Origin of the sequence: Halonatronum saccharophilum DSM 13868 (assembly GCF_000517025.1) — a bacterium.
GTDB lineage: Bacteria > Bacillota > Halanaerobiia > Halobacteroidales > Halobacteroidaceae > Halonatronum > Halonatronum saccharophilum.
On record NZ_KI912094.1, the window covers coordinates 671,812 to 720,290 of the forward strand.

48 protein-coding genes and 1 pseudogene (1 of these 49 running past the window's edge) are annotated in these 48,479 nt (G+C 32.0%); 10 read left to right on the forward strand and 39 right to left on the reverse strand.

Going from position 1 to position 48,479, the window contains the following annotated elements:
* The 20 genes from pflB to HALSAC_RS0106945 form a co-directional block, all read right to left on the reverse strand.
* Positions 1 to 1,235: the 5' portion of a formate C-acetyltransferase gene (pflB, locus tag HALSAC_RS0106850; protein ID WP_027339646.1), read on the reverse strand. 982 nt of this gene lie to the left of the window's left edge; only the first 1,235 of its 2,217 coding nucleotides appear in the window; it begins with the start codon at positions 1,233 to 1,235; its stop codon lies off the left edge, out of view.
* Positions 1,236 to 1,592: 357 nt separating this feature from the next.
* Positions 1,593 to 2,879, reverse strand: coding sequence for an adenylosuccinate synthase (locus tag HALSAC_RS0106855; RefSeq protein WP_027339647.1), 1,287 nt, complete (start codon positions 2,877 to 2,879; stop codon positions 1,593 to 1,595).
* A 137-nt stretch (positions 2,880 to 3,016) separates the two neighbouring features.
* Positions 3,017 to 4,312, reverse strand: a complete 1,296-nt coding sequence (gene purB, locus HALSAC_RS0106860; RefSeq protein ID WP_027339648.1) for an adenylosuccinate lyase — start codon at positions 4,310 to 4,312, stop codon at positions 3,017 to 3,019.
* A gap of 225 nt (positions 4,313 to 4,537) precedes the next feature.
* The gene (locus HALSAC_RS16830) at positions 4,538 to 4,660 is read right to left on the reverse strand and encodes an AgrD family cyclic lactone autoinducer peptide (protein ID WP_084804364.1); all 123 of its coding nucleotides are present in this window, start codon (positions 4,658 to 4,660) and stop codon (positions 4,538 to 4,540) included.
* 6 nt (positions 4,661 to 4,666) lie between these two features.
* On the reverse strand, positions 4,667 to 5,284 hold the full coding sequence (locus tag HALSAC_RS0106870) for an accessory gene regulator ArgB-like protein (RefSeq protein WP_027339649.1): 618 nt from the start codon (positions 5,282 to 5,284) through the stop codon (positions 4,667 to 4,669).
* Positions 5,285 to 5,378: 94 nt separating this feature from the next.
* The gene (locus tag HALSAC_RS0106875; protein ID WP_156924148.1) at positions 5,379 to 5,846 is read right to left on the reverse strand and encodes a hypothetical protein; all 468 of its coding nucleotides are present in this window, start codon (positions 5,844 to 5,846) and stop codon (positions 5,379 to 5,381) included.
* Entirely contained in the window at positions 5,843 to 6,700 is an 858-nt protein-coding gene (locus tag HALSAC_RS0106880) for a sensor histidine kinase (protein WP_245579437.1), read from the reverse strand. Before HALSAC_RS0106880 ends, HALSAC_RS0106875 begins: the two co-directional genes overlap by 4 nt.
* Positions 6,701 to 6,887: 187 nt before the next feature.
* Entirely contained in the window at positions 6,888 to 8,222 is a 1,335-nt protein-coding gene (gene dnaB, locus HALSAC_RS0106885; protein ID WP_027339652.1) for a replicative DNA helicase, read from the reverse strand.
* 13 nt (positions 8,223 to 8,235) lie between these two features.
* Positions 8,236 to 10,104: a Lon family ATP-dependent protease gene (gene lonC / locus HALSAC_RS0106890; RefSeq protein WP_027339653.1), complete on the reverse strand. Its 1,869-nt coding sequence runs from the start codon at positions 10,102 to 10,104 to the stop codon at positions 8,236 to 8,238.
* Positions 10,105 to 10,116: 12 nt separating this feature from the next.
* Complete coding sequence (rplI, locus tag HALSAC_RS0106895) at positions 10,117 to 10,563, reverse strand: 50S ribosomal protein L9 (protein WP_027339654.1); 447 nt, start codon at positions 10,561 to 10,563, stop codon at positions 10,117 to 10,119.
* Positions 10,564 to 10,634: 71 nt separating this feature from the next.
* The gene (locus HALSAC_RS0106900; protein ID WP_027339655.1) at positions 10,635 to 11,543 is read right to left on the reverse strand and encodes a DUF2232 domain-containing protein; all 909 of its coding nucleotides are present in this window, start codon (positions 11,541 to 11,543) and stop codon (positions 10,635 to 10,637) included.
* Positions 11,544 to 11,546: 3 nt separating this feature from the next.
* Positions 11,547 to 11,864 (reverse strand): MazG-like family protein, encoded by a 318-nt coding sequence (locus HALSAC_RS0106905; protein ID WP_027339656.1) that lies wholly within the window; start codon positions 11,862 to 11,864, stop codon positions 11,547 to 11,549.
* A gap of 102 nt (positions 11,865 to 11,966) precedes the next feature.
* On the reverse strand, positions 11,967 to 12,185 hold the full coding sequence (rpsR, locus tag HALSAC_RS0106910) for a 30S ribosomal protein S18 (RefSeq protein WP_027339657.1): 219 nt from the start codon (positions 12,183 to 12,185) through the stop codon (positions 11,967 to 11,969).
* Between the two features lie 23 nt (positions 12,186 to 12,208).
* A complete protein-coding gene (locus HALSAC_RS0106915) occupies positions 12,209 to 12,622 on the reverse strand; it encodes a single-stranded DNA-binding protein (protein WP_027339658.1) in 414 nt (137 codons plus the stop codon).
* Between the two features lie 23 nt (positions 12,623 to 12,645).
* Positions 12,646 to 12,930: a 30S ribosomal protein S6 gene (gene rpsF / locus HALSAC_RS0106920; protein WP_027339659.1), complete on the reverse strand. Its 285-nt coding sequence runs from the start codon at positions 12,928 to 12,930 to the stop codon at positions 12,646 to 12,648.
* Positions 12,931 to 13,052: 122 nt separating this feature from the next.
* Positions 13,053 to 14,153: a redox-regulated ATPase YchF gene (gene ychF, locus HALSAC_RS0106925; protein ID WP_027339660.1), complete on the reverse strand. Its 1,101-nt coding sequence runs from the start codon at positions 14,151 to 14,153 to the stop codon at positions 13,053 to 13,055.
* Positions 14,154 to 14,284: 131 nt separating this feature from the next.
* Positions 14,285 to 14,476, reverse strand: a complete 192-nt coding sequence (locus HALSAC_RS0106930) for a DUF951 domain-containing protein (RefSeq protein WP_027339661.1) — start codon at positions 14,474 to 14,476, stop codon at positions 14,285 to 14,287.
* Positions 14,477 to 14,604: 128 nt separating this feature from the next.
* Positions 14,605 to 15,474, reverse strand: a complete 870-nt coding sequence (locus HALSAC_RS0106935) for a mechanosensitive ion channel family protein (protein WP_027339662.1) — start codon at positions 15,472 to 15,474, stop codon at positions 14,605 to 14,607.
* Between the two features lie 5 nt (positions 15,475 to 15,479).
* Positions 15,480 to 16,619, reverse strand: a complete 1,140-nt coding sequence (alr, locus tag HALSAC_RS0106940; RefSeq protein ID WP_035571464.1) for an alanine racemase — start codon at positions 16,617 to 16,619, stop codon at positions 15,480 to 15,482.
* Between the two features lie 88 nt (positions 16,620 to 16,707).
* Positions 16,708 to 17,736, reverse strand: coding sequence for a YkvI family membrane protein (locus HALSAC_RS0106945; protein WP_027339664.1), 1,029 nt, complete (start codon positions 17,734 to 17,736; stop codon positions 16,708 to 16,710).
* A 187-nt stretch (positions 17,737 to 17,923) separates the two neighbouring features.
* Here HALSAC_RS0106945 and yyaC point away from each other — a divergent pair, with 187 nt between their 5' ends.
* Complete coding sequence (gene yyaC, locus HALSAC_RS0106950; RefSeq protein WP_027339665.1) at positions 17,924 to 18,544, forward strand: spore protease YyaC; 621 nt, start codon at positions 17,924 to 17,926, stop codon at positions 18,542 to 18,544.
* Positions 18,545 to 18,584: 40 nt separating this feature from the next.
* Here yyaC and HALSAC_RS0106955 read toward each other — a convergent pair whose 3' ends face one another.
* From HALSAC_RS0106955 to rnpA, 19 genes are all read right to left on the reverse strand, one after another.
* Positions 18,585 to 19,034 carry a GNAT family N-acetyltransferase gene (locus HALSAC_RS0106955; RefSeq protein ID WP_035571371.1) on the reverse strand — a complete coding sequence of 150 codons (450 nt, stop codon included), beginning with the start codon at positions 19,032 to 19,034 and terminating at the stop codon, positions 18,585 to 18,587.
* Positions 19,015 to 19,446 carry a bactofilin family protein gene (locus HALSAC_RS0106960; RefSeq protein ID WP_027339667.1) on the reverse strand — a complete coding sequence of 144 codons (432 nt, stop codon included), beginning with the start codon at positions 19,444 to 19,446 and terminating at the stop codon, positions 19,015 to 19,017. The genes HALSAC_RS0106955 and HALSAC_RS0106960 overlap by 20 nt, the downstream gene beginning before the upstream one ends.
* Before the next feature lie 50 nt (positions 19,447 to 19,496).
* On the reverse strand, positions 19,497 to 20,456 hold the full coding sequence (locus HALSAC_RS17645) for a M23 family metallopeptidase (RefSeq protein ID WP_051412108.1): 960 nt from the start codon (positions 20,454 to 20,456) through the stop codon (positions 19,497 to 19,499).
* Between the two features lie 217 nt (positions 20,457 to 20,673).
* Positions 20,674 to 21,345 (reverse strand): DUF554 domain-containing protein, encoded by a 672-nt coding sequence (locus HALSAC_RS0106970; RefSeq protein ID WP_027339668.1) that lies wholly within the window; start codon positions 21,343 to 21,345, stop codon positions 20,674 to 20,676.
* Positions 21,346 to 21,453: 108 nt separating this feature from the next.
* Entirely contained in the window at positions 21,454 to 22,596 is a 1,143-nt protein-coding gene (locus tag HALSAC_RS0106975; RefSeq protein ID WP_027339669.1) for an aminotransferase class V-fold PLP-dependent enzyme, read from the reverse strand.
* 21 nt (positions 22,597 to 22,617) lie between these two features.
* Complete coding sequence (gene hydF / locus HALSAC_RS0106980) at positions 22,618 to 23,838, reverse strand: [FeFe] hydrogenase H-cluster maturation GTPase HydF (protein ID WP_027339670.1); 1,221 nt, start codon at positions 23,836 to 23,838, stop codon at positions 22,618 to 22,620.
* The gene (gene hydE / locus HALSAC_RS0106985) at positions 23,813 to 25,183 is read right to left on the reverse strand and encodes a [FeFe] hydrogenase H-cluster radical SAM maturase HydE (RefSeq protein ID WP_027339671.1); all 1,371 of its coding nucleotides are present in this window, start codon (positions 25,181 to 25,183) and stop codon (positions 23,813 to 23,815) included. The genes hydF and hydE overlap by 26 nt, the downstream gene beginning before the upstream one ends.
* A 351-nt stretch (positions 25,184 to 25,534) precedes the next feature.
* Positions 25,535 to 26,920 (reverse strand): [FeFe] hydrogenase H-cluster radical SAM maturase HydG, encoded by a 1,386-nt coding sequence (hydG, locus tag HALSAC_RS0106990; RefSeq protein WP_027339672.1) that lies wholly within the window; start codon positions 26,918 to 26,920, stop codon positions 25,535 to 25,537.
* A gap of 322 nt (positions 26,921 to 27,242) precedes the next feature.
* Positions 27,243 to 28,109, reverse strand: a complete 867-nt coding sequence (locus HALSAC_RS0106995; RefSeq protein WP_027339673.1) for a ParB/RepB/Spo0J family partition protein — start codon at positions 28,107 to 28,109, stop codon at positions 27,243 to 27,245.
* Positions 28,102 to 28,860, reverse strand: coding sequence for a ParA family protein (locus HALSAC_RS0107000; RefSeq protein WP_035571374.1), 759 nt, complete (start codon positions 28,858 to 28,860; stop codon positions 28,102 to 28,104). Before HALSAC_RS0107000 ends, HALSAC_RS0106995 begins: the two co-directional genes overlap by 8 nt.
* A 136-nt stretch (positions 28,861 to 28,996) precedes the next feature.
* Positions 28,997 to 29,422, reverse strand: a complete 426-nt coding sequence (locus HALSAC_RS0107005; RefSeq protein ID WP_027339675.1) for a hypothetical protein — start codon at positions 29,420 to 29,422, stop codon at positions 28,997 to 28,999.
* A 13-nt stretch (positions 29,423 to 29,435) separates the two neighbouring features.
* Positions 29,436 to 30,155 (reverse strand): 16S rRNA (guanine(527)-N(7))-methyltransferase RsmG, encoded by a 720-nt coding sequence (gene rsmG, locus HALSAC_RS0107010; protein WP_027339676.1) that lies wholly within the window; start codon positions 30,153 to 30,155, stop codon positions 29,436 to 29,438.
* Positions 30,155 to 32,035, reverse strand: a complete 1,881-nt coding sequence (gene mnmG, locus HALSAC_RS0107015; RefSeq protein ID WP_027339677.1) for a tRNA uridine-5-carboxymethylaminomethyl(34) synthesis enzyme MnmG — start codon at positions 32,033 to 32,035, stop codon at positions 30,155 to 30,157. The genes rsmG and mnmG (HALSAC_RS0107015) overlap by 1 nt, the downstream gene beginning before the upstream one ends.
* Entirely contained in the window at positions 32,032 to 33,903 is a 1,872-nt protein-coding gene (gene mnmG, locus HALSAC_RS0107020; protein ID WP_027339678.1) for a tRNA uridine-5-carboxymethylaminomethyl(34) synthesis enzyme MnmG, read from the reverse strand. Before mnmG (HALSAC_RS0107020) ends, mnmG (HALSAC_RS0107015) begins: the two co-directional genes overlap by 4 nt.
* A gap of 145 nt (positions 33,904 to 34,048) precedes the next feature.
* A complete protein-coding gene (gene mnmE / locus HALSAC_RS0107025; RefSeq protein ID WP_027339679.1) occupies positions 34,049 to 35,434 on the reverse strand; it encodes a tRNA uridine-5-carboxymethylaminomethyl(34) synthesis GTPase MnmE in 1,386 nt (461 codons plus the stop codon).
* 92 nt (positions 35,435 to 35,526) lie between these two features.
* Positions 35,527 to 36,153, reverse strand: coding sequence for an RNA-binding cell elongation regulator Jag/EloR (gene jag, locus HALSAC_RS0107030; protein WP_027339680.1), 627 nt, complete (start codon positions 36,151 to 36,153; stop codon positions 35,527 to 35,529).
* Between the two features lies 1 nt (position 36,154).
* Positions 36,155 to 37,120, reverse strand: coding sequence for a YidC/Oxa1 family membrane protein insertase (locus HALSAC_RS0107035; protein WP_245579438.1), 966 nt, complete (start codon positions 37,118 to 37,120; stop codon positions 36,155 to 36,157).
* Between the two features lie 20 nt (positions 37,121 to 37,140).
* The gene (gene yidD / locus HALSAC_RS0107040) at positions 37,141 to 37,362 is read right to left on the reverse strand and encodes a membrane protein insertion efficiency factor YidD (RefSeq protein ID WP_035571377.1); all 222 of its coding nucleotides are present in this window, start codon (positions 37,360 to 37,362) and stop codon (positions 37,141 to 37,143) included.
* Positions 37,363 to 37,367: 5 nt separating this feature from the next.
* A complete protein-coding gene (gene rnpA / locus HALSAC_RS0107045; protein ID WP_027339683.1) occupies positions 37,368 to 37,709 on the reverse strand; it encodes a ribonuclease P protein component in 342 nt (113 codons plus the stop codon).
* Positions 37,710 to 38,071: 362 nt separating this feature from the next.
* On the opposite strand from rnpA, the gene dnaA reads away from it, so the two are divergent.
* The 9 genes and pseudogenes from dnaA to HALSAC_RS17810 form a co-directional block, all read left to right on the forward strand.
* A complete protein-coding gene (gene dnaA, locus HALSAC_RS0107050; RefSeq protein ID WP_027339684.1) occupies positions 38,072 to 39,442 on the forward strand; it encodes a chromosomal replication initiator protein DnaA in 1,371 nt (456 codons plus the stop codon).
* A 336-nt stretch (positions 39,443 to 39,778) separates the two neighbouring features.
* A complete protein-coding gene (gene dnaN, locus HALSAC_RS0107055; RefSeq protein ID WP_027339685.1) occupies positions 39,779 to 40,879 on the forward strand; it encodes a DNA polymerase III subunit beta in 1,101 nt (366 codons plus the stop codon).
* A 26-nt stretch (positions 40,880 to 40,905) separates the two neighbouring features.
* On the forward strand, positions 40,906 to 41,118 hold the full coding sequence (locus tag HALSAC_RS0107060; RefSeq protein ID WP_027339686.1) for an RNA-binding S4 domain-containing protein: 213 nt from the start codon (positions 40,906 to 40,908) through the stop codon (positions 41,116 to 41,118).
* Positions 41,119 to 41,135: 17 nt separating this feature from the next.
* On the forward strand, positions 41,136 to 42,251 hold the full coding sequence (gene recF, locus HALSAC_RS0107065; protein WP_027339687.1) for a DNA replication/repair protein RecF: 1,116 nt from the start codon (positions 41,136 to 41,138) through the stop codon (positions 42,249 to 42,251).
* Positions 42,248 to 43,111 carry a DciA family protein gene (locus HALSAC_RS0107070; protein WP_027339688.1) on the forward strand — a complete coding sequence of 288 codons (864 nt, stop codon included), beginning with the start codon at positions 42,248 to 42,250 and terminating at the stop codon, positions 43,109 to 43,111. Before recF ends, HALSAC_RS0107070 begins: the two co-directional genes overlap by 4 nt.
* 13 nt (positions 43,112 to 43,124) lie before the next feature.
* The gene (remB, locus tag HALSAC_RS0107075; protein WP_027339689.1) at positions 43,125 to 43,382 is read left to right on the forward strand and encodes an extracellular matrix regulator RemB; all 258 of its coding nucleotides are present in this window, start codon (positions 43,125 to 43,127) and stop codon (positions 43,380 to 43,382) included.
* A gap of 32 nt (positions 43,383 to 43,414) precedes the next feature.
* Entirely contained in the window at positions 43,415 to 45,322 is a 1,908-nt protein-coding gene (gyrB, locus tag HALSAC_RS0107080; protein ID WP_425402503.1) for a DNA topoisomerase (ATP-hydrolyzing) subunit B, read from the forward strand.
* Positions 45,323 to 45,332: 10 nt separating this feature from the next.
* Complete coding sequence (gene gyrA, locus HALSAC_RS0107085; protein WP_027339691.1) at positions 45,333 to 47,756, forward strand: DNA gyrase subunit A; 2,424 nt, start codon at positions 45,333 to 45,335, stop codon at positions 47,754 to 47,756.
* Between the two features lie 215 nt (positions 47,757 to 47,971).
* A pseudogene (locus HALSAC_RS17810) lies at positions 47,972 to 48,479 on the forward strand (transposase); the annotation flags it as partial.

Below are 48,479 nucleotides of genomic sequence, written 5' to 3' on the forward strand. Positions count from 1 at the left end.
TCCTTACCTGCATCCATAGCAGATACACAACATGCAATACCATAATCATCACCAAAGGACTGTCTCATCAAACAATCATTTTCATATTGAACTGAACTTGTATCCTTAGATACCTTAGCACAGAAACTCTTAAATCCTTCTGGCATCCTTTCAGACCAAAGAATTGTCAAGTTTGGCTCAGGTGCTGGACCTAAGTTATATAAAGTATTTAAAATTCTAAAGCTTGTCTTAGATACTAATGGTCTACCATCAATACCCATTCCACCTATAACCAAAGTAACCCATAATGGGTCTCCACTAAATAATTCATTATAACCTGGAGTTCTTAATTGTCTTGCCAGTCTCAATTTAATTACAAAATCATCAATTAACTCTTGAGCCTCTTCTTCAGTTAAATTACCTGCTTTCATATCTTCTTCAATATAGATATCAAAGAATTCAGATACTCTACCCAAAGACATTGCAGCTCCATTATTCTCTTGAATCGCAGCTAAATATCCCATATAAGTCCACTGAATAGCTTCATAAGCATTTTTAGCAGGTCTACCTAAGTCTAAACCATAAGTTTCTCCTAAACCTTTTAACTTTTTTAAAGCCTTAATCTGCTCACTAACCTCTTCTCTTAAGCGAATAACCTCTTCAGTCATTGGCCCAGTCAAGTTAGCCTTATCATCCTCTTTATCTTTGATTAATTTATCTACACCATATAAAGCAACCCTACGATAATCACCAATAATTCTTCCACGCCCATAAGCATCAGGCAAACCTGTAATTACCCCAGAACGTCTAATTTCTCTTAATTCCGGAGTATATGCATCAAAAACCCCATCATTATGTGTTTTTCTATACTTAGTAAATACCTCTTTTATATTATCATCTACTTCATACCCATAAGCTTGGGCAGCTTGGTTGGCCATTCTAATACCACCATAAACATTTAATGTTCTCTTTAAAGGTGCATCAGTCTGTAATCCAACAATTTTTTCTAAATCTTTATCTATATAACCAGCATCATAAGCATTGATATCAGCTACTGTATCTGCATCAACATCTAATACTCCATCATTTTCCAGTTCTTTCCATAAAAGCTTAGAACACTGATCCCACAAGTTTTTAGTTCTATCAGTTTCTCCAGTTAAGAAAGAATCATCACCTTCATAAGGTGTATAATTTCTCTGTACAAAATCTCTAACCTCTATCTCATCTTGCCATTTACCAGCTTTAAAATTTTCCATCACTAATCTCCTCCTTATAAGCTTGTATTAATAATCATTACTATTTAATTAGATTGTACCATCTTCCTCCAATAGTTTCAAATAAATAAAACCTATATCTTTAATTATGCTTCAATAATAACATAACTATTATTTTATAGTCAATTAAATTTACCATTTAGTGAAAAGATATAATTTTCATACAATTCTCATAATAACAACTCACTTGACTAAGGTTTGATTTTTTAAGTAAAATAATTCCAATTAATATTAAAAATATATGTTCTTTTGGATGATATATACTAATAAACTAACTATATGGGGAGGTGGTAAAAGAAAAAACACCTGCTAAGTTAACTTAGCAGGTGTTTTTTTCTTTTACTTAAAACTAGGTTTTAAAGTTATAGTCTGATCTCTTTTTGGGCCAACAGAAACAATAGAAATCTCTGTTCCTACAAATTCAGATATTCTATCTAAGTATTTTTTAGCATTAGCAGGTAATTGCTTATACTCTTTTATCTTAGATGTATCCTCTTTCCACCCTGCTAATTTTTCATAAACAGGTGTACAGTCCTTCAAAATCTCCTCTTTAGTTGGAAACTCATCTAATAACTCACCTTTGTACTTATATCCGATACATATCTTAATTTCATCTAAGTCATCTAAAACATCTAACTTAGTAATTGCTAAACTGGTCAATCCATTTACCCTTACTGCATACTTTAAGATAACTCCATCAAACCAACCACAACGTCTAGCTCGACCAGTTGTAGTTCCAAACTCATGACCTACCTTACGTAAATACTCTCCCATCTCACCCTCAAGTTCAGTTGGAAATGGCCCTTCACCTACTCTGGTAGTATAAGCCTTAACAATACCTAAAACTCCATCAATCTTGGTTGGCCCTACACCAGTTCCACTACAAACCCCACCAGAAGTTGGATTAGAAGATGTAACAAATGGATAAGTACCATGGTCTATATCCAATAATGTTCCTTGTGCTCCTTCAAATAAAATATTCTTAGCATCAGCTAGCTCTTGGTTAATCAATAGTGAAGTATCAGTGATAAATTCTTTAATCCTTTGAGCATAAGCTAAGTACTCTTCTACTATATCTTCTACATTAAAGGTATCTAAGCCATAGACGTTCTTTAATATCAGATTCTTTAACTCTAAAGCTTCTTCAACCTTAGCTTTAAAGAGATCAGCGTCAAGTAAATCCTCCACTCTGATACCAAACCTACCTATCTTATCCATATAAACAGGGCCAATACCCTTTCCAGTTGTACCTATCTTATCATTGGCTTTTCGCTTCTCTTCAGCCTTGTCCAAAGCACGGTGGTATGGCATAATCAAATGAGCTTTAGAACTAATATAGAAATTATCTACCTCTACCCCTTTTTGGGCCAAATAATCTAATTCCTCTATCAACACCTTAGGATCTATCACAACACCATTTCCAATAATACATTTAGTATTAGGATATAAGATACCAGAAGGAATTAAATGCAATTTATATTCTTTCTCTCCTACCACGACCGTATGACCAGCATTATTTCCACCTTGGTAACGAACTACAGCATTAGCCTCTTCACCAATCATATCAGTAATCTTACCCTTACCTTCATCTCCCCACTGAGTTCCAACAACAACAACTGTTGACATCAAATTGCCCCCTTTTGTTTAGCTGTCAGCTATCAGCTTTCAGCCTTCAGCTAAAAAAATTAAATTCTTAAAACCTTTCATCCTCTATTCTTTACTCTTTAGCATTCTTTATTCTTAACTGCAAACTGACACTGCCCTTACTCCAGTCCTAACCTTTTATAAATAACATCTATATTTCTTAAATGATAGGAATAATCAAATATCTGTTCAACCTCTTCTTGGCTTAAATTATCTAATAACTCATCATCCTCTAATAAAAACTCCTTGAAGGTCTTTTCACCCTCCCAAGCCTTTAAAGCATTTCTTTGAACAATTGCATAAGCATCATCTCTAAGTAATCCCTTATCTACTAAGTTTAGCATTACTTTTTGAGAGAAGATTAATCCCTTTGTTTTCTCTAAATTGGCTTTCATATTTTCAGGGTATACACCTAGATTTTCTACAACAACTATAAACTTAGTCAACATATAATCAACTAAAATACTACTATCAGGAAGTACTACCCTCTCTGGCGAAGAGTGAGTAAGATCTCTTTCATGCCAGAGGTTAACATTATCAAAACCAACATTAACATTTGCTTTAACAACTCTAGATAATCCAGACACCCTTTCACAGATAATTGGATTCTTCTTATGAGGCATCGCTGAAGAACCTTTTTGTCCCTTTCTAAAAGACTCTTCTATCTCTAAGATATCTGTTCTTTGTAAATTTCTAATCTCTGTTGCAAATTTATCTAATGAACTTGCCACCAAACCTAAAAATGATAAATATTCACTATGACGATCTCGTTGTAATATCTGCGAAGATATAGGAGCTGCTTTTATACCTAAAATCTCACAAGCTCTCTCTTCAATTTTTGGATTAATATTAGCAAAAGTACCAACTGCTCCAGATATTTTCCCAAAACTGATTCTTTCTAGTAGTTGTTCTCCTCTTTGAATATGCCTTTTAACCTCTGCATACCAATTGGCAAGCTTCAATCCTAAAGTAAGAGGTTCAGCATGTACCCCATGAGTACGTCCAATCATTACTTGCATCTTATATTTATTTGCTTTGACTGCTAAGGCATCTTTAAAAGTCTTTAAATCATCTATTATCAACTCCAAAGACTCCTTCATCTGTAAGGCCCTAGCTGTATCCTTAATATCTGAAGAGGTTAATCCCATATGTATATACTTAGATTCTTCACCTAAATTCTCTGCTACTGCAGTTAAAAAGGAGAGAATATCATGCCTAGTCTCCTTCTCAATCTCTTTAAGCCTATCTAAGCTAAAAGCAGCATTCTTTCTTATCTTTTCAAAGTCAGCTTTAGGGATCTCTCCTTCTTCTGCTAAAGCTTGACATACTGCTACCTCAATCTCTAACCACTTATTAAATTTATTCTCTTCACCCCAAATTTGACCCATCTTTTGCAAAGTATAACGTCCTATCATTTATTAAAACCTCCTATAATATCATATAATATTAGGAATTTAATTGAACAACACTAATATCATAGCAAAATTATTATTAAAAGTCAACTTAATATCGAATTTTAAAAATACTAACTGTTATAACCTTCGTATATTTTCATACTTTAGTGTAATAAAGTGTATGAACTTATTCTTACATAACTAAAGACAAGGCTTCTTTTAGAAGCCTTGTCTTTAGTTTAACCATTAATCCTTTTTTTTAAGAGCCTTTGGTGCCTTAGGCTGATAGCTAACCAGTAAACTAGCTGAATCAGAACTCTTTTTAGCTACCTTCTCTAAGAAGTTAGCAGCCACTTTTTTAATCTTCATAGATAATTACCCCCTTATATATTTTCTTCTATATAGTTTATAGGCAAGGGGAGTTAGGGTGAATAATTGCCATAATATACCTAGAAGTCCTGCTAAAACGACCCCCTGCAAACTATCTAACAAAGTAAGAGAAAAATAAAAGCTAAGCAAACAAAATAGAACTAAAAAAGAAGATATTCTTAGTTTAGATCTTTTTAATTCATCCTCAATTAGATTCTCCTCTACTTGCGCAGGGACATAAAGATAAATGATTACAGAAGCTAATATAAAGACAAACCAAAATAATATGGATAACTCCCTTACTCCTAAAAATGCCATTAGATAGTCTGTCTTTAATCCAATAAGAATAAAGGTGATAACACTTGATAAGATACACCCCTTAAAGGTTAAAGCATGAACTCCACCAGAGAATACCCTTAAAATTGAGAAACTTACTGCTCCTACTAATGAAAATAATAGTACCCCAAATAAAGAAGAAAAAATAATAATTAAGCTATACGCAATTAAGGTAGAAAATATAGCTAATAATCCAAAGACCATAATCTCCTTCTTCTCCTTAGAAAAATCATCAAAAAGATTATTAATTATCCTTACACTTATCTTTTCTAAGCTTAATTTTAACATAGATATCACCATTTTTATTTTTTTTACAATTATATTCATATTATAACAATTAATTCACTGAATGTCAATGAATTTAATGTAAAAAAATATAATTCTAAGGCGATTTAACTGTCGAACTGTCAATTAACCTGTAGTTATAGCGATAGATTATTCCTCCAATAACTACCAAAAAAGCTTGGCTCAAATATGCAAGCAGATAAAAAAGAAAAGTATTCGATCTAATCTCATCAAATGTTAATTCTAATAATCCCGAGGCTAAATTAAAAGTAATAGTCTCAGAGATTCCCAAGATCATAAAACCAATTATTGTAGCTAAAAAGGATAATAGCCAATTAATCCTTAGGATAAACTTAAAGACAAGAACCAAAATAGCAAGAACAAGTAAGAAATGTAGACCATATAAATTAAAGACCTCCCTAGTTAACCATAAACCAAAGGTATATAATAAAGCTATCTTTAAATAATCACCAAACCTCCCCTTAACCCCTACTAATTGTAACCCTATAAAGGAAGTTATTAAAATCTCAGGTATTGTTATTAAAATATAAGAAATTATACTCATATTAATTTCTCCTTTTCTAATCTTTTTTTCCTTAAAAGACATCTAAATTCAGTCCCATAACCTTTCTTACTGACTATCTCTAGATGTCCACCTGTCTCTTCTACTAAATTCTTGATAATATATAGCCCATATCCCCGTTCCTCTCCCTTGGTAGAAAAACCTGGCTCGAAAATTGCATCTATAAACTTATTATCAATTGTTGGCCCGCTATTATAAACAGATAATAGATATAACTGATCCTTATCTATACCCCTTACCTCTATTTTCTTCTCTCCACTAAAGTTACCTGTTGCTTCTATAGCATTATCAACTAAATTAGATAATAACCTAAAGATCTTGTTTAAAGACAAATTAATCTTATGTATATTAGGATCTAATATATAATCAAAGTCTATAGCAGATTTTAAAGCACTATCTCTCTTAGGAAGGAGTATAGAATCAAGAAGAGAATTATTAGAATATTCATTATTTTTATCTACAGATACTAAATCTTTACTTAGTGACTTAATATAATCTTTAACATCTTTAGTCTTATTTAATTGTATCATCCCATAAATAGTCTGAAGATGATTTATAAAATCATGCTTCTGACTTCTTAAACTCTTAATCATCTTTAGATTCTCCTCATCTTTTACCCTTTGCACCTTATAATCAATTTTTAACTTAATTATTCTTGAATAATCTTTAACCATTATAATCGCTAATATAGATAGCCCAATAGAAATAAAGAGAATAATATTAATAATTACAGATGATAAATTATTCATTACACCCAATTTTTGCCAAGATGATAATATAATTAATAAAAAAGATTGTATCAATGCTATTAATATAATATATTCTTCTTTAAACAACTCCAATTCCTCCTTTGTACTTTTATATTATTTACTAAATAATTCAACATATATTTATTATTTTCCTTCATTATTCACTAGATTGATCTTCCCCCCATAAATTACCCTTATTATCTATTTCAACATTTTATGACAAAAACCTGCGCATAAATCAATAATAAAACAGCAATTTTGCAAAATTGCTGTTTTATTCTTCGTTTCGTTTAGCTAGATCAACAAAACGAGTATATTCTTTTTGAAAAGCAAGCTCCACAGTGCCAACAGGACCATTACGCTGCTTACCTATTATAATTTCTGTAATTCCAGCTCTTTCAGAATCTGGATTATAATAATCATCACGATAAATAAAAGCTACAACATCAGCATCCTGTTCAATAGATCCACTTGAACGAAGGTCACTAAGTTGAGGTCTTTTATCATTTCTCTGCTCTACAGCCCTACTTAACTGAGATAAAGAAACAACAGGAACATCAAGTTCTCTAGCTAACCCCTTTAAAGAACGAGAGATATCAGAGACCTCTTGTTGACGACTTTCACTACCACCACTACCTTGCATCAACTGCAAATAATCTATCAATATTAAATCAAGCCCATGCTCAGCCTGAATCCTTCGAGCTTTGGCCCTCATCTCCATTACAGAAATTCCAGCTGTATCATCGATAAAGATTTTAGATTCACCTAAACGACCAGCAGCTTGAGATATTCTCCTCCAGTCATTCTCATTTAAAAAGCCCGTCCTTAAGCGATGACTATCAACTTGAGCCTCTGAGCATAACATTCTTTGAACTAGTTGAGCCTTAGACATCTCCAGAGAGAATATTGCTACTGAAGCATTCTCCTTTACTGCTGCATGCTGAGCAATATTTAAAGCTAAAGCTGTCTTTCCCATACTTGGACGAGCAGCTAATATAACTAAATCAGACCGCTGAAATCCAGAAGTCATCTTATCTAAATCTCTAAATCCAGTTGGAATCCCTGTTACATCACCTTTGTGATTATATAACTTTTCTAAATTATCAAAAGTTTCCATCAGTATATCTTTAATCCCATCAAAACTTTGTACTCTTCTTCTTTGAGTTACATTAAAAACTAACTGTTCTGCATTATCTAATATATGAGCTACCTCATTTTCTCCCTCATAAGCCAATTGTGACATCTGATGAGAAATCTTAATTAACCTTCTTAGGATAGACTTCTCCTCAACAATCTTAGCATAATACTCTACATTGGCAGCTGTAGGTACACTATTAACCAAAGAAGTAATATAAGAAGCACCACCAACACTTTCTAACTCTTCTTTTTCTCTTAATTCTTCAGTTATAGTTACCAAGTCTACAGGTTCTCCCTTATCAAATAAACGATTAATAGCATTAAATATAATAGAATGGGCTTGACGATAGAAGTCATCTGACTTTAGTATTTCTATAACTTTAGCAATTGCATCTCGATCTAAGAGCATAGAACCTAATGTAGATTTTTCCGCATCCAAACTATTGGGAGGAACCCTGTCTAACTCTTCCATCTTCTAACCTCCTTCATCCAGCTAAAACCATCTCCAATACTTCTTCAATACTTTTAACTGGTATAACATCAATCTTTATATCATCAAAGTCTAATTTATTATCGGCAGGGATAAATACCTCTTTAACCCCCGCTTGCTGTGCACCATATATCTTCTCAATTACACCACCAACAGGCTTGATTTTACCATGTAGTGAAATTTCACCTGTTATAGCTATATCCTGACGAACTTCAATCTCCTCTAAAGCACTAATAATAGCCACTAAAATAGCCACACCTGCTGAAGGACCATCAACTTTAGCTCCTCCAACAATATTAACATGAATATCATAATCTTTTATATTCTTTCCAGTTACTTTTCTAATAACTGAAGCAGCAGTTACCACAGAATCTTGAGCCATACTACCGGCAGTCTTATTAAAGTTTAAGCTCCCTTTACCTTTCTCACTAGCTGAGAAAGAGATTGCCTCAACCTCTAAAATCGATCCTAAAAATCCGCTAACTCCCAAACCAAGTACCCTTCCAACTTGACTTTCATTATTAGCTTCTTTTTTATTAATAGGCACCAATCTACTCAATTTAACTGCTTCTAAAACATGTTTTATTCTAATTATATTACCTTTATTATAAAGGGCCAAATTGTAAGCATCAATTAATATATTGATAGCTTCTCTTCCTTGTATAGTATAAGAAGAGATTAATTCTCCTACCCCTTCTTCTACCTTGATTGACAATTTAGATGAAGCTTGTTCCACTATACCTGCAATCTCCTCTTTAGTCAGTGGTTCAAAAAAGATGCTTGTACACCTAGATCTTAGAGCAGGATTTAATTCCTGTGGACTTCTAGTTGTAGCTCCAACCAAAATAAAGTCAGCTGGTGCTCCATCCTTAAATAGCTTTTTAATATATTGAGGAACATTCTCATTATCAGGGTCGTAATAAGAAGAATCAAAATGGACTCTCTTATCTTCTAATACCTTTAATAATTTATTCTGTAAAATTGGATCTAATTCACCAATCTCATCTATAAATAATATCCCTCCATGAGCCTTAGTTACTAATCCTAACTTAGGTTCTGGTATCCCATCTTGGGCCAACTTACCTTTTGCCCCTTGATAAATCGGATCATGAACTGAACCTAATAAAGGATTGGTCACCTCTCTTGGATCCCAGCGCAAAGTAGTTGCATCCACCTCAATAAATTGGCCCTTTTCTCCAAAGGGTGTATTATCCATCCCTTTTACCATCTCTAAAGCCAACCTAGCAGCAGTGGTCTTACCTACTCCTGGTGGTCCATGAATAATAATATGCTGAGGATATGGTGAAGCCAATTTTGTTAATAAAGCCTTAGTACCTCTTTCTTGTCCAATAATCTCCTCTAAACTTTTAGGTCTTAGTAGATTATTAGCTGAAATATTAAGACCATTCTCTTCTAAGCACTCTAGTTCAATATATTTTTTTAACATCTGGGGTGTATCAACAGTATTATCCTTATCTTCTTGACGAACTATCTCTTCTTTTATCTCTTTAATATACTCTTGGTGCTTTAACTCTAACTTCTCATTTATCTTATTCTCTATCTCTTCTTTAATAGACTTCTTAGCCAATTTATCAGTTAAAGTTTCTTCAAGATCATCTAGAAGAGATATCTTAGCTTCAACTTCTTTAGGAACATCATCAACTATAGGAAGATCAAAAATCAATTTTTGTAGTGCAATCAATTTATCATCTATTAATTCCGACTCTAGAATATCTAAAATATCAAGTTTGCCTGCTTTCAACAATAGCTTATCTATTCCATATAATTCAGATAAAAGATCAAAAAGAGCAGTAATCTTATTCTCTAACTGCTCCTTTTGGTTCTTTACTTTTTTATCTGTCATTTGATCCCCTTTCTAAGCTTGGACAACCTTTACCCTAATCTCTACAGTTACATCCTTATGTAACTTGATACTTACTTTTTTAGTTCCAAGACTTCTAATGTGAGAACTTAAATCTATCTTTCGCTTGTCAATTTTCTCTCCAGTAACCTCTTTAATCTTATTAGCTATATCTTTAGAGGTAACTGAACCAAATAAACGACCATTATCTCCAGCTTTAACCTTTATCTCAAAGATTTCACCTTCAAGCTCTTTAGCTTTGGCTTTAGCTTCTTCTAATTCTCTTCTTCTTTTACGCTTTTTTGCTTTTTTCTTCTCTTTTAATGTATTCACATTACCTTCATTAGCCTTTTTTGCTAAACCTCTTGGGATTAAAAAATTTCTAGCATGACCATCTGAAGCTTCAACTACTTCTCCTTTTTTTCCTAACCCTTTAACATTCTTCTGCAATATTACTTTCATAATATCCCCCCATTGTCTCTTATTATATAATAGCTATTTTATCATTACAATAATGTATTGATACCATAGCTTTAACTTTTTTCTAATGAACGAAAATCAATCCAAATATCTAAAAGCCCTATTACTAATATCAAATGATTAACAAACGGGATAAGTAAAATTAAGATCAGAAAAAACAATATAATAGCTTTCTTGAGCTTAAATCTAAGCAAATAATAATAAGTAACTCCTATCCCTTGAGCTAAGACCAAGAAATTACTTATAATAAATATATTTTTACCAATATCGGTACCTATAAGTAAAACCGATAATATATATATATATCCTAACCATTTAGGAAATCTTAACCTTCTAAAAGAAAAATCAAGAGAATAATCATAGTTAAGTCTTTTTAAAACAACTATACTAAAGTAATAATTAACAGCTGAAACCACCATTCCCAGACAAAAGATTATAGATATAAAAGCCACTCTAATAATATATTGCATTAATTCTACTGTTTGACCAGCTGCCTCTATTTGGTCTTCAGAAATCCCTATACTCCTATAAATCTCTAAAGAATCTCTAAAAACCTCATCTAATAAAGCAAGTATATCAACATTTAATATATAGATATTAATAAAAACCAATAATAAGATAGCCAGTGTAACAGCAGTTGCCCCTATTAGAAATACAATCTTAGACGAAAAACCTTCTTCTAAAGCAGAGCCCATACTTACTCCAATTAACCCTATAGTTATGATAGAAAAAAGAGCAAAGCTTGGATCAATTAGTGATCCCAAAATCATTCCTACTACCAAACTAGATAGAATGCTTATTTTACTTCCCCATCTGACACTTAAAATAATTATAGGGACTGGTGAGACTAATAAAGCAAAACCACCGAATAATGGAATGAAAAATGAGAATACAACCAATAAAACTGTAATTCCAGATAATAAAGCCCCTTCAACAATTCCCTTAACCTCTAAAGAATCCACCGATTATCTCCTCTCCTTTAGATGCTCTGAAAATTCACTTAAATCTCCATACCATACTTCAATTTGATGTTTATTATTAATATTGTTTTCTATCTGTTTCTCTAATCTTCTATCAACTTGATCAAAAGAGTACCCTAGCCTCTTTGCTAATAAATATGTAGACATAATAATATTAGTTAAGATCTCTAAGATCTTAATTTCATTCTGTTTTATCATAACTTTAAATAATAAGGATATATTACTTAATAGCTCGGTCTTTAACCATTCGATTATCTTTAAGTTCTTGGTGATAGAACCTTCTACAGAGTTAAACTTTTTCATAGAGAACCTCCTAGCTAAAATATATCTATAATCTAATTCTTCATCAGGATACTTTTTCCTGCAAATTTAAAGATAAAAGGAGGCATTATCTGCCTCCTTCCCTTAGTCAATTTTAAAAGGTAATAAAGCAATATTTCTAGCTCTCTTTATTGCTTTAGTTAGTTCTCTTTGGTGTTTTGCACAATTACCAGAAATTCTTCTTGGTAATATCTTTCCACGATCAGTTATATACTTTCTTAGGCTATTAACCTTCTTGTAATCAATGTTATCTATTTTATTAGAACAGAAATCACAAGATTTCCTTCTTCCGCGTGCCGCCATTTAATTTCCCCCCTTTATACATTTTAGAAAGGGACTTCTATATCCTCTTCAATATATTGTCCTTGTTGATTATTCTTTTGATTATTACTTCTATTACTATTGCGATTATTATTGTCACTAGGCCAATCTAAGAATTTAACATTATTAGCTACAACTTCTGAGATTGTCCTACGTTGTCCCTCTTTTGTTTCATAAGAACGAATCTGTAATCTTCCATCAACAGCAACCAATCTTCCTTTACCTAGGTGGTTTGCACAAGTCTCTGCTTGTTTTCCCCAAACAACAATTCTTATAAAATCAACATCTCTTTCTCCCTGTTGATTAGTATAGTCTCGTTCTACAGCTACAGCAAAATTACCAACAGCTTTTCCACTTGCAGTATAACGTAACTCTGGATCTTGAGCTAAGCGACCAATCAATACAATCTTATTAAGCACAAGAAGACACCACCTTGATTTTATTATTCATCCTTTAGAATTAAATATCTGATTACATTGTCATCAATCTTATAAACCCTCTCTAGTTCCGCTACAGTATCAGCATCACCTTTGAAGTTTACTAATGTATAATAACCTACAGTTTGTTTGTCGATTTCATAGGCCAACTCTTTCTTGCCCCAATTATCTACATTAACTACTTCTCCGTTATTATCAGCAATAAGGCTTGTCATCTTTTCAACTACACCTTCTATTGCCTCTTCAGTTAAATTAGCATCAATAATGAACATAGTTTCATAATTTCTCATATCTTTCACCTCCCCATTTGGTCAATGGCCCTCACTAAGAGAGCATGGAATAACATAATAAATTATAACACCCTCTTACTTAGATTTCAACCTTTTTATTGAGTTCTTTAGCCAATAGCTAACTATACATTAAATTTAAAGTAACATACATCACCATCTTTAACGATATAATCTTTACCTTCTAATCTATAGGTACCAGCTTCTCTCGCTTTAGCAAAAGACCCCACTTCAATTAAATCTTCATAGCTTACAATTTCTGCTTTAATAAATCCTCTTTCCATATCTGTATGAATTACACCAGCAGATTGTGGTGCAGTTGATCCACTTTTAACAGTCCAAGCCCGAACTTCTTTTTCACCAGCTGTAAAAAAGGTGATTAGCCCTAAGAGTTCATAGCCAGCCCTAATTAGCTTATCCAAACCAGACTCTTTTATACCTAATTCTTCTAAGAACATTTCTTTCTCTTCACCATCAAGTTCAGAAATCTCTGCTTCTATTCTAGCACTTACTGTAACTACCTTGGCTTTTTCTTGTGAAGCTTTTTCTTTTACTTTAGCTACTAATTGATTATCTTCATCATCTATAAGATCTTCTTCCCCTACGTTAGCAGCATATAACACAGGTTTTAATGTTAGTAAATTCAAATCCCTAATCAGCTTTTCTTCTTCTTTAGATAGACCAACACTTCTAGCTGGATCACCCTCTTCTAAAACACTCTCTACTTTCTCTAAAACAGCTAATTGTTCTTTATAAATTTTATCACCAGTCTTAAGTAGTTTTTCAGTCTTTTCTCTCTTCTTAGTAACACTCTCTAAATCAGATAAGATCAGCTCCATATCAATAATATCTATATCACGTAAAGGATCAACACTTCCCTCTACATGAGTAATATTCTCATCATCAAAACAACGAACAACGTGAACAATAGCATCTACTTCTCTAATATTAGCTAAGAACTTATTTCCTAACCCTTCACCTTTACTAGCTCCTTTTACTAAGCCAGCAATATCAACAAACTCAATAGCAGTTGGAATAGTCTTTTGAGGACCAATAACCTCTGTTAATTTATCCAACCTTTTATCTGGAACATCTACTATTCCCACATTTGGATCTATAGTACAAAATGGATAATTAGCAGAATCCGCTCCTGCTTCAGTAATTGCATTAAATAAAGTTGATTTACCTACATTAGGTAAACCTACAATTCCACATTTCATTCCCATATTAAAATACTCCCCTTTATATAATTGATAATTGATAGTGGACAATTGATAGTTAAAGTCAAAATCTTATTAGAGTTTTTAGATTTAAGGTTCTTAACTATCAATTATCAATTTTAAACTATCAATTGAACTTACGCTTTATTACTTCTATCTACTATCTTTTTAACACTTTTTTCAAACTTAGGTCTTGGAAGCATAATTACCCTACCACAACCTAAGCATTTAGCTCTAAAATCTATTCCCGTACGTAAAATTTCCCATTGATCCTCTCCGCAAGGGTGCTTCTTTTTAAATTTAACGATATCGCCAACAGAAAAATCCATAACCTTCTCCCCCAATCTCTTTTATAATAATTAATTGCTTTCAAAAAACCTTAAGGATGATTGGATATCCGTTAAATAATCCATGTAATAGTATATAATTAATTACCATAAAAAACAAGGGCCAACACCTAATCTTCCTTATTTACGATAACCATATGGTTATAAGGAATTGATATCCCTACTTGGTCAAATCTCTCTTTTATTTTTTGGCGCAATACCCTTCCTATCTGCCAAGAATCCATTGGTTCAACCATAGCCACCACTCTAATATTAACACTAGAGTCTGCTAAATCTTGAACCCCTTGAACTGTTGGCCCTTCTTTAATAACAGAGTACTCTTCTTTGACTTCTTGGGCCAATCCCTTTAATACATCAATAGCCTCTTGAATATTTTGGTTATAATCTATTGCAGCATCAACTACTACCCTTCTTGTAGTAGTGCTTAAATTTGTAACCTGATCAATTTTTCCGTTGGGGATAATATGTAAATCTCCATCAAAATTCCTTACCTTTGTCACTCTCAATCCAACTTCTTCCACAATTCCTTCCACATCAGAAAACTTTACATAATCATCAACCGCAAATTGCTTCTCAAATAAAATGAAAAATCCTGTAATTATATCCTGAACCAAATTTTGAGCACCAAAACCTACAGCTAAACCAATTACACCAGCACCAGCTATTATCGATGTAGTTGGAACTCCTAAAACCTCTAAAGCCATAGTACCACCTATAAAATACAGAGTATATCTTAAAGCACTCTTTAATACTATCTTTAGTGTATTGTTTCTACGCTTTAAATGTTTATCATACTTCTGCTTGTCCTCAAAAAACCTATCAATAATAAAGCCACCAAATCTCATCAATAACCTTCCAGCAATTATTATAAGTGCTATCTGAACTACAACACTTAATAAATTTAATAAGAAATCTGGATCCCAAGCCCTGCTTCCAATATAATCTAAAGTTTGATTAAAACCATCTAAAATCTTTTCCATTAATTTCACTCCTCTCTAATATCTATTATTTCTTTACCTCTATAAAATACCCTGGGTACCCTAGGAGAAATCCTTGAGATTATTTCATAATTAATTGTATTTAATTTTTCAGCTAATTCACTCGCCTCTATATTATCACCTACATCTTCACCTATTAAAGTAACTTCATCACCAACTTCAGCCTCAGTACCACTTAAATCTATCATCATCTGATCCATGCATATATTACCTATCACCGGAACTCGTTGGCCCTTAAATAAAACCTCCGTTATTCCTGATAAAGCTCTAGAATAACCATCATGATACCCTACTGGCAAAGTTCCTATTCTAGTCTTTTTCTTGGTAGTATACCTTCCCCCATAGCTTATCTTGGTATCTTCTTCAACTTCTTTTAAATAAACAATTTTAGCCTTCCACTTTAGTGCAGACTTTAATTTTATCTTTCTTCTTAAGGGTTTATCAGGATAAAGACCATACATAATTATCCCCATCCTAACTAAATTATAATGAGTCTGTGGGAAATTAATAATTGCTCCACTATTTGCTGTATGTAATATAGGAATCTCAATACCCTCACTTTTTAAAGAAGAGATTACCCTATTAAACTTCTCTAATTGCTCCATTGTATAATCCTCATTAGTATCAGCCATAGAAAAGTGAGTAAAAGCCCCTTCTATCTCTAGATTAGGTAACTGAGCTATCCTTCTTATCTCCTTTAGAGCCTGATCAGGTAGTAAACCAATCCTTCCCATCCCAGTATCTAGCTTTATATGAACTTTAACCTTTTGACCAAATCCAGAAAGATACTCTGCCAAATCATAGCTATAAATAGTAGGGGTTAAATCATACTTTAAAACATCATCTACCTGATTAAAATATAAAGTTCCTAAGATTAATATAGGAGCTTTTATCCCTTCCCTTCTTAATTGTATCCCTTCAGTAACAGTAGCAACACCTAAGCATTTACAACCTACCTTCAAAGCAATTTTAGCAATTTCAATAATTCCATGACCATAAGCATTTGCTTTAACAACAGCCATTATATTAACGCCTTCATTAATTCTACTTTTAACCGACCTGATATTCTCCTCAATTGCATCTAAATCTATCTCTACCCAAGTAGGCCTTAAATTCTTAATCTCCATTATTATCCCTTCCTCCAAGACTTCCTCTTTTCCGGTATTTTTTCGAAAATTACCTCACCTTTATTTTAACTCATTTTTTTTATTAATCCTAGCTCTCTTTAAATAAAAATCCCCCTAAGTATTTGATCATTAAAAGAGAGAATAACCCTAGACTTATTCTGCCAAGCTGTGGATAAATTAATTCAACCAACTTAGAAAAAGGCAATCTAGTAATAGGTACTATTAAAAACAAAATATAAAAAAGCCCCTTGCCCCTTGATATATTATAATCTTTATTTAAGCGATCAACTAAAACATACAGATTACAAGTTGCTGTAGTAATCATTGCTGCCCATAAAGTAATAGCATAAGGGTAATATAGACCCCTTTTATAAACATATATAATATTTAATACTGGAACTTCACTTTTAGATATCGCAGGATAATATAGATAAAGTATATGAGCAATAGTTAGTGCCAACCCACCTAATAATACTCCTCCTATAAAGATTCCACTTAAAAGTTCCTTTTTGTCATACTCTAAAGTTAATGGTAATAAGACAGTTAAGGCTAAAATCAAATTATATCCAGTATAGATAAAAGATGAGCTTAACCACCTAAGACCTATTACCTCTTCTTTAAAATTATAATCAAAAGCTTCTGTTAGATTAATTGAAGTAAATACTAATATTCCAATCAAAAGAGGAATAAATATAACATTTAGCTTTACTATCCCTTCAACTCCATAATAGTTGGCCCCTGCTACAATAATTATCGTTAATAACAAACCTAATCCACCAGGAATAGCAAATAATTCCCCAACAACCTCTTTACTTCCAGATAACATAACGATCAAACTTCCTACTAAAAATAAGGTCAATATCCAATCTGACAAAAAACCAACTCTTTTACCACCAACTTTATAAAATAATTCTTTATAGTCATTAACATTTAAATTATAACTCATACTAAGAAAACTAACTCCTAAAAAACTAAAGAACAAAGCTGATAACAAAATACCAAAAAGACCTTTGTTTCCGTATATAACAAAAAACTGTAATATCTCCTGACCAGAAGCAAAACCAGCTCCAATTACAGCACCAATATATATTAATGCAACTTGAAGACTCTTCTTCACACCATCACCCCTTAATTATATATATGATAGGATGATTAAATAAATTTAGGAAAAAGATTACAGTTTATCTCGGTAATAAATTACATATATTAAAAATAAACACCTTAATAAAAATCATTATTTTAATTTAATATAAATATATAGGGTAAAATTAATCTCAAATCTTAATGTAAATGAGGGTGTAAAAATGGATAAATTAAAAAGCTTAATACAATTTAATAAAAACAGCCAAGAACAACTTAAGCGTCAAAAATTATTGAAACAAAGCAGAGTTGACATTAATGATCCTTTAGCGATTAATAATTTGAAAAAATTAATAAAACACAAGTTAAAAAATAAATATGATCCTTTACATCAAGACCTAGTATTAATATGTATTGGAAGTGATAGGTCAACTGGAGATTCTCTTGGCCCTTTAACTGGATCAAAATTAAATAATTTTAATTTTGATAAAAAAGTAAGTGTCCTAGGTTCTTTAGAATCACCAGTCCATGCTAAAAATCTTCAAGAGACTTTAAATTATATAGATAAAAACTACTCCAACCCCTTTATTATTGCAATAGATGCCAGTCTAGGTAAGAGTAGTAGCGTTGGATCAATAAGTATAAATGATGGCGCATTAAAACCAGGTTCAGGAGTTAATAAAAACTTACCTGAAGTTGGAGATATCCATATAACTGGTTTAGTTAATGTATCAGGTTATATGGAATACTTCGTCTTACAAAGCACCAGGTTACATATAGTTGTACAAATGTCTAAAATAATTGCTTATTCTCTAGTTCAATCTATAAAAAGCATCTATAATTAAAAGCTTTAATCCCCTTGTTTGGGGATTAAAGCTTTAATTATTATAATTCTATAGTCATCTTAATATGATTAATTCCAGCTTCTTCAAATACCTTACCTGAAACTACATTAAATCCTCTTTTTTTATAAAAAGATACTGCATCCTCTTGAGCATTCAAGAATACCTTTTTAACTTCCTTACTCTTGGCCCATTGTAACACTTCTCTTACTAACTGAGTACCAATACCTTTTCCCCTAAACTCTTTTTTTACAGCCATCCTACCTAACTTAGCCAGATCATCTTTAATAAGCAAACGACAAATACCTATAACTTCTTTATCTAAGCATCCTATAAAGTGAATTGCTCCCTCATCCTTCTCATCCACCTCTAAGCTAAGAGGAACCCCTTGCTCTTTTACAAATACTTCTTTTCTTAAATTTAAAGATCTTTCTAATTCATCTTTATTATTAGTCTTTTTAATCTTTATTTTGCTACACTTTTTTTTTACCATTATTCTTCTCTGATTTATCTTCTCTCTTAGTTTCTTTCATCTTATCTTCAATATTATTTGAATTCATCTTGGATCTACTACTACCTTTAAAGGTTGCGCCATCATGAATTATTAAATTAGAGATACATATATCACCTATCAACTTTCCTGATTCAACAATCTCTAATTTCTCATCTGCCTTAACATCTCCTTCTACACTCCCGGCAATCATTACATTGCTACCTGTAACGTTTGCTTTCAACTTACCTTCTCTACCTATGTAAACATCCCCTTTAGTTATCAACTCTCCTTCTAACTCACCATCAATTCGAATTGACTCTTCAACCTTAATAACTCCTTCAATCTTAGTACTGTTACTTATTATAGTCCCGACATTTTTAGCATTCTTCTTCTTTTTTTTCTTTCCAAACATTTTATAATATCCCCCTTATAGATAACTATTTATATTATACTTAGCCTAGATTAATTTATATATTCCCTTGGGTTTACTGGATCTCCATTATACTGTACTTCATAATGAAGGTGTGGACCTGTACTACGACCTGAATTACCAGAAAGAGCAATTACATCTCCTCTTTCAACTTTATCCCCTACTTCAACTAAAAGCCTATTATTATGAGCATATAAAGTCCTATATCCATAGCCATGATCAATAATTACCGTTCTTCCATACCCCCCATGATTTCTTGATAAAACAACTTTTCCACTTCCTGTTGCAATAATCTTATGATTATACCAGATACCAATATCTATACCGCTATGAAATACTTCTCTTTGTAAAACAGGGTGGAGTCTATCACCAAATCCAGAAGTTATTCGACCTTCTCCTCCTCGAACAGGCCACCCCCTTGGCTTAGCTTCTAAATAATTACCATACTCTACAACCTCTTCTCTTAACTGATTTAAATTTTGTCTTTGTTTTGGTAGAATTTCATTTAGCATATCTAAATTTGCTTGTGCATATTTAATTAGGTCTACAGTAGAGTTTTCAGGATCATCAAAAGTATAATATCCAACATTTTGTTCCATATTATTTTTGAAATCACTCATACTTATTTGATCATTAAGTTCTATCAACTCTTTTATTTGTTGGTTTTCCGTTATAACATCACCAAATTGATCTCTAACCTTCTCTATCTCCCCAGTTAATTCAAATAATTGTTCCTTTAAAAATTCATTTTCTTGACTAATACTATTATTTTTATATCTAATATCTTCTAAATTGTTTATCATATCTAACGATATACTATGCTCTCTATAAAAGTAAGCTAAAGATCCTACTAATGATACTATAGCCACTAAAATAAGAGTCAAACATAATTTTATTAGTCCTTTAGATATGTTATAAGTCTTTATATTATTTTGATTTCGAGGAACAATCTTAAAAGTTATTTTATTTTTTTCTTTATAATAATTTGACATACCTAGGTCCCCCTTCTTTTATGATAATATAATATTAGAACATACTAAAACCGCTTTATTATTATATTATTCAACATAAAAGACTTTTTCCCTTTTTAAACTTAAGATTTCAATTTTATTTTTTATTTATCATTTTTCCATATTTTTTTATTTGAAATGTAGCTTAATTATCTATATTCGATGATTTTACTTATTATAATTATTTATAGAATTATCTCTAAAATATGTACGAGAGAAGTATTATCACAAAAACTGATGGTAATAGATTACCTACTTTCAACTTTGTTAGATTAAACATACTAAAAGATATCCCAATTATCAATAAACCACCAACAGCTGTCATATCATTAATAATAGAATCTGTTAAAAAAATAGATATACTACTTGCTAATAATGTAATAGTACCCTGATAAATAAGAACTGGAATTGCTGATAACAAAACTCCTAACCCTAAGGTAGAAGCAAAGGCAATTGCTGAAAATCCATCTAATAAGGATTTAGCATATAAAGTTGAAGGATCACCTAAAATACCGTCTTGTATTGCTCCCATAATAGCCATTGCTCCTACACAATATATTAAACTACATTGAATAAAACCTTCTGCTATATTTCCTTTGTTTCCAAATTTACTTTCTAATAACTTAGCCATTTGATTAAGCTTATCTTCAATTCCAATATATTCACCTATTAATCCACCAATTAACAAACTAAAAATTATTAAAGATATGTTTTCTCCTTCTAAGGCCATCTTCATACCAATAAGTAGTACAGCCAAACTTAAGCCCTGCATAGCTATATCTTTAAATCTATCTTCAAACTTATCACCTAAAAATAATCCAATTCCACCACCAGCTAAGATAGCAATGGTATTTACTATTGTACCTCTCATTAAACTTCCCTTCTTTCTTGATTATTAAACTTACATAAGTATTACTCTTCACTCATTACCCATTACTAGTGGCACGAAAGTGCCACTTCATTACTATTAAATGTAAATTTACAGTTTACCTACAATATCTTTTATAGCTTTAATTGTTCGCTCTATCTCTTCTTCAGTATTAAAATAACCTAAACTTAGCCTTACTGTACCTCTCTCTTCTGTCCCTAAAGTTTTATGGGCCAAGGGCGCACAGTGCAAACCAGTTCTTACCCCTATATTAAAGAATTTATCTAATATATAACCTACTTCCCCAGAGTCTTCATCACCCAAATTAAAGGAGATAACTGATACCCTCTCCTCAATATTTAAAGGACCATATAATATTATTTGAGGTATAGTCTTTAACTTCTCTATTAGGTAAGAAGTTAATCTATCTTCATACTTACTTATCTTCTCTATCCCCTCTTTTAGGATAAACTCTATCCCAGCCTTTAACCCAGCAATACCTGGAGTATTAGATGTTCCACTTTCGTATCTATCCGGTCTAACATTGGGTTGATATAAATCTTCAGAATAACTCCCTGTTCCTCCATACATTAAAGGTTTAAGGGCTATATCTTCTCTTAAATATAGTCCTCCTGTCCCTTGGGGGCCAAATAGCCCCTTATGGCCTGTAAAGGCTAACATGTCAATTTTCATTTCCTGAACATCTATTGCCCGTACTCCTGCTGTTTGAGCAGCATCAACCAAAAAATAAATCCCTTTACCCTCTAATAACTTGCCAACCTCTTCTATAGGAGCTAAAGATCCTGTTACATTAGACCCATGATCCATTATCACCAACTTAGTATTATTATTTAAGGATTCTTTAATCTGCTTAGATTTTATTTGGCCTAAAGAATCTGCCTTAACTATAGTTAATTCAACACCTCTTCTTTCTAATTCTTTTAAAGGTCTTAAAATAGAATTGTGAGCCATAGTGGTAGTAACTACATGGTCTCCAACTTTCAAACTTCCTTTGATAGCCAAGTTTAGAGCCTCTGTGGCATTAGAAGTGAAAATAATTTCCCTAGAACTATTAGCATTAAAGAAAGAGGCTAAGAGTTCTCTTGTTTTAAAGATTAACTCTCCTGCCTCTATAGCCATTTTATGCCCTGCCCTACCTGGGTTAGCACTAGAATTTCTCATAAATTTATCCATAGCCTGATAAACTCTTTCTGGCTTTGGCCAAGTAGTAGCAGCATTATCAAGATAAATCATCTTCTCCCCTCCTATTAATTACTATTGATTATCCCATACCTCTTTAGACTTTGGAAAAGGTTCTAAAGCTCTATCTAAAATACCATGTACATAAGCAATTAACATCCCATAATTAACTACAGGTATTCCCAGACTATGAGCCTTCTTTAATCTATAAAGTATCTCTTTACGGTTAGTCATACACCCTCCACACTGAACGATTAAATCATACCCTTCAATATTTCCAGGAAATTCTCGACCTGAAACATGGTTAAACTCTAAATCACCACCTACAAAACCTCTTATCCAATTTGGTATCTTAACCTTTCCAATATCATCTGCAGTTCGATGGTGAGTACAAGATTCAGCAATTAAGACCTTATCTCCTTCTTTTAATCTCTCTATCCCCTTAACTCCCTTTGTATAAATCTCTAAATCCCCTTTATAACGGGCAAAGAGAATTGAGAACCCAGTCAATAATATATCCTCTGAAACATCAGCACTTACTTCCTTAAAGGCTTGAGAATCTGTTATTACTATTTTAGGATTCTCTTTTAAATTATCTAGGGCACCTTTAAGCTCAGTCTCCTTCACAACTATAGCTTGCGCATCATTATCTAAAACATCTCTTAAGGTCTGAACTTGAGGCAATATCAACCTACCTTTAGGAGCTGCACGGTCAATAGGAACCACCAAAACAACTGTATCTTGAGGCTCTATTAAATCACCAATAATATGTGGTTCTTCAAAATTATCTGGTGCCTTTAAGATAATCTCTTTCTTTAACCTTTCAACCCCTTCTCTTTTAAGAGCACTTACCTTTATAAGATTTAACCCTAATTCCTTAATTAAAGGCTTTAAATCTATTCCATTAGTATCATCATATTTATTAGCTACACCTACAACTGGAATTTCTCTCTCTTTTAACTCTGCTAAGAGCTTTTTTTCATAATCACCAACTCCAACTTGGGGATCAACTACTAAAAGGGCCAAATCCGTTCTACCCAAAACCTCTTTAGTCTTCTTAACTCTTAACTCTCCTAAATCACCCTCATCATCAATCCCAGCTGTATCAATAATAGTAACTGGGCCAATTGGAAGTATCTCCATTGACTTATAGACTGGATCTGTTGTCGTCCCAGCAACATCAGATACTACAGCAAGTTCTTGGTTTGTTAGGGCATTAACTAAAGTCGATTTTCCAACATTTCTTCTCCCAAAGATCCCAATATGTAACCTATTTGCTTGTGGTGTACTTTCCATCTATATCACCTCTATCTATATTCTCTAACTTATCTAAATTTAGATAAGTTGGTACCTTTCGCCGTGCTTCCATAATCGATCTAACTGCAAAGTCTAAGTCAACCATATTCTTCTTACTATAAATTTGATAGTTCTCTCTTAAAGCTGGTGGAGTCATAATCAACATTATTACGTTGGCCCCTACTTCTAAACCTTTAGTTTGGCCCTCTTTAGTTAAAGAAGCTAAAGCAGTTGTAGAAGGTATATAGACATTCTGACAAACCAATCTAACTATAGCTACAACCTTTAAGGATAGTAAAAGATCTCCTGGTGAAAGCTTCTCATAAGGAGTACCTTGAGCAGGTAAGAAAGGGCCAACACCAATCATATGAATCCCATACTCCTTTTGAAACAAGATATCCTGGGCTAAATCTTCTATCTTTTGATTTGGTAAACCAATCATCCCACCAGAACCAGTAATATAACCTAAGTCCTTTAACCATTTAGTATGCTCTCTTCTTTTATGAAAATCATCATCAGGATGAATTTGATTAAATAAATCTAAACTAGCTGTCTCGATCTTTAAGAGATAATTATCAGCACCAGCCTCTTTAAACTTTTCATACTCTTCTTTACTTCTCTCACCCAAGCTTAAAGTAATCTTCATCCCGTATCTTTCTTTTATCTCCTTTATAATATTGATAATCTTCTCTTCTGTATACCAAGGGTCCTCTCCTGATTGTAAGATGACTGTCTCTATACCCAAATCATAAATCTCTTCAACACCCTTTAGTATCTCCTCTTCACTCATCCTGTATCTATAAACATCATTATCTTTACGCAAACCACAATAATTACAGTTCTTTAGGCAATAATTCGAAAATTCAATTGCTGCTCTAACATCTACTGTATCACCTAACATCTCTTGACGAATTCTATCTGAAGCCATAAATAAGGACTTTAATTCAATATCACCTTCAGCCTTTAATAGAGTTATAATTTCTTCTTTATTTAAAACCTGGTCACAAGCTATCTTCTCTAAAACTTTGGCGAATTTATCATCTATATCTAAAGAGAAGATATCAGACCATTCATTACGACGATCCTTCTTAACAATTGGATAAATACCTAGCCAATCAATATTAGTACTTTCAACTACCTCTTCTACCTTAGCCTCTTCTTTACGATCAAAACGGATTGCTGTAGTACAAGCAGAACCAATACCCTTAGGCGTTGGTACTAGTTCTGTATCAATATTATTCTTCTTTAAAAGACTATTGGCTTCTAACATATGGTGGGTAGAAGAACAGATTAAAACTGAACTTTCTCTATTATTATCCGTTATAAACTTGTCTCTCAATGCCATCTTATGATCCTCCTTGGTTTTAGGAATCCGTAAAACTAATTTTAATATCATTATAGTATAACTTTCAAAAAATAAAAGCAAGAATTAAAAATCTTTTTTGAAACCACTAATGGACACGAATTAACACTAATATAATTCAAATTATTATTAAATTATAGTGTTTATTATAGAATTTTTAAATGAAAGTAAATTTTAGATGATTTTTATTTTTAAATCTTTTATTCGTGACTATTCGTGTTCATTAGTGGTAAAAAACTCTTAAGATTTTGAGCTTAAGCTCTAATTGTTAATTGAAGTAACGCTTTATTACTATTAATTATCCTACTGATTCCTGACTCCAGATTCCTTTTTCTAAAGATAAAGATCTCTTTTCCCCTCTTCTATCTCTCTTAATTTTTCCTCAATATCTTCTCTAGTATTATCATCTTCAATTTCAGCCAATTTCTCTGCAATTAATTTATCTCCAACCTCTTTTGTCTTATCAGAAGCATAGTCAACTAAATACTCCTTAAAGGTTAATAGGGCATTTGGCCCGCAGTATCTTTTAATAAAACCTGGAATGGCAAATTCCATAAAATGCTCTCCTGTTCGACCTAAACGGTAACAAGCTGTACAAAAGGACGGCATATAACCATCACTTATTAATTCACCAATAACCTCATCTAATGAACGACTATCACCTATTTCAAATTGTTCTTTATTTAGATCTTGCTCACCATCATCATCAGTATAACCTTTCATCTCTATTCTAGTACCTGCATCTATCTGAGAAACACCTAATTCCATAACCTCTTTTCTTAACTTAGCATCCTCTCTAGCTGTTAGGATCAAACCTGTATAAGGGACTGCAAGCCTTAGTATAGCTACTATCCTCTTAAAGTCCTCATCACTTACTAAATATTCATCGCCAATTTCCATATTAACTGCCCTTTTTAACCTTGGAAAAGAGATAGTATGTGGGCCAACACCATAATTCTCTTCTAAGTGTATAGTATGTTCTAGTAACGCCAAAACCTCATACTTCCAATCATAAAGACCAAATAAAACCCCTATGCCTACATCATCAAGTCCAGCTTCCATAGCCCTATCTAAACCTGTCAACCTCCATTTGTAATCAGACTTTGGTCCGCTTAAATGTACCTTCTTATAGGTATTATGGTGATAAGTTTCTTGAAATATCTGATAAGTTCCTATACCAACCTCTTTTAACTTTTTATACCCTTTAACATCTAAAGGGGCTGCATTAATGTTGGCCCTTCTAATCTCTCCACTATTTTCTTTGGTCTCATAAACTGCTCTTACTGTATCAGCAATAAAATCAGCATCATAATCTGGGTGTTCACCATAAACTAAGATTAATCTTTTTTGGCCCTTGCTTTCTAAGGCCTTAACCTCTCCTTTTAAATCGTCTAAACTTAAAGTACACCTTTCAACCTCTTGATTAGATGCTTTGAAACCACAATATTTACAATTGTTTATACATAAGTTTCCTACATATAAAGGGGCAAAGAGAACAACCCTGTCACCATATACTCTTCGCTTCAATTCTTTGGCCCCAGCAAAAATCTTGTCTATCCACTCCTGCTTATCTGCATTAAGTAAAACCGCTGTCTCCTCTAAAGTTAATCTCTCTTTATTTAAAGACTTCTCTATTATTTTATCTATAATCTCCCCACTAACCTCAATATTATCCAATATATCATTTAACTTTTGATCAGAAATAAAATTATTAAACATATAAACTCCCCCTCTAAAAGTTTACGAATGTTTCATATGAAACATATACATTGATATCATATTATCAACTTTATTTTTTTTAGTCAAAATTATTTGTTATTATATAATATTTCACTTTTTAACTTTCTTATATCTATTATAATATATTTAGATTAAATATGTAATTGATATTTTAATTTATAGGGTGATAAAGCAAAATTCTTAATAATAAAAAAACCTAAATAAATATATCTAAATAAAAATAAAAGACTCTCATACAAAGATACCTTAAAAATTAAGTATCTCATATAAGAATCTTTAAAATCACTCTAGATGAATTATTTTATTCATTTAATAGTTCAACTATCCTAGCCAAATCATCATTTGAATAATACTCTATAACAATCTTACCCTTGTTCTTACCATTTTGAATATTGACTGGAGTTCCTAAAATATTTCTTAACTTATCTTCAACAAAAATTAGGTTGGGATCTTTATTTTTCTTCTTGTTTGCCTTCTTCTTCCCTGAATTATTAACCTCTTTTACTAATCTCTCAGTCTCTCTTACAGTCAACTCCTTCTCTATTATCTTTAAGGTTATCTCTTTTTGTAAATCAATATTATCTAAAGATAATAAAGCTCTAGCATGTCCCATACTAATGTTTTCACGTGAAACTTCTTTTTTAATTTCATCAGGTAATTTTAATAGTCTTAAAGTATTAGAGATAGCAGACCTACTTTTGCCGACTCTTTTTGCTACCTCTCCTTGAGAAAGAGAAAATTTATCGATCAAAGCTTGATAAGCTTCACCCTCTTCTAGAGGATTCAAGTTATCTCTCTGTAAGTTTTCAATCAAAGCAACTTCTAACATCTCTTGTTCACCAAACTCTAAGATTATTGCTTCAATAACTTTAAACCCTAACTTTTTAGTAGCTCTATATCTTCTTTCACCAGCCACAATCTGATACCCCTCATTAACAGGCCTTAAAATAATCGGTTGTATTAATCCATGTTCTTTAATAGATTGACCTAGTTCATCTAATGACTCACTATCAAAGTTACTTCTAGGTTGATATGGATTTACTTTGATCTGCTTAAGAGGAATCTTTTTAATTTCTTCTCCTTGTTTTTTTGATTTGCTCTCTTTGATTACATTATTCTTAGGAGAAATCAATACATCTAAGCCTCTCCCTAATCTCTTTTTAGCCATTCTCAACCACTTCCTTCGCTAAATTTAAATAAGCTTTTGCTCCCCTAGAATCTTTGTCATAAAGATTGATTGGTTCCCCAAAACTTGGTGCTTCACTCAACCTTATATTCCTTGGAATAATAGTATTATAAACAAGGTCATCAAAATGTGTCTTAACTTCACAAGAGACCTGCTCAGATAAATTAGTCCTACCATCATACATAGTTAAGAGAACTCCAGAGATTCTTAAATCAGGGTTTAAACCTCCTCTAACTAACTCAATAGTATTTAAAAGCTGACTTAAACCTTCTAAGGCATAGTATTCACATTGAATAGGTATTAATACAGAATCTGCAGCACTTAAAGCATTTAAAGTTAATAATCCTAAAGATGGTGGGCAATCAATTAAAATATAATCATAATCATCTTTTATCTCTTCTAATAACTGTTTTATCCTATACTCTCGCGAGATGACTGATACAAGTTCTATTTCCGCTCCAGCCAACTCTAAGGTAGCTGGTATCAAATCTAGGCCTTCCATTTTTGTATTATACATTGCCTTCTTTAAATCTACACCTTCAATCAAAACGCTATAGATGCAATTTTCAATACTTGACTTATCTACTCCAACACCACTAGTTGCATTCCCTTGAGGATCAATATCCAATAACAATACCTTTTTTTTCAATTGAGCTAAATAAGATCCTAAATTTACTGCTGTTGTACTCTTTCCTACCCCACCCTTTTGATTTACTATTGAAATTATCTCCACACTTATCCCCCTTTTTTGATCTTATGTAAATAAAATATATATCTTTTACAGTATTATTTCTCTATAAATTAATATTTCGTGAAAAAAAATGTAAAACCCTTCCTTTAGAAAATAAAATAAAAGCACCTAGGTGCTTTTATTTTATAATTCTAAATTTACTGATACCTATTAACTCTTCACCTATATATAAATATATAGAATAGGTTCCAGTATCTTTAGGAATAACCACTTGGCTTCTATTTTTAGTTGAAAAGCTTATATAATCTCTAACAATATTATCAGAAAAACCTTTTAAAGTTAAAGAGTTTATTAATCGATCCCTTGAATCAAACCACTTAACCTTTACATCCCTCTTTTCTCCATCCGCATCCCACTCTACATAGTATTGAACACCCCTATCATCACTTAAACTAAACTCATTTTTAAAAGTTATAGGAATACCTTCTCTATTTAACCCTTCTGTAGTTAGTAAGGTGTTAAGCCTTGTGTTGGCCCATAAGGTATCCATAGCTGAAAAAAAGGTGAGCAAAACTATAACAAAAGCTAATATAAACTTTTTCAAATTAACCACTTCCTTATAATGGTCTCTTTTTAGGCTTACCCGCTCTACGTGGATATTTATCTGGAGTACTAACAACCTTGTCTATAACTACCAAACTTCGATCAGCATCTAAATAAGGAACTTCTACTTCTATTAAGTCATAGAAGCTTCCTCCTAACCTGTCTATAGCTTCTTCTCCTTGGATTATATCATCCTTTACCTCACTTCCCCTTTGAGATAAGAAGATACCTCCTACCTTAACAAAAGGTAGTGTGTACTCTGATAAAATATTCAATGAAGCAACTGCTCGAGCTAAAGAACAATCATACTTCTCACGATACTTTTCATCTTGACCATAATCCTCTGCCCTTCCATGAATATATTCTATATTCTCAAAACCTAACTCTGAACCTACATGTTTTAAGAAGGTAATCCTCTTCTTTAAGGAATCTAATAACGTAAGCTCTAAATGGGGAAAAAGAATCTTTAAAGGAACCCCTGGAAAACCTGCCCCAGTTCCTACATCAATAACTCTTTTAATTTGCCCAAAATCTGCACCTTTTATACATGAAATAGAATCTAAAAAGTGCTTAATTACAATCTCTTCTTCATCATCAATAGCAGTAAGGTTCATCTTCTGATTCCATTCCTTTAAAATCTCCATATATTTTATAAATTGATCAAGCTGTTGCTCATTCAATTCTACCCCTAATTCTCTTGATCCTTTCTTTAATTTATCTATATAATTGCTCATCAATCCTCACCTTCCCTTTCTAAACTCTTTAAATAGATAGTTAAAACAGAGATATCAGCTGGTGATACCCCAGAAATTCTAGAAGCTTGACCTAAAGATATCGGTCTAACCTTATTTAACTTCTCCTTTGCTTCTAGTCTTAAGCTATCTATATCATTATAATCTACCTCTTCTGGTATCTTTTTATCTTCAATTTCTTTTTGTTTATCTATTAACTTCTCTTGTTTTTTGATATACCCCTCATACTTAATCTGAATTTCAACCTCTTCCCTTACATTATAAGGTAGATCAGGTCTATTAGAATCTATCTCCTTTAGGGAATGATAATCTAACTCAGGCCTTTTAATTAACCGGGCCAACGTATCCTTATTATTAAGCTCACTACTATTAAAATTTCTTAAAACTTCTTGAACCTTATCATCAGTTGGGAATACCTCTATACTTTCAAGCCTTTTAATCTCCTCTTCTATTGCTTCTTTCTTTTCTATAAAAGACTCATATCTTTCTTTTGAAATAAGACCTACCTTATATCCAATAGGTGTCAAGCGCAAATCTGCATTATCTTGACGCAAAATCAACCTATGTTCTGCTCTTGAGGTTAACATTCTATAAGGCTCTTCAGTCCCTTTAGTTACTAAATCATCAATTAATACACCAATATAAGCTTCAGACCTCTTTAAAACTAAAGGATCTTCACCTTTTAAACTAAGAGCTGCGTTAATTCCAGCCATCAGACCTTGTGCTCCCGCCTCTTCATAACCGCTAGTTCCATTAATCTGCCCTGCTGTATAAAGGTTTTTAATCGATTTAGTCTCTAATGATGGTTTTAAAAGCATTGGATCTATAGAATCATACTCGATAGCATAAGCAGGTCGAATAATCTCAGCCTCTTCAAATCCATCTAAAGTCCTTAGCATCTCAACCTGTACATCTACAGGTAAAGACGTAGAGAATCCAGATAGATACATTTCATAGATATATTCACCTTCAGGCTCTACAAAGATCTTATGCCGGTTCTTATGGGGAAATCTATCCACTTTAGTCTCTATTGAAGGGCAATATCGTGCTCCTTCTCCCTTTATATCCCCGGAATACATAGGTGATCGATGAAGATTTTCTAAGATAGATTTATGGGTCTTATCATTAGTATAAACCATCCAGCAATCCCTTTGCTCTAACTTATTATCAATATCTTCGTTGTTAAAGGAGAAAGCAATAGAATCTATAGTTCCTGGCTGTATCTCCAACTTACTAAAGTCAATAGTTCTCTTATCGACTCTAGGTGGAGTTCCAGTCTTAAACCTCTTTAAATCAAAACCTAACTCTTCTAAATTATCAGATAGGGCATTAGATGGGAACTGATTATGGGGACCAGAGCTATACCTAACATCACCAATTATAATCTCTCCCTTTAAGAAGGTTCCAGTTGTTAAGATAACCTTCTTGGCTTTAAATGTTACCCCTGTCTTAATTCTCACCCCAGTTACTATAGAATCTTCTACTATCAACTCTACTACCATACCTTGACGTATATCAAGATTATCCTGCCCTTCTAAAACCTTCTTCATCTCAAGACTATAAGTCTTCTTATCTGCTTGAGCTCTCAAAGCGTGAACTGCAGGACCTTTAGAGGTATTTAACATCCTAATTTGGATACATGATTTATCAATGTTCTTAGCCATCTCTCCACCTAAAGCATCTATCTCCCTTACTATATGGCTCTTAGCTGGACCACCAATAGCTGGGTTACAAGGCATTAACCCTATATTATCTAAATCCACTGTCAGGGCCAACGTCCTAAACCCCATCCTAGCAGCTGCCAAAGCAGATTCACAACCTGCATGGCCTGTTCCAACAACAATTACATCATACTCCTTCATTTCTTCCCTCCTCTTTGTAACTCTTCTATATAGATCATCAAAACGGATATATCAGCTGGTGATACACCAGAAATCCTAGAAGCCTGGCCAATAGATAAAGGTCTAATCCTATTTAACTTCTCTCTAGCTTCCTTTCTTAGATTTGTCATCTCCATATAATCTATATTCTCTGGAATCTCCTTCTCTTCCATATGCTTAAACTGCTCTACTTGCTTTAATTGACGTTTAATATAACCTCTATATTTAGTTTCAATCTCTAATTGTTCTCCTACATCTTCACTTACACTTGGTGCTTCTTTAGTAAATCTAACTAAATTATTATAATCTACTTTAGGTCTCTCTAAAATTGTAGCTAAACTTACAGGTTTTTTCAATCCTCCACTACCTAATTCTTCTAATAAAGCACGAACCTCTTTAGTTGGAGTTACCTGAATCTGATTTAATATTTCTAAATTTTCTTTTATACTCTCTCTTTTAGTTTTAACTTTTTTATATTCCTTATCAGTAAGCAAGCCTAAATCATAGCCAATATGGCTTAATCTCAAATCGGCATTATCTTGGCGTAAAATCAACCTATACTCAGCTCTAGAAGTCAACATTCGATAAGGTTCGCTTGTTCCTTTAGTTACTAAATCATCAATCAATACTCCAATATAAGCTTCAGACCTCTTTAAGATTAGTGGTTTTTTGTCTTTATTACTTAAAACAGCATTTATTCCTGCCATTAAACCTTGAGCTGCAGCCTCTTCATAACCACTAGTACCATTGATCTGACCTGCAGTATAAAGGCCTTTAACTACCTTGTTCTCCATAGTAGGATTAAGCTGATAAGGTGGTATATAATCATACTCAACTGCATAACCTGGCCTCATAATCTCAGCCTTTTCCAAACCTGGTACACTTCTAATAACCTTTAATTGTACATCTTCAGGTGTACTGGTAGTTAAACCATTAAGGTATAACTCACTAGTATGAAGACCCTCTGGCTCTACAAAGACTTGATGGGTTGCCTTATCAGGAAATCTCATAATCTTTCTATCAATAGATGGACAGTACCTTGGTCCTTCCCCTTCAACTATCCCTGTAGATAAGGGTGATGAATCTATATTTTCTTCCATAACCCTTTTAGTCTCTTCATTTGTATATGTTAACCAACATGGTAGTTGATCCCTTTCTTCTCTTTCTTCAAAAAATGAGAACTGCAACTCTTTCTTAGCGCTAGGGTGGATAGTCATCTTATCAAAATCAACAGTATTCTTATCTACCCTTGGTGGAGTAGCTGTTTGAAATCTCTTAAGCTTAATGCCAGCTTCCTTTAAACTTTCTGCTAAATCTGTAGAGGCAAACTCCCCTTGTCTACCACCTGTATACTTTATATCACCAATAATAACCTTACCCTTTAAAGAAGTTCCTGTAGTTAAGATTATTTTGTTGGCCCTATAAGTCATACCTGTAATTGTTTTAACACCCTTTACACCATCACCTTCAATGATCAAATCGGTAACAACAGTCTGTTTTAAATCCAAATTGTCTTGATTTTGTAATACCTTAGTCATTTCAAATTGATACTTATGCTTATCAGCTTGAGCACGCAAAGCATGAACTGCTGGCCCTTTAGAGGTATTTAGCATCCTAATATTTATATAAGATTTATCTATATTCTTGCCCATCTCCCCACCTAAAGCATCTATCTCTCTAACAATATGACCTTTAGCTGGACCCCCTATAGATGGATTACATGGCATCAAAGCAATATGGTCTGCATTTAAGGTTAAAAGTAGAGTCTTAGAACCCATTCTTGCAGCAGCTAACGAAGCTTCACACCCTGCGTGTCCAGCACCAATAACTATAATATCATAATTATTCATCTTTATTCCCCCTTATTTACCTAAAAACCTTTCCACTTTTTGTACTCATTTCTTAGTCCTTAGCTCTTACTATTAACTAAAAACCCTCTTTGGGTCTTAAAGAAACCTTCGTGGTCATAATTCTTCATCCTAGAGCTATGAAGAATTATTTTCCTAAACAAAAATCAGCAAAAATTTGATCGATAATATCTTCTCCAATTGTATCACCAGTAATCTCTCCTATTGATTCTAAAGCAGCCCTTAGATCAATAGTAATAAAGTCATTTGGAAGCCCCATTTGGAAGGTCTTTTGTACATCTAATAATCTCCCATAAGCTCTATCTAAGGCATTTTTGTGCCTAATATTGCTAATTAAAGTATCACTATTAGAACTTATATCTCCTCTAAAGATTAAAGAAGATATTGTATCCTCTAGTTTATCAATTCCTTCATTATCTATAGCAGCAGTCTTAACTATATCTTTACTATCTAAAATTAGTTCAATATCTCCTAACTCAATCTCTTCTTTAAGGTCAACCTTATTAATAACCAAGATTATATCTTTATCGTTGGCCTTTTTAACTATGTCTAACTCTTCTTCACTTATAGCTTGGCTAGCATCTAAGACTAACAAAATAAGATCTGCCTCTTTTAATAAGTCTTCAGATTTCTCTACTCCTACCTTCTCTACAACATCCTCAGTCTCTCTAATCCCAGCAGTATCAATTATTTTTACAGGTATTCCATCAATATTAATAACCTCTTCTATTATATCACGAGTTGTTCCAGGAATATCAGTTACAATTGCCCTCTTTTCTCTTAAAAGTGCATTCAACAGGCTAGATTTTCCTACATTAGGCTTACCAATAATAGCAGCTTTAATCCCCTCTTTTAATATCTTTCCCCTATTACTAGTCTTAATAAGATCTTCAACTTTATTTATTATTCCACCAATTCTTGTATCTAACTGATTAGGGTCAAACTCTTCAACCTCATCATCAGGAAAATCAATTGTTGCTTCTAAGTGGGCCAACAAAGATACTATGTCTTGTCTAATATCATTAATCTTATTAGACAAACTACCTTCTAATTGCTTTAAAGCAACCTCTAACCCAGCTTCTGTCTTAGATCTAATCAAATCTGTAATAGCTTCAGCTTGAGCCAAATCTATTCTACCATTTAAAAAAGCCCTTTTAGTAAATTCACCAGGCTCTGCTAAACGGACACCAGCCTTAAGTACTAAATTTAATATCTTTTGTAATACTACTATCCCCCCGTGGCAATTGATCTCAACAACATCTTCAGTTGTGTATGTTTTAGGAGCTTTCATAACTAAGGTTATTACCTCATCAATAATCTTTCCACTTTCTCTTTCTACTATATGTCCATAATGAGCTTTATAACTTGTAGAGTTTATTAATTTATTTTCTTCTTTTCCTTTAAATAACAAATCTACAATTTCTATAGCTTCTGATCCACTTACTCTAATAATCCCGATACCACCATCACCCACAGCAGTTGAAATAGCTGCTATTGTGTCTCTTTTATACACTATTATCCCTCCTATTATTAATAATTTAACCAAAAGTATTTTCAATAATAATTAAACAAACCCAGTATTTTTTTAAATACTGGGTTTGAGATCTATTTAACTTTAATAATTACTTTACGATACGGGTCCCTACCTTCACTATAAGTTTTTACACCTGAAACACCTTGTAAAGTAGAATGAATAATTCTCCTTTCATGAGGTGGCATAGGTTCTAACATAACTTTTCTTCCTGTCTTTTTAGCTTTCTTACACATTCTTAAAGCTAATCTCTCTAAAGACGATCTTCTTCTATTTCTGTAACCTTGAGCATCTAAAATAATCTTTAAATAATTAGATTCTCCCTTGTTAATAGCTAAATTCATTATATACTGTAGAGCATCTAGGTTTTTCCCTCTATATCCAATGATAATACCTAAATCTTCACCAAAGATATTTAAGAATAGGTTATTTTTAGTTGTCTTCTCTTCAATTAACTCTACTTGAAGATCAAGATCCATCTCTTCTATTAATTTACTTAAAAGCTTTAAGCTCTTTTCTGCCTTAGTCTCCTTTTTAATCAACTCTACCTTTGCTTCTTTTTTACCAAAAAGACCTAAGAATCCACCTTTGCCCTTTTCTATTACATTATACTCTATATTATCCTTATCAGTATTTAAATCTTTTATTCCTTTATCAAGGGCCTCTTGGACTGTATTACCTGTAACTATGACCCTATCCATCTTAATTTGATTCCTCCTTTAATTCTACATCAGACTCTTTGTATAAGAAGTACTGTTGTATTGCCATAATCAAAGTAGATGTCATCCAGTATAATAAAACACCTGCTGGTAAACCAAAACCAATTACAACAATGAATAATGGCATAAAGAGTGCAGCTTTATTACTAGAGCCAGAACCAGACATCTGTTGAGTCATTATACTTTGACCTAGCATAACAATACCTGTTAAGATAATTAAGACAATATTACTTTCACTTAAATCAGAAATAAATAAGAAGGATTCTCCATATAATTCTGGCCAATTTTGTAAGGCTCTAAATAAAGCAATTATTATCGGCATCTGAACAATCATAGGTAGACAACCAGCAGCTGGATTAACTTTGTGCTTTTGGTATAACTTCATCATCTCTTGTTGAAGCTTCTCTTGATCATCACCATGTTTTTTCTTTAACTCTTCAATCATAGGTTGTAGCTTTTGCATCTTCTTCATAGACCTAGTCTGCTTAGCATTAAGCGGACCTAAAATTAATCTAACTATTACAGTTAATAAGATAATAGATAAACCATAACTACCTGTAAAATTATAAATAATACTTAACAGATCTTGCATTATATTTCCGATCCATCCAAACATACCACCACTTGTATCTTGAGCCACTCTAATCTCTGCTTCATCATTAGTAAAAAAGGCTTTAGCTCTGTTTCCTTGATCAATTTCAAATTCTACAGGATTATCCTTAATATATTCATCTTCATCAGTAAAGAGATCCCAATGCTCAAAAGTTTCCTCAGGCTGAGCAACTAAAGTAACAATATCGCCTCTCTCATATGTTTGTTTATCAGACTCTACTAAAATAGTGCTCTCATTTCCCTCAATAACATCTACCCTAAAATCTGTAGAACAACCAGTTAGTATAAGAATTAAACCTAAAAATATAAAAAACGAAAATTTTCTCTTTGTATTCACCCTAACTCCTCCTAGTTAATTTAATCTAATGGATCATATCCTCCTTTATTTAAAGGATGACATCGTAATATTCTCTTTATAGCCTTTATTCCTCCCTTTAAAAGACCATACCTTTTTAAAGCTTTAATTGCATATGAAGAGCAAGTAGGATAGAACCTACAACTTCTAAAAGGTTTTAGTGGAGAAATAAACTTTTGATAAAATCTAATAAATCCAATAAAAATTTTGCTTAGAATACTCATAAAAATCAATCCTTTAATATCTTACTTCTCTTTAATAGACGATTAAAAGACTTGTCAATCTGCTTATAGGAAGCTCCAACAATCGGTTTTCTTGCAATAATAACTAAATCTAAACCACTTTCTATCTTATCTTTATTATTTCTATAAACCTCTCTTAAGAGGCGTTTAACCTTATTTCTAACAACAGCTTTGCCTATCTTTTTACTAACAGAATATCCAACTCTTCTCATATTATCATTCTTCTTTTTTAATACATATAAAACAATCAATCTATCAGCAGTTGAATTACCATACTTATATACTCTCTTAAACTCATATGTCTTCTTTAATCTATCATCTATCTCCATTAAATTAATTCCTCCTAAAAAGAATTGCTTAAAAGATATATTTAAAAATTATTCTTTCAAAAGCATTCTATTCAATTATAAATTATAATATCAACTTATGTCAAGAGATATAAGTCCTTTTCAACAAATTATCCACAAAAACTGTTGATAATTTGTTTATAATTTGTTATTATTATCTTACTGTCTATCCTATTTGCAAAAAAAATTTTAATAAGCAGTTAAAAATATAATTAGTTATTCACAGATTTTACTTGAATCTTTGAATAACTAATTATATTTTTAAGAAAAAATCATATATAACAAAGTTATCCACAGAGTTATTAACATTTCTTGTGGATAACTTTATTTTAGGAGGTTTTCCTGTGGATAAAAAAGAAATAAAGAAGCTTTGGAATTCAACTTTAGAGGCTATCGATAAAAAATTAAGTACACCAAGCTTTGAAACTTGGTTTAAACCAACAAAAATAATAGCAATACAAAATAACACGGTTTTTATAGAGGTGCCCAATGAGTTTGCTAAAGATTGGCTTAAAACTAAATATGAAAAATTAATCAAGAAATCACTATTACAGGTCTCTGATAATGACTATAAAATTAAGTTCATTATTCCAGAGATGCGTGAAGAAGAGATACTATTAAATGAAAAAGAAGAAATTGTTTTAGAAACTAAAAAAGTAAAACAAAAAAATAAAGAAGAGATAAAAAATTCTGTGCTTAATCCTAAATATACATTCGATTCCTTTGTTATAGGTAATAGTAATCGATTCGCTCATGCTGCTTCTTTAGCCGTTGCTGAAGCACCTGCAAAAGCTTATAACCCGTTCTTTATTTATGGAGATGTAGGATTAGGAAAAACACATCTTATGCATGCTATTGGTCACTATATAATAAAGCATAATTCAAATATGAAAGTAATGTATTTAACTTCAGAAGAATTTACTAATAGACTGATTAACTCTATAAGATATGACAAAACCATAGAATTTCGTAATGAATATAGAAATATAGATATTCTTCTTATTGACGACATCCAGTTTTTAGCAGGTAAAGAAAGAACTCAAGAGGAATTCTTTCATACCTTCAATGCTTTACATGATGCTAATAAGCAGATTATTATTTCCAGTGATAGACCACCAAAGGAAATCCCTACCCTTGAGGAAAGATTAAGATCAAGATTTGAATGGGGACTAATAACCGATATTCAAGAACCTGATTTAGAAACTAGAATTGCAATACTAAAGAAAAAAGCAACACTAGAAGATTTAGAAGTCCCTAATAATGTAATTGTATATATTGCTAATCAAATTCAATCTAATATTCGTGAACTTGAAGGGGCATTAATTAGAGTGGTTGCTTATTCTTCTTTAACAAATGAATCTATAACTATTAGCTTAGCTCAAGAAGCATTAAAAAATATTGTTAATAAATCTCAAAACCGCCCAAAAGAAATAACTGTAAATCTTATAAAAGAAATTATTTGTCAACATTATGGCATAACTCTTAATGATATTGATTCTAAAAAAAGAACAAGAGCTATCTCTTTTCCTCGACAAGTTGCTATGTATATATCACGAGAATTAACAGATCTTTCTTTTCCTCAAATTGGAAACAGGTTTGGAGGAAGAGATCATAGTACAGTCTTACATGGATATGATAAAATTCAAAAGAAAATACAAGAAGATATCTCTTTTAATAAAATAGTAACCGATATAATAGCTAAAATCAAGGGATAACTCTGTGGATAACTCTGTGGATAACCTGTGGATAACCTGTGGATAAGTGAAAAAAGCTGTGCAAAACTTTTTCTATTAACAGGTGCTTGTGGATACTGTGGATAACTTACACAGGGTTATCCACAGTCTTTCCACAGGCTTGAGCCTTAGAGTTATATAGTCTCATTGCACTTATCCACATTATCCACAAGCCCTACTACTACTACTACTATCTTATTTATATATATATAGAATTAAAATAATATATTATAAGAAGGCTTTTCACCTGCAAACATAAGGGATTAAATAACCCTTTAAATTTAATAGATTATTTAAGATTCAACAAGGAGGTGTTATATGAAGGTAAAAGTCAACCAAGAATCTCTTTATAATGCATTAAAAAAAGTCAATAGAGCAGTTTCTTCTAAAGCAACATTACCTATACTTTCAGGAATAGCATTAGAGGGATATGAAAATAACTTAAGGTTTATTGGTACAGACTTACAGATAGGTATTGAATCTAATATAAAAGCAGATATTATAAGAGAAGGATCTATTGTTTTACCAGCTCAATTTATAACAGACATAATAAAAGAATTACCTAAAGGGGATATTATAATTTCAGCTGATTCATCTAATAATACTGCACAAATACTAACAGATAATTCTAAGTTTAACTTATATTCTTCACCAACAGATCAATTTCCTTTATTGCCTGAATTAGATTCAGATATAAATTTAGTAATTTCACAAAAGAAATTAAAAAAACTAATTAGAAAAATAATCTTTGCAACATCTGATGATAGTTATAAAGCAATTCTTGCCGGAGCTCTTTTGGTTATGGGAGAGAATCAAATAGAAATAATAGCTACAGACACTTATAGATTAGTTTATCATAAAATTAGTTTAGAGGATGAAAGGCTGCCATCTAAAAAGCTAATAATTCCAAATAAAACATTAAAAGAATTAGAAAATCTATTGAATAATTCAGATGAGTTGGTTCATATTATACTAGATGACAATAAATTATCTTTTAAGTTTTCTGAGACAAATCTTATTACAAGAACTATAGAAGGAGATTTTCCAAATTATAAAGATGTAATTCCAAAAGCTAATGAAAAAATAGCTATTGTAAAAAAAGAGATGCTTTTTAATACACTTAAAAGGGCCAACTTGTTAAAGGATAGAAGAAAAAAGTCTGTGGATTTGAAATTTAATGCTAATCTGTTGAATGTAGAAGCTAATTCACCAGGAGTTGGTAACTATCACGAAGGTATTACTTTAGAATCAAAGGTAGAGCAATTGAAAATATCTTTTGATGTGGGTTATTTACTTGATTGTTTAAAAGTAATAGACGATGATGAAATTATAATTAGATTATCTAATCCTTTATCACCAGCTCTTATTAAACCTAAGTCAGATAATAATTATAAGTGTGTTATTATGCCTATTAGATAAAAAATATAAAAAAGGGGTTTTTAAATATGGAAAATATAAAGATAAATACTGAAAACATAAAGTTAGATCAATTCTTAAAGTGGGCCAACATCGTTTCCACAGGTGGTGAAGCTAAAATAATAATTCAAGAAGGAGAAGTAGAGGTCAATGGAGAAATAGAAAGAAAGAGAGGAAGAAGGTTAAAAGAGAGTGATGTAGTAGAGTGCTTTAACAGAAAATATAAAATCACAACCTCTTAAGGGGTGTATAAATAAAATTGTTTTTATCTCAACTTTACTTAAAGGACTATAGAAATTATAAACAAGAACACTTAAAGTTTAATCCGAATTTAAATTTAATAATAGGATCCAATGCACAGGGTAAGACTAATATTTTAGAGTCAATCTACCTTTTAGGGACAGGAGGATCTCATCGGAGTAATATAGACTCTGAGCTAATAAAGTGGGATTCTAAATCTTTTTATGTAAAAGGGGAGTTAATAAAAAGAGAGCAGAGTTATAAGTTGGAGTTAAGTTTAAATAATAAAGAAAAACTTGTAAAAGTAAATACAAATAGATTAAAAAGGATTAGTGACCTAGTAGGTTATCTTAACGTAGTAATCTTCTCACCAGAAGATTTAAATTTAGTTAAAGGTAGCCCAAGCTTAAGAAGAAAATTTATTGATTTAGAGATATCACAGATAAGCTCTTATTACAAACATCAACTTAGTAAATATAAAGAGGTACTAAAGCATAGAAATAACCTGTTAAAAGATATTAGAGAAAAAAAGGGGTCTAAAGAGGTATTAGAAATTTTAAATACTCAATTAACAGATTTAGGTGCTAAGATTATAGTTAAACGTATTGATTCACTAAATAAGTTATCAATACTTGCTAAGTTAATTCAAAGAAGAATAACCAATGGAGTTGAGAACTTAGAGTTAAAGTATGATAGTAAATTAGATATAGATAATCAAAGCTCTTATGAAGATATAAAACAAGAATTAATTAGATTACTTAAGAAGAAAGAGGAGAGAGATATCTATAGAGGGGTTACAACTGTTGGCCCACATAGAGATGATATCTCTTTAATCGTTAATGATATAGATATAAGAAAGTATGGTTCACAAGGTCAGCAAAGAACTACAGCCTTAGCTTTAAAGCTATCGGAGTTAGAATTTATGAAAGCAGAGATAGGAGAGTATCCTATCTTATTGCTGGATGATGTCTTTTCTGAACTTGATTATAATCGAAGAAGTCACCTTTTAGATGTGGTTCAAGATAAGATTCAGACCTTTATTACAAGTACTGATCTAAAGGGGTTAGGTAAGATTAATTCTAATTATAATCTATTTAAAATTAAGAATGGTTCAGTTATGAAGGAGGAAAGATGAGCGATTCAATTGGAATAATATTGGATAAGACCTTAAATAAACTTGGCTTTTCAAAAAAGGTAAAAGAGGCTAGAGTGCTTGATTTATGGGCTGAAGTAATAGGAGATAAGATCAGAAAACACACCCAGGCTAAATATATAAATAAGGGTGTCTTATTTGTTGTAGTAGATAACCCAGTTTGGGCCCATCAATTGTTGTTTATGAAAAAAGATTTTATAAGTAAAATAAATAAACTCTTAAAGAGTAACCTTGTGAAGGACATAAGGTTTCAATCTGGTAAAATTACTCACAAAGAAAATTTTAAAGATGATTATTTTGATTATACTAAAGTGAAACTAAATGATGATGAACTTTTAGAAGTTGAAAAAGATTGTGGATATATAGGGGATTTAGATTTAAAAGAAAAGATCAGTAAAGTATTGATTAAAGATAAAAAATTAAGAAAATGGAAGAAAGAAAATAACTGGTTGGAATGTTCTTTGTGCTCAACTCTCATACCTAAAGATATGGACAAGTGCCCTGTTTGCCAAATTAAAGAAGAAAAGTTGGATAAAGATAAGGTAAGAGATATAATATATGAGATGCCTTGGTTAGGTTATGAAGATCTTATGAATATATATCCGATACCATCAAAGAGTGAATTTGAAAATATAAAAAAAGATTTAATAAAAGATATCAAAGAGGAGATAGATGTTATGGCGATTGATACTCTAAAGGGTAAGAAGGGTAGCAGAAATATAAAGGTATTAATACAAAAGTATGTAATGCTTGAGACATCAATTGGGCCAAACAATTTAAATAAAAGGATTATAGAGAAGGTAATTGGCAAAAAATATATGCACGTATATAATCAATTGTAAGGGAGGAATAGAATTGCTACATTTGGGAGCTGGCAAGGTAATACCGGCTGAAGATATAGTCTTAATTGCTGATTTAGAGTCAACTATTAATTCAAAGACAACTAAAGAATTTTTAGAGGTGGCTAAAGAAGAAGGTTTTATAAGGGATTTTTCAGAAGGAAATCCAAAGTCTTTTATTGTAACAGGAGAGACAATATATTATTCTATGATATCATCAAGTACATTAAGTAAGCGTTTAAATTTTGCAGCCAATATAAACCGTGATTTATAAGTCACGGTTTAATAAGTTTAAATGGAGGTTTTGTGATAATGGAAACAAATTATAATGCTGAGCAGATTCAGGTTTTAGAAGGTTTAGAAGCAGTTAGAAAGAGACCTGGAATGTATATAGGGAGTACAAGTTTAAAAGGTTTACACCATTTAGTATATGAGGTAGTCGATAATAGTATTGATGAGGCTTTAGCTGGTTATTGTGATACAATAAAAGTATATATAGAAGAGGACAATATAATTTCTGTTGAAGATAATGGACGTGGAATTCCTGTTTCTTTACATCCTAAATTAAAGAAACCTGCTTTAGAAGTTGTAATGACTGTACTGCATGCAGGTGGTAAGTTTGGTGGAGAAGGGTATAAGGTTTCTGGTGGATTACATGGAGTTGGTGTATCGGTTGTAAATGCGTTATCAGAATGGGTAAAGGTTGAAGTTAAAAGAGACGGGAAGATATATACCCAAAGTTATGAGCGTGGTATTCCTAAAACTGAAGTAGAGGTAATAGGGCAGACAGAAGAGAGAGGAACTAAAATTAGCTTTAAAGCAGATGATCTAATCTTTGAAGAGACTGAGTATAAATTCAAGACGTTGGCCCAAAGATTAAAGGAATTAGCTTATTTAAATAAAGGTATTAATATAAGTATAATTGATAAAAGAAAAGAAGAAGAAGTAAAAGAAGAGTATAAATTTGATGGTGGAATAGTATCTTTTGTCAAAGAGATAAATAGCAGACAAGACCCAATTCATGAAGAGATAATATTCTATGAAGATGAATTTGAAACTGGTCATGTGGAGATTGCTATTCAATACAATGATGAATATGTAGATAAGATATTTACCTTTGCTAATAATATAAATACTCATGAAGGTGGGACTCATTTAAGTGGATTTAAAACTTCTTTGACAAGAACTGTTAATGATTATGCGAGAAAAAATAAAATAATAAAAGATAATGATGAAAACTTATCGGGTGATGATATTCGTGAAGGTATAGTAGCGATAATCAATGTAAAATTAACGGAACCACAGTTTGAAGGCCAAACTAAAACTAAATTAGCTAATAGAGAGGTTAGAGGAGTAGTTGATTCAATTACCTCTGAAAAATTAAGCACTATTCTAGAAGAGAATCCTCAATTAGGAAAAATAATAGTAGAAAAAGCTATTAGAGCTGCTAGAGCAAGAAAAGCTGCTAAAAAAGCAAGAGAATTAACCAAAAGAAAGACAGCTCTTTCTAGTACATCCTTGCCAGGAAAGTTAGCAGACTGTTCTTCTAGAGATCCTGAAGAAAGTGAAATTTATATAGTCGAGGGTGATTCTGCAGGTGGATCTGCCAAACAAGGTAGGGATAGAGAATTCCAAGCAATACTACCTTTAAAAGGTAAAATATTAAATGTAGAGAAGGCGAGATTAAATAAAATACTTAGTAATAATGAAATTCGATCACTAATAACCGCTTTAGGGGCTGGAATATCGGATGATTTTGATATAGAGAAGGTTAGATATAAAAAGATAATTATTATGACCGATGCTGATGTCGATGGTTCTCATATAAGAACTTTGCTATTAACATTCTTCTATAGGTATATGAGGGATCTAATAGAAGAAGGCACTATATTCATTGCTCAACCTCCTTTATTTAAAATCAGTAAAGGAAAGAGTGAATATTACGTCTATAATGACAGGCAATTAGATAAATTATTAAATGAGATAGGTAATGATAGAATCTCATTACAAAGATATAAAGGTCTAGGTGAGATGAATCCAGAACAACTTTGGGAGACAACTATGGACCCTGAAAATAGAACTCTAAAGAAAGTACAGATCAGTGATGCAGTAATTGCTGATGAAATTTTCACAACTTTGATGGGTGATAAGGTTAAACCTAGAAAAGAGTTTATTCAGCGTCATGCTAAGGAAGTACAGAATTTAGATATTTAGGAGGATTTTTATGCTAGAATTAGAGAACGATAGAATCAAACCGGTAGATATTGAAGATGAAATGCAAGAAGCCTATATTGACTACGCTATGAGTGTAATAGTTTCAAGAGCAATACCAGATGTAAGAGATGGGTTAAAGCCGGTTCATAGGCGTATTCTTTATGCAATGAATGATATTGGTCTAAGACCTCCAAAATCTCATAAGAAATCAGCTAGAATAGTTGGAGAGGTCTTGGGTAAATATCATCCTCATGGAGATACAGCAGTTTATGATACTATGGTAAGAATGGCTCAAGACTTCTCATATAGATATCCATTAGTAGATGGACATGGTAACTTTGGTTCAGTTGATGGAGATTCTGCAGCAGCAATGCGTTATACAGAAGCTAGGATGGATAAAATAACAATAGAATTATTATCAGATATTAATAAAGAGACAGTAGATTTTGTTGATAACTTTGATGGAAGTCTAAAGGAACCAAAGGTTCTGCCAGCAAGAATACCAAACCTATTGGTAAATGGAACTTCTGGTATAGCTGTAGGTATGAGTACTAATATTCCTCCTCATAACCTTGGAGAGGTTGTTGATGGAGTTATAGAAATAATAGAGAACCCAGATATTGAAACTAATCAATTAATGAAGATAATAAAAGGTCCAGACTTTCCAACTGGTGGAATAATTATGGGGAGAAAGGCGATAAAGCAGTATTTTGAAACTGGGCGAGGGAAGATAAAGGTTAGAGCAAAGACAGAAATTGAAGAAATGAAAAATGATAAGTCTAGAATAATCATTACAGAACTACCTTATCAAGTTAATAAAGCAAAGTTAGTAGAGAAAATTGCAGATTTAGTAAGAGATAACAAAGTTGAAGGAATAACAGATTTAAGAGATGAATCAGACAGAAGAGGTATGAGAGTTGTTATTGAGCTTAAAAGAGGAATTAACCCTAATATAGTACTTAATCGTTTATATAAATATACTAGATTAAAAGTTACCTTTGGAACAATTATGCTGTCTTTGGTAGATGGTGAACCAAAAGTTTTAGGTGTAAAGGATGTATTAAAATATTATCTAGAACATCAAAAAGATGTTATTACAAGAAGAACTCAATATGATTTGAATAAAGCTCAAAATAGAGCTCATATATTGGAAGGATTCAAAATCGCTTTAGATAATATTGATAGAGTAATAAAGATAATTCGTGCTGCAGATGATTCATCATCAGCTCAAGAAAGTTTGATGAGTGAGTTTGGGTTCTCAGAAAAGCAAGCTAAAGCAATTTTAGATATGAGATTGAATAGGTTAACTAACTTAGAAAGAAATAAGATTGACGATGAGTATGATGGATTACAAAAAGATATAAGTTATTTCAAATCTATTTTAAATAGCGAAGAAAAATTACTAAATATTATTAAAGAAGAGCTATTAGAATTAAAGGACAAATATAATGATGATAGAAGAACAGAGATTACAGATGAAATTATTGACTTAGAAGTAGAAGACCTTATTCCAGAAGAAGATATAGTCATTACTTTAACTAAGGGTGGATATATTAAAAGAATTCTATTAGATACTTATAAGAATCAACATCGTGGTGGTAAAGGAATAATTGGAATCAAGACTAAAGAAGGAGATATGGTACAGGATATCTATACTACATCGACTCATAATCATATATTATTTTTTACTGATAAGGGTAGGATGTATAGATTAAAGGGGTATCAAATACCTGAAGGTGGAAGACAAGCTCGTGGAACAGCGATTATCAATTTACTCGATATAGAGAATGATGAGAATATAACTACAGTTATTCCAATAGCAGATTTTGAAGATGATAAGTACTTGCTTATGGCTACAAAGAGTGGGATTGTTAAGAAGAGTAGCTTAGAAGAATATAATACAAATTATACAGGATTAATTGCATTAACATTAGATGATGATGATGAATTAATTGATGTTAAGATTACTGATGGTAATCAAGATATTATTTTAGGTACTCAAAATGGTTTAGCAATTCGTTTTCCTGAAGATGATGTGAGGTCAATTGGAAGATCAGCTAGAGGAGTAAAAGGAATTGACCTACAAGAAGAAGATAAAGTTATAGGTTTAGATACAATTGAAGAAGAAAAAGAAGTTTTAGTTATTACAGATAAGGGTTATGGAAAGAGAACCCCTACTATAAAATATAGGACTCAAACCAGAGGGGGTAAAGGTTTAATAACTCTTAATAGAACTGAGAATAATGGTAATCTAATTGATATTAAGGTTATTGATGATAGTAATGAAATAATGATAATCACTTGGGAAGGTATACTATTAAGGACTTCGATTTCTGAGATATCTCTAACAGGTAGAAATACACAAGGGGTAAAAGTGATTAGCCTCAATAAAGGTGATAAGGTTGCATCTATAGGATATATAGATAAAGACTAGGTCATATTTAATAAAGAAGTGCTTTAAAGCACTTCTTTATTTTAGTAATTAAAAATCTACAAATAGATTAATTATTATATAAAAAAGCAAAAATAAAAAAATAATTGGAACATTGTATAATTAAATGCACGGATAGTGCAAAAAATAAATGACACATATGAATACCTCATATATAATGTTAAATAACCACAAATAACATAAAGTGAGGTATTGATATGTGCCAAGATAATTATAACACAAATGAGAACAAAGGTAAACACTTAAAATGGGAAGATAGAAAAGTAATAGAACACTTGTATAATCAACAAAACAAGTCTCCCAAAGAGATTGCACAAGAGTTAGGTAGACATAGAACTACAATAAGCAGAGAGGTTAAAAAAGGCAAAATAGAGCTATTAAATTGGGACTATACAATTAGAATAGAATATGATGCATTAAAGGCTCAAAAGGTATATGATCAAAATGCTACAGCTAAAGGAGCTAAAATAAAATAGGTAAAGATCACAGGTTAGCTGAGTTTATAGAGGAAAAATCAAAGATAAGTATTCTCCAGAAGTAATTGCAGATATGATAAAAAATAGTAGAAGATTTTGAAATAGAATTACATTGGAAGACTATCTATAATTATATAGATAAAGGCATCCTATTTGTAAGTAGAGAAGAGTTGACCTATGGTAATTATAAAAAGTCTAAAAAAGACAAAAGAAGAAAGAAAAAGAATAC

Excerpts from the sequence above, each read along its gene's own strand:
- HALSAC_RS0106855 (WP_027339647.1), bottom strand. The coding sequence starts at position 2,879 with ATGTCAACAGTTGTTGTTGTTGGAACTCAGTGGGGAGATGAAGGTAAG.
- purB (WP_027339648.1), bottom strand. The coding sequence starts at position 4,312 with ATGATAGGACGTTATACTTTGCAAAAGATGGGTCAAATTTGGGGTGAA.
- HALSAC_RS16830 (WP_084804364.1), bottom strand. The coding sequence starts at position 4,660 with ATGAAGATTAAAAAAGTGGCTGCTAACTTCTTAGAGAAGGTAGCTAAA.
- HALSAC_RS0106870 (WP_027339649.1), bottom strand. The coding sequence starts at position 5,284 with ATGTTAAAATTAAGCTTAGAAAAGATAAGTGTAAGGATAATTAATAAT.
- HALSAC_RS0106875 (WP_156924148.1), bottom strand. The coding sequence starts at position 5,846 with ATGAGTATAATTTCTTATATTTTAATAACAATACCTGAGATTTTAATA.
- dnaB (WP_027339652.1), bottom strand. The coding sequence starts at position 8,222 with ATGGAAGAGTTAGACAGGGTTCCTCCCAATAGTTTGGATGCGGAAAAA.
- lonC (WP_027339653.1), bottom strand. The coding sequence starts at position 10,104 with ATGACAGATAAAAAAGTAAAGAACCAAAAGGAGCAGTTAGAGAATAAG.
- rplI (WP_027339654.1), bottom strand. The coding sequence starts at position 10,563 with ATGAAAGTAATATTGCAGAAGAATGTTAAAGGGTTAGGAAAAAAAGGA.
- HALSAC_RS0106905 (WP_027339656.1), bottom strand. The coding sequence starts at position 11,864 with ATGAAAAAGTTTAACTCTGTAGAAGGTTCTATCACCAAGAACTTAAAG.
- rpsR (WP_027339657.1), bottom strand. The coding sequence starts at position 12,185 with ATGGCGGCACGCGGAAGAAGGAAATCTTGTGATTTCTGTTCTAATAAA.
- rpsF (WP_027339659.1), bottom strand. The coding sequence starts at position 12,930 with ATGAGAAATTATGAAACTATGTTCATTATTGATGCTAATTTAACTGAA.
- ychF (WP_027339660.1), bottom strand. The coding sequence starts at position 14,153 with ATGGGAATGAAATGTGGAATTGTAGGTTTACCTAATGTAGGTAAATCA.
- HALSAC_RS0106930 (WP_027339661.1), bottom strand. The coding sequence starts at position 14,476 with ATGGATTTTTCTGTTGGCGATATCGTTAAATTTAAAAAGAAGCACCCT.
- HALSAC_RS0106935 (WP_027339662.1), bottom strand. The coding sequence starts at position 15,474 with ATGGAAAAGATTTTAGATGGTTTTAATCAAACTTTAGATTATATTGGA.
- alr (WP_035571464.1), bottom strand. The coding sequence starts at position 16,619 with ATGGAGATTAAGAATTTAAGGCCTACTTGGGTAGAGATAGATTTAGAT.
- yyaC (WP_027339665.1), top strand. The coding sequence starts at position 17,924 with ATGGATAAATTAAAAAGCTTAATACAATTTAATAAAAACAGCCAAGAA.
- HALSAC_RS0106955 (WP_035571371.1), bottom strand. The coding sequence starts at position 19,034 with ATGGTAAAAAAAAAGTGTAGCAAAATAAAGATTAAAAAGACTAATAAT.
- HALSAC_RS0106960 (WP_027339667.1), bottom strand. The coding sequence starts at position 19,446 with ATGTTTGGAAAGAAAAAAAAGAAGAAGAATGCTAAAAATGTCGGGACT.
- HALSAC_RS17645 (WP_051412108.1), bottom strand. The coding sequence starts at position 20,456 with ATGTCAAATTATTATAAAGAAAAAAATAAAATAACTTTTAAGATTGTT.
- HALSAC_RS0106970 (WP_027339668.1), bottom strand. The coding sequence starts at position 21,345 with ATGAGAGGTACAATAGTAAATACCATTGCTATCTTAGCTGGTGGTGGA.
- HALSAC_RS0106975 (WP_027339669.1), bottom strand. The coding sequence starts at position 22,596 with ATGATTTATCTTGATAATGCTGCTACTACTTGGCCAAAGCCAGAAAGA.
- hydF (WP_027339670.1), bottom strand. The coding sequence starts at position 23,838 with ATGGAAAGTACACCACAAGCAAATAGGTTACATATTGGGATCTTTGGG.
- hydE (WP_027339671.1), bottom strand. The coding sequence starts at position 25,183 with ATGGCATTGAGAGACAAGTTTATAACGGATAATAATAGAGAAAGTTCA.
- hydG (WP_027339672.1), bottom strand. The coding sequence starts at position 26,920 with ATGTTTAATAATTTTATTTCTGATCAAAAGTTAAATGATATATTGGAT.
- HALSAC_RS0106995 (WP_027339673.1), bottom strand. The coding sequence starts at position 28,109 with ATGGCTAAAAAGAGATTAGGGAGAGGCTTAGATGTATTGATTTCTCCT.
- rsmG (WP_027339676.1), bottom strand. The coding sequence starts at position 30,155 with ATGAGCAATTATATAGATAAATTAAAGAAAGGATCAAGAGAATTAGGG.
- mnmG (WP_027339677.1), bottom strand. The coding sequence starts at position 32,035 with ATGAAGGAGTATGATGTAATTGTTGTTGGAACAGGCCATGCAGGTTGT.
- mnmG (WP_027339678.1), bottom strand. The coding sequence starts at position 33,903 with ATGAATAATTATGATATTATAGTTATTGGTGCTGGACACGCAGGGTGT.
- jag (WP_027339680.1), bottom strand. The coding sequence starts at position 36,153 with ATGGATAGGGTCATAGTTACAGGTAATACAGTCCAAGAGGCCCTTGAT.
- yidD (WP_035571377.1), bottom strand. The coding sequence starts at position 37,362 with ATGAGTATTCTAAGCAAAATTTTTATTGGATTTATTAGATTTTATCAA.
- rnpA (WP_027339683.1), bottom strand. The coding sequence starts at position 37,709 with ATGGAGATAGATGATAGATTAAAGAAGACATATGAGTTTAAGAGAGTA.
- dnaN (WP_027339685.1), top strand. The coding sequence starts at position 39,779 with ATGAAGGTAAAAGTCAACCAAGAATCTCTTTATAATGCATTAAAAAAA.
- HALSAC_RS0107060 (WP_027339686.1), top strand. The coding sequence starts at position 40,906 with ATGGAAAATATAAAGATAAATACTGAAAACATAAAGTTAGATCAATTC.
- HALSAC_RS0107070 (WP_027339688.1), top strand. The coding sequence starts at position 42,248 with ATGAGCGATTCAATTGGAATAATATTGGATAAGACCTTAAATAAACTT.
- gyrA (WP_027339691.1), top strand. The coding sequence starts at position 45,333 with ATGCTAGAATTAGAGAACGATAGAATCAAACCGGTAGATATTGAAGAT.